The sequence below is a fragment of the Streptomyces sp. NPDC001393 genome, from assembly GCF_053597455.1.
Genome location: NZ_JBSFIH010000021.1, coordinates 1 through 55,840, shown reverse-complemented (window position 1 = coordinate 55,840; position 55,840 = coordinate 1). Strand labels below are relative to the sequence as shown.

Sequence of the window (55,840 nt, the reverse complement as noted above, 5' to 3'; positions counted from 1 at the left end):
GAGACCGCCCCGGCGCCGCATCAGCAGTGCGGTGAACGCCATCGACAGGACGAAGAGGACCAGGGCGACGACACACGAGGAGCCGTAGTCGAAGCGCTGGAACCCGAGGTTGTAGACGAGCTGGGGGAGGGTGAGCGTGGACTTGTCCGGGTAGCCGGGCTCGAACTGGGTGCCCGCGCCCTGGATCACACCCGAGGCGACCTTCCCCGCGATCAGGGGCTGGGTGTAGCACTGCATGGTCTGGATCACGCCGGTGACCACGGCGAACATCACGATCGGGGAGATGTTCGGCAGCGTGACGTACCGGAACCGCTGCCACGCGGACGCGCCGTCCAGCTCGGCCGCCTCGTACTGCTCCGTCGGCACGTCGAGCAGCGCGGCCATGAAGATGACCATCAGGTCGCCGATGCCCCAGAGGAAGAGCAGGGTCAGGGCCGGCTTGGACCAGGCGGGGTCGTTGAACCAGCCCGGCGCCGGGATGCCCATCTTCTCCAGGAGCGAGTTGACCGGCCCGGTACCGGGGTTGAGCAGGAAGGCGAAGGCCATGGTCGCCGCGACCGGCGGGGCCAGGTACGGCAGGTAGAACAGGGTACGGAAGACACCCGTCCCCGTCTTGATCTTGGTGATGAGCAGGCCGACGCCGAGCCCGAAGAGGACCCGGAGGGTCACCACCACGACGACCAGCCACAGCGTGTTGCGCAGGGCCGGCCAGAAGAGCGGGTAGTGCGCGAAGACGTAACGCCAGTTCTTCCCACCGCTCCACGTCGGCGGCCGGAAGCCGTCGTAGTGCATGAAGGAGAAGTAGACCGTCGAGATCAGCGGATACGCGAAGAAGACCGCGAAACCGATCAGCCAGGGCGACATGAAGGCGGCCGTTTTCAGGGCCGCCCGTCGGCGCTTGGACGCCAGGGTGAGCGCGCTCATGGCTATTTCGCCTGCGCGATGTCCGTGTCGATCTGCGCGGCCGTCGTCCTCAGACCGGCCTTCAGATCGGTGACCTTGCCGCTTTCGTAGTCGTAGCCGAACTGCTGGATCGTCACCAGGTACTGGCCTCCGTTGACGGAGGCGGGAGTGGTGGCGGAGTTCGGGTTGGCGGCGATGTCGAGGAAGGTCCTGAACCGCGGGTCGTACGTCAGCTTCGGGGACTTCAGCGCGGCCAGCGTGGAGGGGACATTGTGGATGCCATTGGCGAATCCGACCACGGCGTCCGTGTCCGTGGTGATGTACTTGACGAATTCCCAGGCCGCGTTCTGCTTGTGGCTGGTGGCGGCGATGCCCGCGATCGTGCCGGTGATGTAGCCCTTGCCGTACTGTGCCGCCTGGTCGTCGGGCACGGGCAGCGGGGCGACCCCGATCTCGAACTTCGGTTTGGCCTGCTCGGCCATTCCGAGCCGCCACTCGCCGTCGAGCTGCATGGCGACCTGACCGGTGTGGAAGGGGTGCTTGGGGCCCCATTCGTCACCCAGCGTGGCCCGGAACTTCTCCAGCTTCTGGAAACCGCCGAGTTCGTCCACGAGCCGCTTCTGGAGCGCGAATCCCTTCTCGAACGCCGGGTCCTTGGCGAGGTCGGACTTTCCGTCCTTGCCGAAGTACGTCGGCGAGAACTGGGCGAAGTAGTGCTCGGTGGTGGTCTCCCAGCCGTGGTAGTCCGGCATGAACCCGAGCTGCTTGTAGGAGTCCCCGTCGGTGACGGTCAGTTTCCTGGCGTCGGCCTCGAACTCGGACCAGGTCTTCGGCGGACCCGCGATCCCGGCCTTCTGAAACGCCGTCTTGTTGTAGTAGAGCCCGTACGCGTCACCGAGCAGCGGCACCGTGCAGCGGTTGCCGTCGAACTGGGTGTACTCGTTCATCGTCTTCGGGAAGGTCTTCTCGGGGTCGATCCCGGACTTCCTGAAGAAGGGGTTGAGGTCGACCAGGGCACCGGAGGAACAGAACTTGCCCACGTTGTTGGTGGTGAAGGAGGAGATCACATCCGGTGCCTCGGCACCGCCCGACCGCAGCGCCTGGTTGATCTTGTCGTCGGTCATGTTGCCGACGACGTGCACGTGGATGTTGGGGTGCGCCTTCTCGAAGCCGGCGACCAGGGACTTGACGGCCGCCACCTCGTTCGGCGCGCTCCAGGCGTGCCAGAAGTTGATCGTCGTGTCCTTCGTGGCGTCGTCCGTGGCGCCGGAGCCGGACTGGCCGGTACAGGCGGTGGTGAGGAGGGCCAGCGAGGCGGTAAGGGCAAAAGCCGCTTTTCGGGCAGCTGAGGGTATGACTTCGGACATGGCGAGGTCTCCCAGCGGGACGGGGTGGGTGAAAGGGGGCGCTAGCGCGAGGTGTCGAAGACCTCGTCGCGGGTGGTCACGAGCGCGGACTCCAACGCGCCGCGCAGAACGGGGTGTTCGTGGACATCGCCGACGACCAGCCGGGGGCGGGCCGCGGCCAGTTCCTCCAGCTCGGCCTGGACGAGGGCGCGCAGGACCTCGCCGCCGGCCGTCAGCGCGGAGCCGCTGAGGACGACGAGTTCGGGGTCGAGCACGGAGACGAGCGAGGCGAGACCGGTGGCGAGCCGGGTCGCATAGGTCTGGAGCAGCTCGCGGTAGGGGCCGCTGGTGTGGTCGGCGCCCCGGGCCACGAGCTCGGCGGCGACCTCGGTGTACGACCCCGGCGGCAGGTCCTGGATGCCGAGCTCCCGGGCCAGCTTCGGTACGGCCTGGGAGCCGGCCAGCTCCTGGTAGCCGCCGCTGTTGGCCTTGGTCACCTGCCGCACCAGGGGCGTGCCCGGCACCGGCAGGAAGCCGACCTCGCCGGCGCCGCCGGTCCAGCCGCGGTGCAGCCGGCCGCCGAGGACCAGGGCGGCGCCGAGCCCCTCCTGGTTCCACAGCAGAACGAAGTCCGCGTGACCCTTGGCCGCCCCGAGCCGCTGTTCGGCGAGGGCGACGAGGTTGACGTCGTTCTCGTACTCCACCGGCGTCGGCAGGGCGGCGGCGAGCTCGTCGAGCAGGGTGGGGGAGTGCCAGCCGGGCAGGTGGGAGGCGTAGCGCAGTCGGCCGGTGTTGGGGTCGAAGGCGCCCGGGGTGCCGATGACCAGCCGGTGCACGTCGGACCGGGCGAGCCCGGCGGCCTTGACGGCACCGTCGAGGGCGTCGGTGACCTGCTGGACGACGGGCTGGGCGGGCCGCCGCCCCGGGGTGGGCAGCTCGAACTCACCCACGGTCCGCCCGGTGACGTCGGCGACGGCGGCGCGGATCCGCTCCGGGGTGACGTCCAGCCCGGCGGCGTACGCGGCTGCTGGGTTGACGGCGTACAGCTGGGCGTTGGGTCCCGGCCGGCCCTCGCTGGTGCCGGTGACCCGGACGAGCCCCGCCGCCTCCAGCCGGGCCAGCAGCTGGGAGGCGGTGGGCTTGGACAGGCCGGTGAGCTTCCCGATCCGGGTGCGCGACAGCGGCCCGTGCTCCAGCAGGAGGTCCAGGGCGGCGCGGTCGTTCATGGCGCGCAGGACGCGCGGGGTGCCCGGCGTACCGGCGGTTCCTGCCATGGGGTCGACACCTGCCTTTCCAGCCGCCCAGCTTTTCAGTGACCCGGGCGTGGCGTCCAGCCTTGATCAACGGCTGCCGGAAGATCACTGTTAGGAAAGTTTCCTATCGCGGTGCGAGGAAAGTAAGCCCAGGACGAAGGGGGCGTCAATAGACAACGGCCCCGAGGAGACGGAGTCGTTACCTCGGGGCGGGGCCGGGGGCTGGGTCAGGCCTTGAGGAAGGGGGTGGTGTCGAGGGTGGGGTACGGCGCCGGGAGGGCGAGGGGGTCGCCGAGGGTGACCTTGGTGTCGGTCTTGTAGTAGGCCTCGGTGGGGTCCTCACTGGGGAGGACGGGGTCGGTGTAGCAATGGGCGGTCTTTGTATTGCGGTTGATCAGGACGTAGACGGGGATGCCGACGGCGGCATACGTGGCCAGCTTGGGGCCGGTGTCAACCGCGTGATTGGTCGACGTGACCTCGCCGACCAGAGCGACCATGTCGATGGGGTACCAGCCCTTGTGGGCTTTCCGGTAGGCCTCGTCGAGGTCTGTCGGTGGGCGGCGCAGGACGTAGAAGTCCGGGATGACGAGCGCCATGGTGCTGCCGTCTTTGTACGCGCCTCGATAGCCGTTCCCCATGCCTACCAGGTCGAGCCCTGCCGTGAAGAACTGGACAGTGAGTTTGAAGGCGCCGTCGTTGTGCTCGTGGTTCGGTTGCGGCGGCACGATGACCGTCCCCTCGACGTACTCGGGCCGAATCGGCGCCACGGACGCCTCTTCGAACGCGATCAACAGATCGATGGGGTCCTGCTCCGTCATGACCTTCTCCATGATCGGTTCGGCGCTCATCCCTGGTTCTCCTCGTCACGCTGATGCCAGGCTAAGCCCACGCCGGGCGCCCCGGCAGAACGATGGGGCACCCCATGCGCCCTGCGCGCCGGAATGCCCCACCTGTTAACTCGAACGAGTGTGCTGAACCGTTCCGCTCGCTACTTGGCCGGAGGCTCCGGCTGCTGCGGAGCTATCGGCGTCGTCGCCTTCGCCTGCGGGGAGTCCGCGTTGGCGAAGACCGAGGGTGCCGCCACCGAGGCCGCCGGGTCGGGGGTGTCCTCCGGGTCCTCGACCGATGTCGCGCCGCCCACGATGCGGATGTGCGCCGCGTCGAAGGCCCGCTTGATCCGCCAGCGCAGCTCGCGTTCGACAGTCAGCGCCTTGCCGGGCATGGTCCTGGCCGAGACCCGCACCACCATGGAGTCGATCAGGACCGAGTCCAGGCCGAGGACCTCGACCGGGCTCCACAGCAGTTCGTTCCAGGGCTCTTCCTTGCTCATGTGCTCGGCGACGTAGTCCAGGGTCGCCTTGACCCGGTCCAGGTCCTCGGAGGCCCTGACGGTGACGTCCACGCCCGCCGTCGCCCAGCCCTGGGAGAGGTTGCCGATCCGCTTGACCTCGCCGTTGCGGACGTACCAGATCTCGCCGTCGGCTCCGCGCAGCTTGGTCACCCGCAGCCCGACCTCGATCACCTCACCGGTGGCCACGCCCGCGTCGATCACATCGCCGACGCCGTACTGGTCCTCCAGGATCATGAACACGCCGGAGAGGAAGTCGGTGACCAGGTTGCGGGCGCCGAAACCGATAGCCACACCGGCCACACCGGCGGAGGCCAGCAGCGGTGCCAGGTTGATCTTGAAGGTGGACAGCACCATCAGCGCGGCCGTACCGAGGATCAGGAAGCTCGCCACCGAGCGCAGCACCGAGCCGATCGCCTGCGACCGCTGCCGGCGCCGCTCGGCGTTGACCAGCAGCCCGCCCAGCGCCGTGCCGTTCACGGCCTCGGCGGTGCGGCCCATCCGGTCTATCAGCTTGGTTATCGCCCGCCGCACCACCGCGCGCAGCGCGACCGCTATCACCACGATCAGCAGGATCTGCAGACCCATCGCGAGCCATGTCGACCAGTTCTGCTCGACCCAGCTCGCCGCGTGCGTCGCGCTCTGCTGGGCGTCCTGGAGCGAGGACACGGCCCCCTCCGTCGGGCCGGAGGGGGAGGGGGACGGGGTCGGCGACGCACCGGCGGCCAAGAGGACGGCGGGCAAGGACGACACGGCAGGTACCTCCAGGTGCTGCGCGGTCCGTGCCGGTGGGCGGTCAAGGTCTTCAAGGTCACGAAAAGGTCACCGGACGGACAGGGCCACCACACTAACGGGGCATTGTGTGTGCAACGCGCGGATCCGCCAAGGAGGGGCTCAGGAGAGACGGGACTCACCCCGGCTTGAACCGGCCATGATCCGGGGGATGTATGGGGGTGTGGTCGAAAACACTCCCAGCCCGTTACCGGGACATGGTGGCGCTTCCACCAGGCATCAAGGGAGACTGACTGCAGATCGTCCCGGCGCGAGCCACGCGCCGCCGACGCCCAAGGAGGCACCCGTGCCGCATGTCCTGGTCCTCAACGCGTCGTACGAGCCGCTCGGCGTCGTACCGCTCCGCCGCGCGCTCGTCCTCGTCCTGGAGAACAAGGCAGTAGCCCTCGAGGAATCCGGCGCCTATATGCACAGCGCAACCGTCACAGTCCCCGCACCCAGCGTGGTCCGGCTCAAGCGATTCGTCCGGGTTCCCTATCGGGGGCCCGTTCCTCTCACCCGACGTGCGCTCTTCGCGCGCGACGGGGGCCGGTGCATGTACTGCGGTGGCGTCGCAACCAGCGTCGACCACGTCATCCCGCGCAGTCGCGGGGGCAAGCACGTCTGGGACAACGTGGTGGCCTCCTGCCGCCGCTGCAACCACGTGAAGGCCGACCGTCACCTCGTCGAGCTGGGGTGGCGCCTGCGGCACAAACCAGCGCCGCCGACCGGGCTGGCCTGGCGCATCATCGGCACCGGGCATAGGGACCCGCGCTGGCTGCCCTACTTGCAGCCGTACGGCGCGGACGATGCCCTGGCCCGGATCGACGGCATTTCTGCCTGACGGTGATCCGGGCCTTCGCGTACCCGCCGGGCCTCGGGCACGCGAGGCGAAGCCGCGAACCGGCTCCGGGAGCTGCCTGTGCTCCCGGAGCCGTACCGCCCGGACCGGAGAGGGTGATCAGGAGGGAGACGAGGATCACCACGGCGGTCAGGTCGATGCCCGTCGTGCAGAAGGCCGGATCCGGGTGCATGCCGAGCGAGTGGTCGAGGCTCGCTCGGCGCAGGTCGGTCAGGAGGTCGTCACGCAGCCGCGCCGCCGCGATCAGCGGCCGCCGAGGAGGCGTGTTCGAGTCGCTGTCGAGAGTGCGGACGCCGTCACGGGGTAGGCCTGCCGTAATCCGTTCAAAACCGCAGCATCCGAGCGCCACCCAAAAGGAGGCCCCCGTGGCCGCACCGGCTCGACTCCCGATCCCGGCCCAGTGGAAACCCGTGGCGAACCTGTCCGCCCCGACCGACGACGCAGCGCTGTGCGTGTTCAGCGCGGAGAGCGCCTGCGCCCAGGCCCCGCTGACCAGCGAGCCGCCCCTGCCCGACGCCGAGCCCCTGACCAGCGAGCCACCGCTCGCCGAGGCCAGCCCGCTGACCAGCGAGTCGGACGCCTTCGCCACGGGGCCGTACGAATCCGACCCCTACGGCGCGGGGTCGTACGAGTCCGGCACCCACGCTGCCGGGTACGGGTCCGGTGCCTTCGGCGCGAGGCCGTAGATGACCGCGGCGTCCGAGGACCTCGCGGACCTCCCGGACGGGGACCTGGCCCGGCTCGCCGAGCTGCACGGGGTCGCCACCTCCTACAGCCCCGCCCCCGGCCGCGACGTCCCGGTCCCCGCCTCCGCCGTGGCCGCCGCCCTGGCCGCCCTCGGCGTCGACGCGGCCGGCCCCGCCGCCGTACGCACCGCCCTCGCCGCACGGGAACGCGAGCTGCGCGAGCGCCTGCTGCCGCCGACGCTCGTGCACTGGGCCGGCGACCCGCAGGCCCCCGCCGCCCTCGCCGCACTCCCGCCCGGCACCCGCCTGCGCATCGAGACCGAGGAGGGGGAGGAGCGGTACACGGCCGGGGATCTCCCGCTGGGCGTCCATCGGGTGACCGCCCTCGCCCCCGACGGCCGCACCGGCCACGCCCACCTCGTCGTCGCCCCCGACCGGCTGCCCGCCCCGCCCGGCCGCTCCTACGGCCTCCTCGTCCAGCTCTACTCCCTGCTCTCCCGCCGCTCCTGGGGCATGGGCGACCTCGGCGACCTCGCCGAGCTGGCCGGCTGGGCCGGACGCGCCGCCGGTGCCGGATTCGTCCAGGTCAACCCGCTGCACGCGGCCGTGCCAGGCGCCCCCACCGACCCCTCCCCGTACCGCCCGTCCTCCCGCCGCTTCCCCGACCCGGTGCACCTGCGGATCGAGGACATCCCCGAGTACGCGTACGTCACGGACCGCGAGCGCCCGGCCGCCCTGCTGGAGCGGGCCGAACGGCTGCGCGCCGACGTCCTGGACAAGGGCGCCCTCATCGACCGCGACGCGGTGTGGGAGCTGAAGCGGGAAGCGCTGGAGACAGTGCTGCGGGTCCCCCTGCCCCCCGGCCGCCAGGCCGCCTACGACGACTTCCGGGCCGCCCACGGCCAGGCCCTCGACGACCACGCCACCTGGTACGCCCTCGCCGAGGTCCACGGCTCCGACTGGCAGCGGTGGCCACCGGCCCTGCGGGACCCCCGCTCGGCCGAGACCGCCCGCGCCCGCGCCGAGCTCTGCGACCGGGTCGACTTCCACGCCCGCCTCGCCTGGCTCACCGACGGCCAGCTGCGCGCCGCCCAGCGCGCCGCCCGCGAGGCCGGCATGCCCGTCGGGATCGTGCACGACCTCGCCGTCGGCGTGCACCCCGTCGGCGCCGACGCCTGGGCGCAGCAGGACGTGTTCGCCGCCGGCATGTCCGTCGGCGCCCCACCCGACGCCTTCAACGCCCGCGGCCAGGACTGGGGCCTGCCCCCCTGGCGCCCCGACCGCCTCGCCGGCACCGGGTACGCCCCCTACCGCGAGCTCCTGCGCGCCCTGTTCCGCTACGCCGGCGCCCTGCGCATCGACCACGTCATGGGCCTGTTCCGGCTGTGGTGGGTCCCGCAGGGCAGCCCGCCCACCGGGGGCACCTACGTCCGCTACGACGCCGACGCCATGCTCGCGATCCTCGCCCTGGAGGCCACCCGGGCCGGGGCCGTCGTCATCGGCGAGGACCTCGGCACCGTCGAACCCGGCGTACGCGAGACGCTCGCGCGGCGGGGGGTGCTCGGCACCTCGGTCCTCTGGTTCGAACGCGACTGGGACGGCGACGGCCGCCCCCTGCCCCCCGACCGCTGGCGCGCCGACTGCCTGGCCACCGCCACCACCCACGACCTGCCGCCCACCGCCGCCCGGCTCACCGGCGACCACGTCGACCTGCGGGACCGCCTGGGCCTGCTCACCCGTCCGGCACCCGAGGAACGCGCCGAGGCCACCGCCGACACCGCCGAATGGCTCGCCCTGCTGGGCAGCCTCGGCCTGCTGGAGCTGACCGCCGCCGGACCGCCCGGCTCCGACGAGGAGGAGGAGATCCGCGCCGTCCACCGCTTCCTGCTGCGCACCCCGGCCCGGCTGATCGGCGTCTGGCTCCCGGACGGCGTCGGCGACCGACGCCCGCAGAATCTCCCGGGGACCTGGGACCAGTACCCGAACTGGCGGCTGCCGATCGCGGACCGCGAGGGCCGGCCGGTGCCGCTGGAGGAACTGACGGCCTCCCCCCGGCTGAGGGCGCTGCTCCGTGTCTTCGAGCAGGTCGGGGGCGGGTGAGTCACCCGTACGGTACCCCGGGCGCGTGCCCGTCCGGGTGGTTCGCTAACTTGAGATCGTGGACAAGAAGAACGCCCTGCGCGCCGGCGCCCTGGCCGCCGGTACGACGCTGATGATGCTGCTCATGTCGTCCCCCGCGCTCGCGCTGACCCGCGACGACGGCGACGACCCCGGCCCCGGCCTGAGCGTCATCCAGACGCTGGGCCTCTACGTGCTGCTCCCGCTCGCACTGTTCGCGGTCATCGCCGGTCTGGTGATGGCGCTGGACAAGTCCAAGGTCAGGACGATCAAGCCCGCGTCCAACGCGAAGCCCGAGGCCGACGCCAAGGCCTGACCGGCCCCCGCTTCCCTCCGCCGGGGGCGCCCGCCCTCCCACGGTCACGCGCGCGCCGACGCCGTACCCGGGTGAGGTCGGCGCCCCGGCGTTTTTGCCACACGTCAGCCGAACCAGCTCACCTGCACGACGACGATCCGCTCACCACGCACATCCGTCAGAAAGGTGAGCATGAGCAGCCCTTGGCACTCACTCGATGCGCACACCAGGACCAGGTCCCGTGTAGGAAGCGCCCTCGAGAAAGACCATGGACTCGCGCACGGCGATCTCGTTGGCCAGTCGCTCGGTCTCCGTGCGAGCCGCATCCGGTAGACCGTCCAGCAGATCATCCTGGAACAGCTCCCAGCGCCAGTCAGCCACCGGCGACCTCGCGGTGTGCCGCGCGCACGATCTCACCGGCCTCCCGGACGGCCTGCTCGCGCACGTCCGGGTCGGGGCCGCTGAGGGCCTGCTCGGCGGCGTGCAGCCGACGGGCCGTCTCCGGGTGCCGCTCGATCTCGACCACGACTCCCCACTGCCGGTAGAACATCCGGATCGGTACGACGCTGTCCTCGTCCCCGGCCCGTACGAACGCCTTCTGCAGGTCCTCGAAGAACTCGGGAAGGCGGGAGGGCACGACCGTGGCAACGGCTTGCCGAAGCGCCGACAGGGTCAGCTCGGGCTTGGGGATGAGCGGACCGTTTCCGTCCGCGTACGGCATGGTCATCGGCCGCCCCTTCCGTTCGTCCAACGCCTTTCCGGCACGGGCCCACGCTAGCGCCATTCCCATCACTCCCGCGTACGCGCGGGCGCATCGCCACCGCAGAGGGTGAGGCCGAGGCCCCACTGCGCCCAGACGGTCTTGCCCACGCCGACCCGTGGCTCCACACCCCAGTCGTCCGCCAGCGCCTCGACCAGCAACAGGCCGCGCCCGAACTGGTCGTCAGCGGTCGCGTCGCGAGGGCAGGGCAACCGTTCGCCGCGAGGGTCGCTGATCTCGAGGCGGAGTACGGAGGCCGTGGTGCAGATCCGTACTCGGATGAGCCGATCCCGGAGGCTGCCGTGCAGCAGGGCGTTGGTCATCAACTCGGAGGTGACGAGGCCGACATCCCCGGCGAGATGCGGATACGCCCACGTGGTCGCGAGGCGTGCGGTGCGGTGACGGGCGAGGGCGACGCTGCGGGGGACGGGGGTGTAGTCGAGCTGGTCTTCGTGGAGGACGGGGTCGGGGGAGGGGTGGGCGTCGGGCATGGGCGTGGCACCTCCGAGTGCGGTCGGCGATCGGTTGAGTACCGACAGTAGTGAGAAGCTCGCCTCAGGGGCAATCAGCTCGGAGAAGTTCTTCCCCAGAGTGTGAAAGTTGTCGACGTGGTGACGTTTCAGGGACAGACTGTGACCGTGAAGCGATCAACCCAACCCGCAGGCAACCGGGCGTCAACTGTCTTGGGGCGAAGGCTCGGTGCCGAACTGCTGCGTCTGCGGGACGCGGCGGGGAAGACCCAGCAGCAGGCGGCCGAGTCCATCAATGCGACCGGCACCAAGATCGTGAAGATGGAGCGCGGCTGGGTGCCGATGCGCGATCCGGACATCCGGGTGCTGTGTGAGTTCTACGGACTGGAGGATCCCAAGGCCCTCGCGCGACTGTTGAGTTTGGCTCGGTTGGACCGAGAGCGTCGCAAAGCCAAGGGGTGGTGGCAGAACTCACCCCACCCGGGCGCGCTCTCTGAGTACCTGGCGCTGGAGGATGCCGCCAGTCGGGTAAGAACCTGGCAACTCTCCCTGATTCCTGGCCTGTTCCAGACCGCTGAGTACGCCCGTTCGCTTGCGGTGAGCGAAGGCGTGGGGGTGTGGGAGGACCCTGATGAGATCGAGCGCTTGGTCGAGATCCGCATGCGTCGCCAGGCACGCTTGCACGACGAGCGTCCGCTTGAGGTGTACGCGATCGTTTGGGAAGCGGCACTGCGGCAGTTGATCGGCGGTCCTGGCACCATGCGCGCACAACTGGAGCACTTGCTGAAGGTGGCCGAACTCCCCAATGTCCGACTGCAAGTGCTGCCGTACCGTGCAGGCGGACACCCTTGCATCACAGGCCCGTTCACCATCATCTCGTTTGCCGAGAGCGAGGCAGTTGATGTGGTCCACGCAGACACCATCATGTCTACTGTGTGGGCGGAGAACGAGGCTGAGAGTGCAGCGTACGGTGCCTTCTTCGACCGCACGGCACGGCTCAGCCTCGCCCAGCACGACTCGATCCTGCTGATCGACACTATTCGCCAGGAGCTCTGAACCATGCCCAAGTTCGACTTCGTGAAGTCCAGCTACAGCAACACCGGCGGCGAGTGCGTCGAGGTCGCCCGCAACATCCCCCACACCATCGCCGTCCGCGACTCCAAAGCCCCCGACGGCCCGATACTCCGCCTCACCCCGAAGGCCTGGGCGAAGTTCACGGCGTCGCTGGCCTGAGACGTACTCGGGGTGTTACCGCTTGTTGTGCTTTCGGCGGGTGAGTACCGCGTCGCGGCGGTGCAGCCTTCCAGCGGCGGTGCTGCTCAGGGATTCGGGGCCGTCAGGTACCGCTGCACCGTCGGCCCCAGCCATGCCAGCAGTTCCGTGCGGGGCAGTTCCCGGGCCGCCGGGAGGCGCAGTACGTAGCGGGTCAGGGCCAGTCCGAGGAGTTGGGCGGCGCACAGGGCGGCTCGTGCCGGGACCTGGTCGGGGTCGGGGCACACCTGCGCGGCCAGCGGCAGCAGCTGGTCCCGGAAGATGCCCTGCATCCGTTCGGCGCCGGCCGGGTTGGTGGCGCCGACCCGGAGGACGGCCGTCAACTCCTCGTTCCCCTCCCAGAGGTCGAGGAAGTGGGCCACCAGGGTCCGGCCCACCTCTTCCCGGGGTGCCTGCGTCAGGTCGGGCAGGCGCAGATCCAGCGCGACGGCCGCGGCGAAGAGGCCCTCCTTGCTGCCGTAGTAGCGCATCACCATGGACGGGTCGATGTGCGCGTCCCGGGCGATCGCCCGGATGGTGGCCCGCTCGTAGCCGTCGGCGGCGAATCGCTCGCGGGCGGCGTCGAGGATGGCGGTGCGGGTGGCGTCGGAGCGGCGCGCCTGGTTCGTCTTCGTGCTGCCGGTCATGCCAGTCATGTCAACGAGCGTAGGTCAACGCACGTGGGCCAACAAGCGTTGACTCCGTCGTCGGCCCGTTCTACCGTTGCCAACAAGTGTTGGCCAACAATCGTTGACCAACAAGTGTTGGCACCCTCAGGAGGCCCCCATGAACGGCGCCAAGGGAAACATCGTCATCGTCGGCTCCGGCCCCACCGGCCTGCTCCTCGCCGGTGACCTCGCCTCCGCCGGCGTCCCGGTCACCGTCCTCGAGAAGCGCCCCCACAAGATCAGCAACCTCTCCCGCGCCTTCGTCCTGCACGCCCGCACCCTGGAGCAGCTCGACGCGCGCGACCTCGCCGACGAGCTCGAGAAGGCCGGCCGGCCCCTCGACCGCCTCAACCTCTTCGGCCGGCTCACCGTCGACCTCGCCGTCCTCCCCTCCCGGTTCAACCACCTGCTCGTCCTCCCGCAGTACGAGGTCGAGAAGGCCCTGGAGCGCCGGGCGGTCGAGGCGGGCGCCGACTTCCGGTACGAGACCGAGCTGACCGGGCTCGCCCAGGACGCGGACGGGGTCACCCTCGAGGCGCGCGGGCCGGAGGGTGGTACGGAGACGTTCCGGGCGGCGTACGTCGTCGGCGCCGACGGCATGCGCAGTGCCGTGCGGGACGCGATCGGGCTGCCCTTCCCGGGCAGGTCGGTGATCCGGTCCGTGGTCCTCGCCGACGTACGGCTCGCCGAGGAGCCGCCGACCCTGCTCACCGTCAACGCTGTCGGCGACGCCTTCGCCTTCCTCGCGCCGTTCGGTGACGGCTACCACCGGGTGATCGGATGGCACCGCGGCCGCAACGTCCCCGACACCGAGCCGCTGGACCTGGCGGAGATCCAGGAGATCACCCGGCTCGCCCTCGGCCGGGACTTCGGGATGCACGACGCCCGCTGGATGTCCCGCTTCCACAGCGACGAACGGCAGGCGCCCGCGTACCGGGTCGGCCGAGTCTTCCTGGCGGGCGACGCCGCGCACGTGCACACCCCGGCCGGTGGTCAGGGCATGAACACCGGGCTCCAGGACGCGGCCAACCTGAGCTGGAAGCTCGCGGCGGTCGTCACCGGCCACGCCCGCCCCGCGCTGCTCGACACCTATCAGGCCGAGCGGCACCCCGTGGGCAGGTCGGTGCTGCGCAGCAGCGGCGGGATCGTCCGCCTCGCCATGGCCAAGCGCCCCTGGACCCTCGCGGCCCGCTCCGCGCTCACCGCGTTCCTCAACGCCGTCGGTCCCGCCCGGCGCAGGGTCGCCGGCCAGGTCACCGGCGTCGGCTACCGCTACCCCGCACCGCGTGGCGCCCACCGCCTCACCGGCACCCGGGTCCCGGACGTCGCCCTGGCCGGCGGCGGCCGCCTCTACGAGGCCCTGCGCGGCGGCCGGTTCGTGCTGATCACCCCGGAGCCGTACGAGGCGGGGCCCGGCCGCGCGGACCGGCTGGCCGTGGCGCACTGGGCGAGCGGCCGCCGAACGACCGTGCTGGTCCGCCCCGACGGCTACGCGGCCTGGGCCGCCGACTCGGCCGGCACGGCGGACATCGAGGCGGCGCTCACCGCGCACGTCGGCGGCTGAGCCCGCCCCCGGTGCGGCGCCTCCCGCCCTAGTGCGACGCCTCCAGCGCCCCCGCGAGCAACTCCCTCAGCAGGTCGGCCAGTTGGCCGACCTGCTCGTCGTCCAGGCGTGACAGGGCCTCCGTCTGGACCGCGAGGCCCGCGCCGACCGCCCGGTCGATGACGTCCAGCCCCTTCTCGGTCAGCGTGACCTGGAGGCCCCGGCGGTCGTGCGGATCGGGGGAGCGGCGCAGCAGGCCGGCCTTCTCCAGCTTGTCGAGGCGCCCGGTCATCCCGCCGGTGGTGAGCATGAGGGTGGCCGACAGCTGGCGCGGCGAGAGGGTGTGCGGCTCGCCGGCCCGGCGCAGGGTCGCGAGCACGTCGAACTCGCCGCGTGAGATGCCGTAGGGCTGGTAGGCCTTCTCCATGCGGTCGCCCATGGTGCGGGAGAGGCGGTAGATCCGTCCGAAGACCTCCATCGCCCTGGAGTCGAGGTCGGGTCGCACGGCCGCCCACTGGTCGATGATCGCGTCGACGGAATCCTTGCCTGCACTCATGCGCCGAGTATCGCTTTCCGGGAGGTCGCCAGCAAGAAAGTAGCTTGACGGAAAGTTGCTTAGAGCTAAGCTACTTTCCATCGAGTCACTTCTGGGGAGGCATGGTGGCCCTACACCCTCGGCGAGCTGATCCACAGCCCCGCGGCCCAGGTGCTCGCGGTGGCGGCGGCGCCGGAAGCGGTGCGCGGCCGGTATCTGGCGGCGTACCAGATGTCCTGGTCGCTGGCGAAGGCCGTGGCTCCCTCCCTGTTCACGGCCCTGCTCGCCCTGGACGGCCGGGCGCCGTGGGCCGTCCTCGTCGTGACCTCGGCGGTGGCCGCCGCCCTTCTGATCCGTGCGGAATCCCGACTGCCGGCGGAGGCGGTACGACCGCTGCCGACGACGGTGGTACGACCGCTGCCGCCGACGCCGGCCCGGGGCGGCACCGCTGCCCCCGCCCTCGCCGCTGCCGAAGGCGCCGGGGGAACCCGGGGGCCCGGCCGTGAAGCGATCCCTGACTGTCCCGCTCACCGCACTCGCCCCCGTCTCCTGGGGCACCACCTACGCCGTCACCACCACCTTCCTGCCGCCGGACCGCCCCCTGTTCACGGCTCTCCTGCGAGCCCTGCCCGCAGGACTGCTCCTGCTGGCGCTGACCCGGGTGCTGCCGCGCGGCGGCTGGTGGTGGCGGTCGGCGGTGCTCGGCGCGCTGAACATCGGCGCCTTCTTCCCGCTGCTGTTCGTGTCGGCGTACCGGCTGCCCGGCGGTATGGCCGCCGTCGTGGGCTCGGTGCAGCCGCTGTTCGTCGTCGGCCTCTCGGCGCTGCTGCTCGGGCAGCGGCCGGCCCCGCGCACGCTCCTCACCGGTCTCGCGGCCGCCCTCGGCGTCAGCCTCGTCGTCCTCCAGGGCACCGGCACGCTCGACGTCGTGGGCGTGCTCGCGGCCGTGGCCTCCACCGCCTCGATGGCCGCCGGTACGGTGCTGACCAAGCGGTGGGGCCGCCCGGACGGCGTGGGCCCGCTGGCGCTCACCGGCTGGCAGCTCACCGCGGGCGGCCTGCTCATCGCGCCGCTCGCCGTCCCGGCCGAAGGCGCACCGCCCGCCCTGGACGCCCGTGCCGTCGGCGGCTACCTCTATCTCGCCCTGGCCAACACGGCGGTGGCGTACTGGCTCTGGTTCCGCGGCATCGGCCGGCTCACCGCCACCCAGGTCGCCTTCCTCGGCCCGCTCTCCCCGCTCACCGCGGCCGTCGTCGGCTGGGCGGCACTCGGCCAGGTGCTCGCCCCGATGCAGGTGGGGGGCATGGCGCTGGCGTTCGGCGCGACGCTGGCGGGACAGCTCGGTGGAGGCAAGAGCCAACCTTTCAGTTCAGCTGAAAAGAATGCTCGAAAAGATTCGATGGACCTGACGGATCGGGCGCTGCGACGGTAGGGACACACCATCCACCGAAAAGGAGCCCCGTGGCCGACGTCCTGCCCAGGACCACCCCCACCCCCACCTCCAACCCCACCGCACCCGCCCGCAAGGCCACCGCCCCCGCGGCCGGCCTGGCCCTCGCCGCGCTCGCCACCCTCGTCTGGTCCGGCAGCTTCGTCACCTCCCGGGGTCTGCACGACAGCGTCCCGCCCGTCCAGCACGCCTTCTGGCGCTGGGTGATCGCGCTGGTGGCGGTCGCCCCCTTCGGCGCCCGGCACGCCTGGCGGCAACGGGCCCTGCTGCGCCACCACGCCCGCTACGTCCTCCTCGCCTCCGTCCTCGGCGTGGCCGCCTACAACACCCTGGTCAACCAGGCCGGACTGACCACCCCCGCCGCCACCATGGGCATGATCATGGCCGCCTCCCCGGTGCTCATGGCGGTGTTCGAACGGCTGGGCGGCGTAGGGCTGGGCGCGCGCCGCACCGCTGGGCTGCTCGTCGCCTGTGCCGGCGTGACCCTGCTGTTCGGCGGTGGTACGGCCTTCTCGTCCGGCGATCTGTGGATGATCGCGGCCGCCTGCTGCTTCGCCGCCTACAGCGCGCTGCTGCGCCGGAAGCCGGCCGAACTGACCGGCACCGGCTTCCTGTTCAGCACGTTCCTGACCGGCACGGCCCTCCTGCTGCCCGCACAGGCGGTGAGCGTGACCGTGCAGGGCTCCTTCCACCCCACCGCCGCCACCGTCCTGCCGCTCCTCTACGTCGGCGTCGCTTCCTCCGCGGTGGCCTTCTTCGCGTGGAACAAGGCCGTCGCCCTCATCGGCGCGACCCGCGCGGGCATCGTCTACCACCTCCAGCCGGTCTGTGTGGCCCTGCTGTCCTGGGCCGTGCTCGGCGAGACGACGGGCCTGCCGCAGCTGCTGTCGATGGCGCTGATCCTGGGCGGGGTGGTCCTGGGCGCGGGTTCACGCCGTTGACGGGTGACCCTTTCCCGACGTGTAGCTTTCCCGGCATGGCCGAGTGGGACATCCGAAAGCTGCAGATCCTGCGCACCCTGCGCGAGCGCGGCACCGTGACCGCGACGGCCGAGGCCCTGCACATGACCCCGTCCGCCGTCTCCCAGCAGCTCACCAATCTCGCCCGGCAGCTCGGCGTGCCTCTGTTGGAGGCGCGGGGCCGCCGGGTACGGCTCACCGACGCGGCCCGCCTGGTGCTGGCCCACACCGAGCCGGTCTTCGAGCAACTGGAGCGCACGGAGGCCGCGTTGGCGGCGTACGTCCAGGGGGAGGCGGGGGAGGTCCGGGTCGCCGCGTTCCCGACGTCCGTCCCCGCCCTGGTCGTACCGGCCGTGCGGACCCTGCGGGACACGCACCCCCGGGTGACGGTCCGGGTCCGGGAGGCGGAGGCCGCCGAGGCCTACGACCTCCTGACCGCCGGCGAGGTCGACCTCGCCCTGTCCCTGGCGGCGTCGGCCCCCAGCGCGGCGGACCCCCGCTTCACCCAAGTCCCCCTGCTGGCCGACCCCTTGGACGTGGCCCTGCCCCCGGACCACCCGCTCGCCCGCGCGGACTCCCTGAACCTGACCGACCTGGCCGCCGATCCCTGGATCTTCGGCGGCAGCGGCCCCTGGTCCGACATCACCCGCCGCGCCTGCGAGGCGGCCGGCTTCAGCCCCCACCAGGGCCACTCGGCCTCCGGCTGGACCGCGATCCTCGCCATGGTGGAGGCGGGCATGGGAGTGGCCCTGGTCCCACGCATGGCCGCGGGCCGCCGGGACGGCGTGGTGATGCGCGACCTCGGTCCGGACGGTCCGGTGCGGCATGTGACGGCGGCGGTGCGCAGGGGCGGGGAGACGGGGCGGGCGGTGGCCCGGGTGCTGGAGACGCTGCGGGCGGTGGCCGTCGGCTGAAGGCCTGCCGGCAGGGGAAGGAGCGCCCGGCGCGCTGAAGGCAAGCCGCAGGGCAAAGGCGCCCCGGCGCGCTGAAGGCCGTCGGCAGGGAAAGGGGCGCCCGGCACGGATGCCGGGCGCCCCTCGTCGAACGGTGGCTACTCGGTCGCCGCGTCCGCCGCCTGGGCCTTCAGCGCCCGCTCGATGCCCGAGCGGGACTCCGAGACGAGGCGGCGCAGGGCCGCGTTCGGCTCGGCCGCGGCCAGCCAGGTGTCGGTCTTGGCGAGGGTCGCCTCGGAGACCTGGACCGCCGGGTACAGGCCGACGGCGATCTGCTGGGCGATCTCGTGCGACCGGGAGTCCCAGACGTCCTTGACGACCTCGAAGTACCGGTCCGCGTACGGCGCGAGCAGCTCGCGCTGGTCGGTCTGCACGAAACCGCCGATCACCGCCTCCTGCACGGCGTTCGGCAGCTTGTCGGAGTCGACCACCGAGGCCCAGGCCTCCGCCTTGGCCTCCTCGGTCGGGCGGGCCGCGCGGGCGGTGGCCGCGTGCCGCTCACCGGCGGCCGTCCTGTCCCGCTCGTACTCGGCGGCGATCTCCACCTCGTCGTAGCGGCCGACCGCCGCCAGCCGCTCCACGAACGCCCAGCGCAGCTCGGTGTCCACGGCCAGGCCCTCGACGGTCTGGGTGCCCTCCAGCAGCCCCTCCAGCAGGTCCAGCTGCTCCGGCGTGCGGGCGGTCGCCGCGAAGGCACGGGCCCAGGCCAGCTGGTGGTCGCTGCCCGGCTCCGCCGCACGCAGGTGGGCCAGCGTGGCGTCGGTCCAGCGGGTCAGCAGGGACTCGCGGGCGGCCGGGTCGGCGTACAGGTCCAGGGCGAGCTTGACCTGGCGCTGCAGCGACTGCACCACGCCGATGTCCGACTCCTTGGCGATGCCGGACAGGACCAGGGAGAGGTAGTCGCGGGTCGCCAGCTCGGCGTCTCGGGTCATGTCCCAGGCCGAGGCCCAGCACAGGGCCCGCGGGAGGGACTGCTCGAAGTCGCCGAGGTGCTCGGTGACCGTCTTCAGGGACTCCTCGTCCAGGCGGACCTTGGCGTACGACAGGTCGTCGTCGTTGAGCAGGACGACAGCCGGACGGCGCTTGCCGGTCAGCTGCGGTACGGCCGTCAGCTCGCCGTCGACGTCCAGCTCGACGCGCTCGGTGCGCACCAGCTTGCCGGAGCCGGCGTCGAGGTCGTACAGGCCGATCGCGATGCGGTGCGGGCGCAGCACCGGCTCGCCCTTGGCGCCGGCGGGCAGCGCCGGGGCCTCCTGGCGGACGGCGAAGGAGGTGATGACGCCGTCGGCGTCGGTGGCGATCTCCGGGCGGAGGATGTTGATGCCCGCCGTCTCCAGCCACTTCCTCGACCAGGTCTTCAGGTCGCGCCCGGAGGTCTCCTCCAGCGCGCCGAGCAGGTCGGACAGGCGCGTGTTGCCGTACGCGTGCCGCTTGAAGTAGGCCTGCACGCCCTTGAAGAACTCGTCCTCGCCGACATACGCGACGAGCTGCTTCAGCACGCTCGCGCCCTTGGCGTACGTGATGCCGTCGAAGTTGACGAGGACGTCGTCCAGGTCGCGGATGTCCGCCATGATCGGGTGCGTGGACGGCAGCTGGTCCTGCCGGTACGCCCAGGTCTTCATCGAGTTCGCGAACGTGGTCCACGAGTGCGGCCAGCGCGAGCCGGGCGCGGCGGCCTGGCAGGCGATGGAGGTGTAGGTGGCGAACGACTCGTTCAGCCACAGGTCGTTCCACCACTCCATGGTGACCAGGTCGCCGAACCACATGTGGGCCAGCTCGTGCAGGATCGTCTCGGCCCGGACCTCGTACGCCGCGTCGGTCACCTTGGACCGGAAGACGTACTGGTCGCGGATGGTGACGGCACCCGCGTTCTCCATCGCGCCCGCGTTGAACTCGGGCACGAACAGCTGGTCGTACTTCGCGAAGGGGTAGGCGTGGTCGAACTTCTCCTGGAACCAGTCGAAGCCCTGCCGGGTCACCTCGAAGATCGCGTCCGAGTCCAGGAACTCGGCGAGGGACGGACGGCAGTAGATGCCCAGCGGCACGCTCTGCCCGTCCTTCTCGTACACGCTGTGCACGGAGTGGTACGGACCGACGATCAGCGCGGTGACGTACGACGAGATGCGCGGGGTCGGCTCGAAGGCCCAGACGTTGTCCTGCGGCTCGGGGGTCGGCGAGTTCGAGACCACCGTCCACCCCTCGGGCGCCCGCACGGTGAACTGGAAGGTGGCCTTCAGGTCCGGCTGCTCGAAGGAGGCGAAGACGCGGCGGGCGTCCGGGACCTCGAACTGGGTGTACAGGTACGCCTGCTCGTCCACCGGGTCCACGAAGCGGTGCAGGCCCTCGCCGGTGTTGGTGTAGGCGCAGTCCGCGACGACCCGGAGCACGTTGCGCCCCTCCAGCAGCCCCGGCAGGGCGATCCGCGAGTCCTTGAAGACCTCGGCGGGGTCGAGCGCGTCACCGTTCAGGGTGACCTCGTGGACGGTGGGCGCCACCAGGTCGATGAAGGACTCCGCGCCGGTGTGGGCGGCGTCGAAGCGCACCGTGGTCACGGACCGGTAGGTACCGCCCTCCTGCGCGCCGGAGAGGTCGAGATCGATCTCGTACGAGTCAACGGTGAGCAGCTCTGCCCGCTGCTGCGCCTCTTCGCGAGTCAGGTTTGTGCCAGGCACGCGGTCATCTCCTCGATATGTGTCGGTTCCGTCATCCTTCCACGGGACCCACGGGCAACGCGATGTCCGTTTGCCGCCGGTCAGCGGGGCGCCGGCGCAGGACGCTGGGGGCATGACGACGTACACCGCACGCCCCGTCCCGACCGGGTCGCTGAAGGAGCTGCGCACCGCCGACGACGCGGGCCGTCCCCTCGCCCCCTTCACCGACGAGGAGGGCGGCGCCCCGCTGCGCTGCTGCCTGCGCCGCAGCCGGCCGGGTGAGCGCATCGCCCTGGTGTCGTACGCGCCCCTGCGCCGCTGGGCGGCCGAGACGGGTGCCGCTCCCGGCGCGTACGACGAGCAGGGCCCGGTCTTCATCCACGCCGAGGAGTGCCCGGGCCCGTCCGGCACCGCCGCCCTGCCCTTCACCGACGCCCACCGCGTGCTCCGCCGGTACTCGGCCGACGGCCGGATCCTGGGCGGCCGCCTGGTGGCCGACGACTTCCTCTCCGCCCTCGCGGAGGCCTTCGCCGACCCGGAGGTGGCGGTGGTGCAGGTGCGGGCGGTGGAGTACGGGTGCTTTCTGTACGAGGTGCGGCGCTCTTGAGGTGCGGCGGCGGTCCTTGCGCTGCCGGCGGCGGTCGTGGACACGAAAGGGGCGGCCACACCACGGTGACCGCCCCTGTGCCGTACGGCCCGCCTACTTCGCGGACAGTTCCGCCGCCACCAGCTCCGCGATCTGGACCGCGTTCAGCGCGGCGCCCTTGCGGAGGTTGTCGTTGGAGACGAACAGGGCGAGGCCGTTGTCCACCGTCTCGTCGCGGCGGATGCGGCCGACGTACGACGGGTCCTGGCCGGCCGCCTGCAGCGGGGTCGGGATGTCGGAGAGGGCCACGCCGGGGGCGCCGGAGAGGATCTCGGTCGCGCGCTCGGGGGAGATCGGGCGGGCGAAGCGGGCGTTGATCTGGAGGGAGTGGCCGGAGAAGACCGGGACGCGCACGCAGGTGCCGGAGACCTTCAGGGCGGGGATCTCCAGGATCTTGCGGGACTCGTTGCGCAGCTTCTGCTCCTCGTCGGTCTCGTTCAGACCGTCGTCGACGAGGTTGCCGGCGAAGGGCAGCACGTTGAAGGCGATGGTGCGCTTGTAGACGTTCGGCTCCGGGAAGTCGACCGCCCGGCCGTCGTGGGTGAGCTTGTCGGCCTCGGCGGCCACCTTCTGCACCTGGCCGTGCAGCTCGGCCACGCCCGCGAGACCCGAGCCGGACACCGCCTGGTAGGTGGCGACGACCAGCGCCTGAAGGCCGGCCTCCTCGTGCAGCGGCTTGAGGACCGGCATCGCGGCCATGGTGGTGCAGTTCGGGTTGGCGATGATGCCCTTCGGGCGGTCGGCGACCGCGTGCGGGTTCACCTCGGAGACCACCAGGGGGACCTCGGGGTCCTTGCGCCAGGCCGAGGAGTTGTCGATCACGACCGCGCCCTGGGCGGCGACCTTCTCGGCCAGCGCCTTGGAGGTCGCGCCGCCGGCGGAGAAGAGCACGATGTCCAGGCCGGTGTAGTCGGCGGTCGCCGCGTCCTCCACCGTCACCCCGTCCAGCACGGTGCCGGCCGAGCGCGCCGAGGCGAACAGCCGCAGCTGGGTCACCGGGAAGTTCCGCTCCGCGAGGATCCTGCGCATGACCGTGCCGACCTGACCGGTGGCTCCGACGATTCCGACCCTCACAGTGACTCCCTCTTTGTGTCTCGTGCATGACCGGGGCTTTTCCATCATGCGGCCGACCCCGGTCCACCTGTCCAATTCTTTGCCGCTCGTGCCCGAAAGGTGGGACACGATCACCCGGCGGACGGTTCCGTACCTCCGTCGGACACCCCGCTGAGCTGGAGAAATTCCCTCCGCCGGGCATCCGGGCCGCAAGCTGTGCTGTCCCGCCCCTGCCCCTGCGGTTCCCGGCCACACGGCGATGTGACGTACGCCTCCGCGAACCGGACGACATCGGCCCGAACGTTTCCGCCCGCTGCCGCGTCGTAGGAGAAACGCGTGAGGGGGTGGCTGGTGCTGCGCGGAAGAGCGCGCCGCGAGCAGACGTCGTACGACGATCCGCTGGACGCGGCCCAGGAACGCCGGGTGCGGGCGGTGCTGGCGCTCGGCGGGGTGCCGCAGTCGGACCTGCCGGACGGGGTGCAGCAGGTACGGCTGCGGCTGCTGGAGCGGACCGCGAGCGGTCGGGAGGCACCGCGGGACGTGTCGGCGTGGGCGGCGGTGGTCGCCTCCAACCTCGCCATGGACTGGCACCGGTCCAAGCGGCGCCAGGAGCGGCTGGGGGAGCGGCTGGCCGCGCTGCACGAGCCCGCGCACCCCTCCGGCGAGGAGACCAGCCTGCTCTCCCTCGCCGTCGCCCAGGGCCTGGACGACCTGCCCGCCGCCCAGCGGCAGGTGCTCGTGCTGCGCTTCTTCGCCGACCTGCCCGTCCGGGCCATCGCCGAGGAACTGGGCATCCCCGAGGGCACGGTCAAGAGCAGGCTGCACACGGCGGTCCGCGCCCTGCGCGACCGCCTGCACGAGGACGAGGTGGTGTGACGTGACCGCCGGACACGGGGGTGCGCAGGGGGCGGACGGTACGGGAGGTGCCGGGGAGTTGGGCGGCATGGACGCGTTGATGGCCGCCGTCACGGGGGAACCGCTGCCCGAGGAGGCCCGCCGGGACCCCGCCCTCCTTGCCGAGCACCGGGCCGCCGAGGCCGACGTGGCAGTACTGAGGGAACAGCTGGCCTGGCTCGCGGAGGCGCTGACCGGGGAGGAGGAGGCGGCCGGGCATCCCGGGCCGGTGTCCCGGCCGCGAGGCGTCACACGGCCGGGGCGCACCGGCGGGCGCCGGCCCCCGCAGCCGGCGCGGCCCGGCCGGCCCGCCGGGCCGCGCCGGGCGACGCGGATCGCGTTCGGGGCGCTCGCCGGGGCCGCGGCCTTCGCGCTGGTCGCCGGGTTCGGCTGGCTGGTCACCCACTCCGGTGGCTCGGACGGCGGCAGCCCCACGTCGGCGGCCAAGGGCGCGGATGCCCCGGCCAGGGTCTCCGGGGACGGCGGGCGGCCCGCCGACCCGGAACTCGACCTGGCCTGCTCCAGGCTGGTCGTGGAGGGCACCGTGACCAGGGTGGAGCCGCAGGAACAGTCCCCCTGGAACCGGATCACGCTGAAGGTGATCCGCTCCTACAAACCGGCCCATGGACCGGCCGAGGTCGGTGTCCTGCTCGACGGCGGCGCGAAACCGGCCCCGCGCACCGGACAGCACGTGCTCGTCCGGGTCGGCGTGGGACAGCAGAACGCGAGCCTGTGGGCCGTCGGCGACACCCGCGTGGCCGTCGACCGCGCCTGGATCACCCAGGCGCTGCCCGGCTCCCGGCACCTGACCTGCCCCGCCGAAGAGACGCCGCCCACCGGCACGCCGTGACGGGCGGGTGTCCCCCCGGACACCCGCCCCACCCGAGCCGTTCCGTTACTTCGGTTACTTCCGTTACGTTACTTCGCTTACTTCCGTTACTTCCGTTACGACGTGTCGGTGCCGGCCGGTACGGCGTGACGCCGCGGTCAGCTCTCCTTCGAGCGCGCGTAGTGCCGGGACGCCTTCGCGCGGTTGCCGCACGCGGCCATCGAGCACCAGCGGCGGGTGCCGTTCCGGGACGTGTCGAAGAAGTGCAGGATGCAGCTGCCGCCGGCGCAGGTCCGGATGCGCTCCGGGGCCCGGGTGATCAGGTCCAGGTAGTTCCGGGCGGCGAGCCAGGCCGGTCCCCACGACGGATCGGCGAACTCCGGTTCCTCCGCGGGGCCGTCGGGGGTCAGCCGGGCCCGGATCCGCCCGTGTGCCAGTACGGCGTCCACGAGGGGTGCCGCCGCGCGCGGCGAGTCGTGCACCGCGACCCCGATCGCCTCGCGCGCCTCGCGCAGATGCCCCAGCACCTCCGCGTCGGCCGCATGGTCCCCGGCCAGCCCGTTGCTCGCGAGCCACACCGCCAGCCCGTCGGCGTCGGCGAGCAGGTCCTGGGTGACGCCCTCCCGGTTCCACCGGGTGTTGAGCAGATCGAGCGCGAGGGGCTCGCCGGTCAGGGGGCGGGGGTCGCGAGGGGTGGTCATCGGGCGCTCCTTCTCTTCTAACCACTCAATTGTATGTGACCGGTTGACCTTCCGCTCTCTAACCTTCTAATGTGGATAAAGAAGGTTAGGGAGATCCCGAAGGAGAACACCATGGCTCCGCGCATCGCGCACACAGGTCTGAACGTCACCGACCTCGACCGCTCGCTCGCCCTCTACCGCGACCTCCTCGGCTTCGCCGTGCTCGCCGAGGGCAAGGAGGACGACCAGCGCTGGGCGATGCTGGGGGAGACCGGCGGCGCCCCGCTCGTCACCCTCTGGCAGCAGGCGCAGGGGTCGTACGACAGCGGTCGCCCCGGGCTGCACCACCTCGCGTTCACGGTCGACTCGATCGACCGCGTCCGCGAGTACGAGACCGCGCTGAGGGCCGCCGGAGTGGACTTCGCCCACGACGGCGTGGTGGCCCACCGCGAGGGCGGCACCTCGGGCGGGATCTTCTTCCACGACCCGGACGGCATCCGCCTGGAGATCTCCGCTCCTCTCGGCTCCGATGGCGCCCCGGCCCCCCACGCCTCCGCCCCGACCTGCGGTTTCTTCTAGTCATGGGCACCTATCACGCGGGCTCGCTCGCCGTGCAGGAACTGATGGGCGTCCGCGACCGCGCCGACCATGTGGGCCGCTCCCTCGGCCAGGACATCAAGCCGGTCGCGGCGGCCTTCCTGGAACTCCAGCCCCTGCTGGTGGTGGGAGCGGCGGATCCGGGGACGGGGCGGGTGTGGGCGTCCGCCCTCACGGGCGACCCGGGTTTCGTACGCGCGACGGGCCCGAGACAGATGTCGGTCGTCACGGGTGCCGGACATGGGGCCGATCCTCTCGACGCGGCCCTCAAAACCGCCGGCACCCCCGTTGGCACCATCGCCCTGGACCCCCGCACCCGCCGCCGGATGCGCCTCAACGGCCGACTGCGGCCCACCCCTCGCGGGTTCGCCGTCGCCGCGGACCAGGTCTTCTCCAACTGCCCCAAACACATCCAGCGCAGGGAGTCGTACGAGACCCTCGCCGACCGCACCCCGGGCAGCCCCCGCCGGCTGACCGAACTCGCCCCGGAACAGCAGGAGTTCGTCAGAGCGGCCGACACCTTCTTCATGGCCACGGTGCACTCCGCCGGAGCCGACGCCAGTCACCGAGGCGGCAATCCCGGCTTCGTCGAGGTCACGTCCTCACGCGAACTGACCTGGCCGGACTACCCCGGCAACGCCATGTTCCTCACCCTCGGCAACCTGCGCGGCGACCCGCGCACCGGACTGCTCTTCCTCGACTGGACCACCGGCACCACCCTCCAGCTCACCGGCGAGGCGCATGCCGAGTTCACCTCCGACGGCCGGCGAAGCGTCCGCTTCACCCTCACCGAGGCCCTGTGGACCCCGGCCGCCCTGCCGCTGCGCTGGTCCGCACCCGAATACTCACCGGCGAATCAGGACATCCAGCGCTAACGTCCCCCCATGCGACGGAACTTGAGGGTGGCGGCCTACGCCGTGTGTGTCCGCGACGGACAGATCCTGCTGGCGCGTTCCCCCGGTCCCGGCGGCACCCAGGAGTGGGTGCTGCCGGGCGGCGGCATGGAGCACGGCGAGGACCCGTACGACACCGTCCGCCGCGAGCTGACCGAGGAGACCGGCTACCGCATAGCGGTGACCGGTCTCCTCGGCGTGGACTCCTGCCGGCTGACCGTGGGCCGGCACCGCCCCACCGACCACCACGCCCTGCGCCTCGTCTACGAAGGAGAGGTCGTCGGCGGTGAACTCCGGTACGAGGTCGGCGGATCGACCGATTTCGCCGCCTGGCAGGACCTTTCGGCCGTACCGGACCTGAACCGGGTCCCGCTCGTCGACACCGCCCTGCGCCTGTGGCGGGAACGCCCCGCGCACGGACATCTCACCGCCGGAACCCGTCCCCTTCCCCAGGAGATGAACGAGGAGTGACCGGCCCCCGGCCGCCCGCGATCCACTCCATGACCGCCTCCGGTACCCCGTGATCCACGTACGGTGATCGGCGCTGCGCGTTGCCGCCGCGTTCACGCGCAGGTCATCCCCGGTGCCAACGATCCTGAGCGAGCGGGGCGTTCGCGTTCGGCGACGACCCGCGACCACTGCCGACGCGTTCGCACTCGGGGAGATCGCGCCAATGTCGCGCAAACGCTCTGTCACCGCCTCCGCTGCCTCCAGCCTGGGGGCCAACCGCCGTACCGTCCTCGCCGCCACCGGAGCGGTCGCGCTCTCCGCGGGCGTCGGCTACGCCCTCCGTCCCACCGACAGCCAGGCCGCCACCGGTCCCGGCGGCATCGGGGACGCACCCGTCGCCCAGTTCGCAGGGACCTCCGCCGCCCCGGCCGCGCCGTACACCAAGGGCACCACGCTCGCCTCGGTCGCCGCCCCGCGCAGCAGCTCCGGCTACCAGCGCCTCGGCGACGGGGCGGGCTGGAAGCGGGTCGTGCGCAGCGAGCTCGCCGCACCCAAGTCCGGCCGCGAGCAGCGCCGTACGGTCCTCGCCGCGTTCGTGCAGTTCACCGATCTGCACCTGCAGGACGTCCAGCACCCGCTGCGCCTGGAGTACCTGCGCGCGAACGCCCCGCACTCCTGGCGCCCGCAGGAGGCGCTCACCGTGCCCGGCGCGATCGCGCTCGTCGAGCGGGTCAACGCGCTGCCCGGGGCCCCGGCCACCGGCGCCCCGCTGCACTTCGTGATGACCACCGGCGACAACACCGACAACAACGCCCACTCCGAGCTGGAGTGGTTCCTGCAGATCATGAGCGGCGGCCGGATCACCCCGAACACCGGTGACCCCCGGCACTACGAGGGGGTGCAGAACACCGGTCTGAAGCTGTACTGGCAGCCGGACTCCGCCACCCGCGACCGTGACAAGGCGCTCGGCTTCCCGCAGCTGAACGGCTTCCTGGCCGCCGCGATCCGCGAGGTGAACAGCCCCGGCCTCAACCTGCCGTGGTACTCCACCGTCGGCAACCACGACGCCCTCCCCCTCGGCTGCTTCGGCTCCCACGGCGACCCCTACCTCGCCGAGGCCGCCATCGGCGGCAGGAAGCTGTTCGACGTCTCCGCCGCCGACGCCAGGAAGCTCCAGGAGGCCATCAGCAGCGCCAAGGACCCGCGAGGTGCCGGCTACCGGGACTTCCTCAAGGCCCACGCCCGCTCGATGCGTTCGGTCACCCCGGACGAGAAGCGGGCCCCGTACACGCCCGCCGACTATCTGAAGGCCCACCTCGACCCCGCCTACCGGGGGCACGGTCCGGTCGGGCACGGCTACTCCTCCGCGAACCTCGACGCGGGCACCCAGTACTACGTCTTCCGCATCTCCGACGACGTGATCGGCATCAGCCTCGACACCACCGACCCCGGCGGCGACTCATCGGGCTCCATCGGCACCGCCCAGCTGAACTGGCTCGACAGCACGCTGAAGGCCAACAAGGACTCCCACGCGGTCGTCTTCAGCCACCACACCAGCACCACGATGGGCAACACCCGGCCCGACCCGGCCCGCCCCGGCGAGAAGCGGCACAGCGGCGCCGAGGTGCTCACGGTCCTGTCCGCCCATCCCAACGTGCTCGCGTGGGTGAACGGTCACATCCACAAGAACGCCATCACCCCGCACCAGGCCTCCGGCGGCCGCTCCTTCTGGGAGATCTCCACCGCCTCGCACATCGACTACCCGCACCTCGCCCGGATCATCGAGCTGGCCGACAACAAGGACGGCACGATCTCCGTGTTCACCACCCTGATCGAGTCCGCCGCACCGCACCGCACCGACTTCGCCGACCTCTCCCAGACCGGCCTCGCCGCCCTCTACCGCGAGCTGACCTTCAACGCCCCGGGCGCCAGCAAGACCCTCGGCGCGGGCGGCGCGGCCGACCGGAACACGGAGCTGGTACTGAAGAAGGGCTGAAAGTCACTCAACCGGAGTAACGCGAGCAACCTTCGCGCATCCGGTATCGGTTTCTTCCCCCGACCGCACGAACCGCACAGGTTGGGGGAAGACATGCGCGTACGCACGACTCTGGTGGGCGCCACCGCCCTGCTCCTCGCGGCGGCCCTCGCGGCTCCGGCCGTGGCCGCCACCGGCGCCCACCCCAGGGGCGGGCACTCGCACGCCGCCACCCGCAAGGCCATCGAGGCCGCGGTCGCGGCCGGGGTGCCCGGGGTGACCGCCACCGCGAAGGACGGCCACGGCACCTGGTCCACCACCGCCGGCGTGGGTGACCGCCCAACAGGCGAGCCGCGTTCCACCGCCGACCGGTACCGCGTCGGGAGCATCACCAAGACCTTCGTCGCCACCGTCCTGCTCCAGCTGGAGGCGGAGGGCCGGCTGTCGCTGGACGACACGGTGGAGAAGTGGCTGCCCGGCGTCGTCCACGGGCACGGCCACGACGGCCGCCACATCACCGTCCGGCAGCTGCTGAACCACACGAGCGGCATCTTCGACTACACCGGCGACGCGGACTTCGACCGGGCGGTCTTCACCAAGGACGGCTTCTTCCGGCACCGCTACGACACGCTCGCCCCGGGCGAGCTGGTCTCGATCGCCATGAAGCACGCGCCGTACTTCGCGCCGGGCACCTCCTGGAAGTACTCCAACACCAACTACGTCCTGGCCGGAATGGTGATCGAGAAGGTGACGGGCCATGCGTACGCCACCGAGATCGAACGTCGCGTCATCGCGCCGCTGCGGCTGCGGGGCACCTCGCTCCCCGGCACCCGGACCACGGTGCCCCGCCCGAGCAGCCGCGCCTACTCGAAATTCCTCGACCCGGCGGGGCCGGTGTACGACGTCACGACCCTGAATCCGTCGCTGGCCTCGTCCGCCGGTGAAATGATCTCCGACTCCGCCGATCTCGACCGCTTCTACAGCGCCCTGCTCCGCGGAAAACTCCTGCCGCCCGAGCAGCTGAAGGAAATGAAGACCACGGTCGAGGCCACGGGCATCCCGAACGCGCGCTACGGCCTCGGACTCATGGACATCCGGCTGACCTGCGGCGTTCACGTCTGGGGGCACAACGGCGGCATCCACGGGTCGACGTCCACGGCGATGACGACGGCGGCCGGCGATCATTCGATCGCCTTCAATTTCAACGGCGACTGGGCCGGGGACATGCAGTCGGTGATCGACGGGGAATTCTGTTAGCCACCGTTTCATCCGCGTCATTCTGTGTTAACCCGGGCGCAATGTCCGTACCGCCTCATATCGGCTATCCCGCTTTGGACGGGGATGGCTCGATCTTCTCGATCATTTATGCAAGGCGGGTGGTCGCGTGCGCGCGAGGCACGGACTGCGTGTGCTCTCGGTCTACGAGGGCTTCTTCTCCGGAGGAGCCCGGATCGTGCACAGTGACGTCGTACTGGGACTGGCCGAGGGCGGCCAGTCCCACCAGGTGCTCAGCCTCCATGGCGAGGTCCATCGCGAGGCCACCCGGCAGCGCATGGAGGACGACCACTGCTACCGGGCGCTGACCGCCGGCGGCGTCGGCGTCACCTCGCTCGGCCGCAGCGCGGGCCTGGTGGACGGCGAGCTCGCGGCGGACGATTTCAGCGGCCCGGAGCTGGCCGAAACGGCTCGGTCGATGGCCGGGGCGGATGTGATCCTCTCCCTGAAGGAGCAGCCGCTGGCGCTGCTCAACCAGGCCGGCCTGCCCCGCCGCCCGGTGGTGGTCTGCCTGCACCGCTCCGACCCGGAGAACCAGGGCCCCGCCCTGGACGAGCTCAAGGCCGCCATCGCCGAGGGCAAGGTGGTGGCGTGCGTGTGCTGCGCGGAGTCGACCAGGGCGGCGTACGAGGCGGCGGGCGTCCCGGGCGAGGTGCTGCACGTCATCCCCAACGGGGTGGACCTCCTCCGCTTCCGCCCCGACGCGGCCGCGCGGCTGGCGTTCCGCGCGTCCCTGGGCATCCCGGCCCCGGCCCCGGTGGTCGTCTTCGCGGCCCGCTACGCCGGGATGAAGAACGTCCCGCTCTTCCTCCGGGCGGCCCGCGCATGGCTGTCCCGTGAGCCCGAGGCCCATGTGCTGATGTGCGGCGCGGGCATGACCGGCGAGAACCCGGCGCTGCGGGCCGACATCGACACCGCGTTCGGCGAGGACCGGCACCTGGCGGACCGGATCCGCCTGCTCGGCGTGCGCGGCGACATGGAGACCGTCTACGCCGCCGCCGACGTCGTCGCCCTGACCTCCGTCTCCGGCGAGGCGGCGCCGCTGTGCCTGATCGAGGGCATGATGTGCGGCGCGGTCGCGGTGACGACCGACGTCGGCGACAGCGCGTCGATCGTCGACGGCCTCGGCTTCGTCACCCCGCCGGAGCCGGGCGCGATCGCCCTGGCCTGGTCCGCCGCGGCCGCCCGCCGTACGGAGCTGGCCCCGGCCCTGGAGGCCGCCCGCGAGCGCTTCAGCCGCACCCGAATGATCGCGGCCTACGCCACCCTGCTCGACGAGGTGTACGCCTCACACGTCGGCGGGCAGCGGGTCGTGGCGCAGCACGCTGTAGGCGACGCCGTCGCGCCACCGGCCGTCCCGGAAGACGATGCCCCGAGTTACGCCCTCGCGGGTGAACCCGGCCTTCTCCAGGGCCCGTTGCTCGGCGATGTTCTCGGCCTCGGTGTCGGCCTCGATCCGCATCACGGGGGTGTGGGCGAAGAGATAGCGGACGAGCTGTAGCTGGGCCCGGGTGCCGATGCCCCGGCCCCGGGCCTCGGGCAGCAGCTGGGCGCCGATGTTCCAGCAGTAGGTGGAGGCCGAGACGACGACCTTCCGCCAGGCGACGAACCCCAGCGGCTCGGCCGCCGCCGTGACGATCAGCCCGCCGCCGTCCTCGCCGAGCAGCCGGTTCTCCGTCCAGCGCTGCCGGAACCGCCGTGGGTCGGCGTAGCCGTACCACTGGAAGGGCCCTGCCGCCTCGGGGTCGGTGAGGAAGCGCTCCAGCAGGGGCAGGTCGTCCTCGCCCACGGGGCGCAGGGTCACGGATTCGGCAGGCATGGACCAGAGCGTACGGCTCGGTCTGTCAGGACCCCGTCAGGAGACCCGGTCGAGGACCGGGAGGTAGCCGAGCGCCTGGCCCGGTGCCGTCGGGTGGTACGACTCGGTGACCGCCGGGACGTCGACGCTGTGCAGCCAGGGGCTGGACGAGCAGATCTCGTGGCCGGCGAAGGCGGCCCGGACGTCGGCGAAGGTGAACCCGTGCGCGGCGGCGCGGCGGGCGATCAGCGCGTCGAGGTGGTCCACACCGTCGTTGATCGCGGCGCGCGCGGTGTCCTGGAGGCCGATCTCGCAGCTGCCCCTGAGGTGGTACAGGTGCGGATAGCCGAGCACCACGACGTGGGCGGCGGGAGCCCGGTCCCTGATGGCCGAGTAGAGCCGGTCCAGGTTGTCCCCGAGGGAGCGGTCCACCGTGGCGCGGGCGGCGGTGACGGCCGACAGGCAGCGGCTGGTGCCGCCCAGCGCGCAGGTCGTCATCACGACGCCGAAACCCGCGTCCATGCCGCCGACGGTGAGGGTGACCAGCCGGGTTCCGGTGCCGAGCGCGCCGAGCTGGCCGGACAGGACGTCGCCCGTCCGGGCGTGGTTGCACGCGGCGAAGGCGAAGGGCGCCACCTTGTGCGCCGAGGCCCACAGGACCGGGTACGCCCGGCCGCTGCGCTTGCAGTTCGTGCCGGTGGGCAGGTAGTCGCCGGCACCGAGCCCGGCGGAGTAGGAGTCACCGAGGGCCACGTACCCCGGGCCCCCGCTCAGCGGCGCCGTGCCCGCCGTCCCGGGTGCGGCGACGAGGCAGGCGGTGGCGAGCAGGAGGGCCGAGGCGCACACGGCTGTCCGGGTATGTCGCATACCTCTCATCTTTCGTGGCGCGGCCCGCGCCGCCCGCGCGGCTGGTCCGATCGAGTGAATCCGGGTGCTGCACGAGGAGGGGCCACCGGCAGTCGCCCGGTGGCCCCTCCTCTCCCCTCCTGAGGGCTCGCGCCGGCCCTCCTGCTGCCTCCTCCCGGTGCGTCACTACCGGGGGAGCACCACGACGTACGCGGCCGGGTCGCGGTCGGCCGAGGCCATCAGGGCCGTGCGGACCACCGCCGCCTGCTGCTCCATCGCGTCCCTGAGCTTCTTCGGCGTGAGGTACACGACCGTGATGCCGAGGCGTTCCAGGTGCTCGCGCTTGCGGGCGTACTCCGACCACAGCGCGTCCTCGTCCTGCCGGGGCGCCCTCGTGTCCAGCTCCACCGCCACCGCCTGGTCCGGCCAGTACGCGTCCAGGCCGCCGAGGTGCGGGCCGCCGGGCAGCCGCAGGTCGACGTTCCAGACCGGGTCGGGCAGGCCGTACTCGCCGACCATCCGGTACAGGCGGTCCTCGGCGATCGAGCGGCCCTCGGCCACGAGCGCGTCCACCGCGTCCACCACGTGCGGGCGGTTCAGCAGCTTAGCCTGGGTCAACTCCCGCACCACGGAAGCCGGTTCGCAGTGGCCGCCGCGCACCGCCTCGGTCATCAGCCGCCGTACCGCGTCCGCGTCCGTCAGCTCCGCCACCGCGTCCGCCAGCGCCCGCGGCACCGGCGCCAACGGCAGCCCCGTCACCGCCTTCGGCGTGGGCAGACAGGGCGTGCGCAGGACGCGGACATAGCCCGCGGAGCGCAGCCGGCGCAGCCGGGGGACCAGGACGTCGACGCGGTCCAGGGAGAGCAGCGGCGGGGCGGCGGAGAAGCCGTGGAGGGTGAGGGCCGCGAGGCCCGTGATCATCGCCTCCGCGTAGACCGGGCGGTGCGGGTCCTCAGCCGTCGGCTGGGCCGGGACACCGGGCGCGGACTCGCGGGCCGCGTACAGCAGCGCCCCGTGCAGACGCTCCTCGCTCGTCGGCGGGCCCGGGTGCAGCAGGACCACGTTCGGCAGCAGCAGCTGCCACGGGCCGCCGGGGCGGCACTGGTCGGTCAGTTCGGCCGTCGTCACTCCGTGGGAGCGGAGCTGAGCCGCCGTCAGGACGCGGCGGTGGACCTCGGAGAGGTGGCGGAGGGGGCGGGGGGAGAGCGGGGTGTTGTGCGTCATGGCGTCGGGATTCCCGCGCCCGGTCCCCTCCTTAACCGCTGTTACACGCCCGTCGAAGAATGCGGACAAGGGGGGACTAAAGGTCAGTTGTTCGGGTGCCGAGTAGGGACGGGAAACCCCTGGTCCGATCGGGTGCGGACCAGGGGTTACGGTTCCGATTGACCGAATTCCGTAACGGTCACTGGCGGCCCAAGCTCAGGCCAAAGCTCGGCCCATGACGGCCGGTGCCGGCCGGTCTCAGTCGCCGACGGCCGTCGCGTCGCACTCCTGTGCGCGCAGCGCCCGCGCCAGGTCGTCCCGCGCCTCCAGCACCAGCCGGCGCAGCGCCGGCGCCGCGTCCCGGTGCTCCTCAAGCCACGCGTCCGTCGCCAGCAGCGTCTCCGTCCGGTCCTGCAACGCCGGGAACAGGCCCCGTACGACATCCATGCCGATCTGGATCGACCGCTCCCGCCACACCCGCTCGATCGCCGCGAAGTACTTCTGCGCGTACGGCGCCGTCAGCTCCCGCTGCGAGGGCTGGCCGAAGCCCGCGATCGTCGCCTCCACCAGCGCGTTCGACAGCGCGTCGGACTCCACCACCTGCGCCCACGCCTGCGCCTTGACCGCGGCCGACGGGCGGGCCGCCAGGCAGCGGACCTGGTGGCGCTTGCCGGACGCCGTGTCGTCGCGGGCCAGTTCGGCGGCGAGGACGGACTCGTCGGCCACGCCGTGCGCCGCCAGCGGTTCCAGGAACGCCCAGCGCAGCTCCTGGTCCACCTCCAGGCCGTCGATCACTTCCGCACCGTCCAGCAGACGCCTCAGCAGCGCGAGGTCCGTCTCGCCGGACGCCACCGTCGCGAAGAACCGCGCCCACGCCAGCTGGTGCTCACTGCCCGGCTCGGCCGCCTCCAGCTCCCGCAGCGCGCCCTCGGCCAGCAGCTCCTCGCCGGTCGCCCGCCACTCGGGCGCCGCGTAGTGCACCAGCGCCGAGTTCGCCCACGTGTGCAGCATCTGCAGCACCCCGATGTCGGACTCGCGACCTCCGAACCGCAGCACCAGAGAGACGAAGTCCCGCGCCGGCAGCAGCGCGTCCCGGGTCATGTTCCACAGCGCCGACCAGCACAGGGCCCGGGCCAGCGGGTCGGTCAGCGCGCCCAGGTGCTCCTTGAGGGTGGCCAGCGAGGTGTCGTCGAAGCGGATCTTGCAGTACGTCAGGTCGTCGTCGTTGACCAGCACCAGATCCGGCGCCTCGGCGCCCGCCAGCTCCGCGACGACCGTGCGCGGCTCGTGCACGTCCGTCTCCACGCGCGCGTACCGCTCCAGCGCGCCCTCGGCCGTACGCCGGTACAGGCCCACCGCGATCCGGTGCGGGCGCTCCTCGGGATGCGACTCCGGCGCCTCCTGCACCACCGCCAGCTCGGCCACCCGGCCCTCGGCGTCCAGCAGCACCTGCGGCGTCAGCGAGTTGACCCCGGCCGTCTGCAGCCACGAACGCGCCCACGCCGACATGTCCCGGCCACTGGTCTCGCCCAGCACCGACAGCAGGTCGGCAAGGCGCGTGTTGCCGTACGCGTGACGCTTGAAGTAGCGCCGCGCGCCCTCCAGGAACGCCTCCTGGCCGACGTACGCCACCAGCTGCTTGAGCACCGAGGCGCCCTTGGCGTAGGTGATGCCGTCGAAGTTCAGCTTGGCGTCCTCCAGGTCACGGATGTCCGCCGTGATCGGATGCGTCGACGGCAGCTGGTCCGCGCGGTACGCCCAGGCCTTGCGGCGGTTGGCGAAGGTGATCCAGGCGTCCTTGAAGCGGGTCGCGCCCACGTTCGCGAACGTGCCCATGAAGTCCGCGAAGGACTCCTTCAGCCACAGGTCGTCCCACCACTCCATGGTGACCAGGTCGCCGAACCACATGTGCGCCATCTCGTGCAGGATGACGTTGGCCCGCGCCTCGTACGACGCCTGCGTCACCTTCCCGCGGAAGATGTACTCCTCGCGGAAGGTCACCAGACCCGGGTTCTCCATCGCGCCCAGGTTGTACTCCGGCACGAACGCCTGGTCGTACTTCCCGAACGGGTACGGGTAGTCGAAGTGCTCGTGGAAGAAGTCCAGGCCCTGCTTGGTGACGAGGAAGACGTCGTCGGCGTCGAAGTGCGGGGCGAGCCCCTTGCGGCACATCGCGCCGAGCGGGATCTCCAGCTTGCTCCCGTCCTCGAAGGTGCGGGTGTAGGAGTCGGTGACGTAGTGGTACGGCCCCGCCACCACGCACGTGATGTACGTCGAGATCGGCTTGGTCTCCGCGAACCGCCAGACGCCGTCGGCCAGTTCGCCCGCGCCGTTGCTCCACACCGTCCAGCCCTCGGGCGCCCGCACCTCGAAGCGGTACGGCGCCTTCAGGTCCGGCTGCTCGAAGTTGGCGAAGACCCGGCGGGAGTCGGCCGGCTCGTACTGGGTGTAGAGGTAGACCTCGCCGTCCTCGGGGTCGACGAAGCGGTGCAGACCCTCACCGGTGCGGGAGTAGGCGCACTGGGCGTCCACCACCAGCTCGTTCTCCGCGGCCAGGTCCTCCAGGGCGATCCGGGCGCCGTCGAAGACCTCGCTCGGGTCGAGGTCCCGGCCGTTCAGCGACACGGCGGTCACACTCGGCGCGACCAGATCGGCGAAGCTCGCCGCCCCCGGCTCGTTGCAGCGGAAGCGGATCGTGGTCACCGAGCGGAACGTGCGCGACGCCCCGCCCTCGGAGTCCCCGTCGCCGGTGACGGCGGACCTGAGGTCCAGGGACACCTCGTACCCGTCTACGGACAGCAGGGCGGCCCGCTCCCGGGCCTCGTCACGGGACAGATTCTCACCGGGCACGGACGGCACTCCCTTGTGATCGCATGGATGAGGGCGGAACAGGACCGATCCTGCCATGTGCCCCTGACAGGGAGCAGCAGGGAATGCGGGTCGCGTGGACGTCGTTGAGAGCGTGAAACGAGTCCTTCGCTGAGGAGAGCCATGTCCGAGACCGCGCCCGAGTCCGGCAAGACCCCCGTCGACTTCTGGTTCGATCCGCTGTGCCCGTGGGCCTGGATGACCTCCCGCTGGGTGCTGGAGGTGGAGAAGGTCCGCGACATCGAGGTCCGCTGGCACATCATGAGCCTCGCCGTCCTCAACGAGAACAGGCTGGACGAGCTGCCCGAGGAGTACCGGGAGATGCTCGCGACCAAGGCCTGGCAGCCGGTCCGCGTGGTCACCGCGGCCTGGCAGAAGCACGGCGCCGACATCCTCGGCCCGCTGTACACCGCGCTCGGCACCCGCATCCACAACAACGGCGAGGGCCCGACCCTGGAGGCCGTCGCGGGCGCCCTCGCGGACGTCGGCCTGCCCGCCGACCTCATCGACTACGCCGAGCAGCAGGACTTCGAGTTCGACGCCGAGCTGCGCGCCTCCCACAAGGAGGGCATCGAGAAGGTCGGCCAGGACGTCGGCACCCCGGTCATCGCGGTGCCCGGCCCCGACGGCGAGCAGATCGCCTTCTTCGGCCCGGTCGTCACCCCCGCCCCGAAGGGCGAGGAGGCGGCCCGCCTGTGGGACGGCACGCTCGCGGTGGCCTCCGTGCCGGGCTTCTACGAGATCAAGCGAACCCGGACCAAGGGGCCGGACTTCAGCAACCTCTAGGTCTCCGGTACACGGGCCCGGCGCCGCTCAGCGCCGGGCCCGTTCCCCGATCACGTGCGCGACGGCTTCGGGATGGGCACGCCCGGCTTGAGGAAGAACAGGCCGGCGACGGCCCCCTTGCTGTCGAAGCTCACGCGGAACTCGCCGGGCCCGTGCTGCATACGCAGGGGCACGCTGACCACGGTGTAGCGGCCGGACTTCGTGTCCTTGGGCTTCCCGTGCGACGTGTAGTGTCCGAAGTGGGCCTGGTAGCTCTTCCACACCTTCTCGAGCCCGTCCGGCGGCAGGTGCCCCCGCATGTCCGTGTCGAAGTGGGCGGTGGCGGCCCTGTAGTGCCCCTTGACGATGTCGTCGAGCATCCGCACGGCGACCGTGTCGTCCTTGGACGGTTTGGGCGCGGCCGACGCGCAACCGGTGGCCGGCAGCAGCGCGGTCGCGGCCAGTGCGACCGTGGCCGTTGCCCGGACCAGTCGCCGCCGGCCGCCGCGGGTGATGTCGTGGGCGGACATACGCTCATCGTGCGTCACTCGCCGTCTGCCCGCATGCCGGACCGATACTGCTGCCCATGCGCCCCGCCACCCTGCTCCTCGCCCGCCACGGACAGACCGTCTGGCACGCCGAGAACCGGTACGCCGGAGGCAGCGATGTCGCGCTCACGGACACCGGGTACGCCCAGGCCGAGGCGCTGGGCAGGTGGGCCGCCGCGCATCCCGTCGACGCGGTCCGGACCTCGCCGCTGTCCCGGGCGATCCTCACCGCCGACCCCGCCTGCCGGGCCCTCGGTCTCACCCCGCGCCGCGAACCCGGCCTGCGCGAATGCGACTTCGGGGTGGTGGAGGGCCGTACGCTCGCCGAGTTCGCGGCACAACACCCCGGGGCGGCGGACGCGTACCGCCGGGACCCGGTGGCGCACCCGTTCCCGGGCGCCGAGGACCCCCGCGCGGCGGCCGGGCGCGGGAGTGCCGCCCTGCGCCGCATCGCCGCCGCCCACCCCGGCGGGCGGGTCCTGGTCGTCGCCCACAACACCCTGCTGCGACTGGTGCTCTGCTCGCTCCTGCACATCCCGCTCGCCGAATACCGCCGCGTCTTCCCGCGGCTGCGCAACGCGGCGGTCAGCGAGCTCCGCATGGACGGCGAACACACCGCGCTGCTCTCGCTGAACGTGCCCTGCGGGCCGGAGTGAGGGAAGACCCCCGCGCGTCACGTCCACGCGGGGGTCTTCCGTTCATCCGCCTGCCGTCGTGAAGGGTGAGAAGACGATCACGAGGCAGGACGTTCTCAGGGGGCCGGCAGGAGGACGTCCGCGCGGGACCTGGCGGCTTCGTGACGGCGCGCCACGTCCTGCCAGTTCACGACCTGCCACATGGCCTCGACGAAGTCCGCCTTCTGGTTGCGGTACTGGAGGTAGAAGGCGTGCTCCCAGGCGTCGAAGACCAGGATCGGGGTGGCGCCCTGGCCGACGTTGCCCTGGTGGTCGTAGACCTGCTCCACGATCAGGCGCCCGCTCAGCGGCTCGTACGCCAGCACGCCCCAGCCGGAGCCCTGGGTGGTGGCCGCGGCCCTGGAGAGCTGGGCCTTGAAGGCGGCGAAGGAGCCGAAGGACTCCTTGATCGCTTCGGCCAGCCCGCCCACGCCGTCGGCCGCGAGCGGCTCGCCGCCGCCGTCCTTCGGGCCGGTCATGTTCTGCCAGTAGATGCTGTGCAGGATGTGCCCGGACAGGTGGAAGGCCAGGTTCTTCTCCAGGCCGTTGATGGAGCCCCACGCCTCCTTGTCCCGTGCCTCGGCGAGCTGCTCCAGGGTGTCGTTGGCGCCCTTCACATAGGCCGCGTGGTGCTTGTCGTGGTGCAGCTCGATGATCTCCGGGCTGATCACGGGGGCGAGCGCGGAGTAGTCGTAGGGCAGGTCGGGCAGCGCGTAGACGGGCATGGGTCATCCCCTCGAGAAGCTTATTGCAAAGAGCTTGCAACTACACGCTAGCAACAACAGTGTCCGGGCAACAGAAAGGCCCCCGCGTGTTGCACGTGGGGGCCTTTCCGGGACCGGGGTGTCGGTGTCAGCGCCTGGCGCGCGCCCGCTGCCAGAGGTAGCCGACGACCGCCAGGCACAGGGTCATGCCGCCGGTGGAGTACAGCTGGACGCGGGTGTCCGGCTCGCGGGCCATCAGGACGAAGATCGCGACCATGCCGGCCAGCGCGACCCAGGTCAGCCACGGGAACGCCCACATGCGCACGACCAGCTTCTCGGGCGCCTCGCGCTCGATACGGCGGCGCAGCAGCAGCTGGGAGACCGCGATGAAGATCCAGACGACCAGGATGACCGCGCCGATCATGTTCAGCAGCCACGGGAAGACGCGGTCCGGGCTCCAGTAGCTGAGCAGCACGCAGACGAACCCGACGACGCAGGAGGTGAGGACCGCGATCCGCGGCACCCCGCCGGACAGCCTGACCAGCGCCTTCGGGCCCTGACCGCGCTCCACCAGCGAGTAGGCGATGCGCGAGGAGCCGTAGATGTTGGCGTTCATCGCGGACAGCAGGGCGACCAGGACGACCACGTTCATCAGCTGGCCCGCGCCGGGGATGCCGAGGTGGTCGAGCGTGGCGACGTACGGGCCCTTCTCCACGACCTCCTTGGAGTCCCACGGGACCAGGGTGACGACGACCGCCATCGAGCCGATGTAGAACAGGGCGATGCGCCACATGGCCGTGCGGACGGCGGACGCCACGCCCCTGACCGGGTTCTCCGACTCGGCGGCGGCGATGGTCACCGTCTCCATGCCGCCGTAGGAGAAGACGGAGGCGAGCAGGCCGATGATCAGGCCCTCGCTGCCGTGCGGGAGGAAGTGGGTGAGGTGCGCGGTGCCGGGGGAGTCGGTGCCGGGCAGTACGCCTGCGATGGCCAGGACGCCGAGGATCAGGAACAGGCTGATCGCGCCGACCTTCAGCGCGGCGAACCAGAACTCGAACTCGCCGAAGTTCTTCACCGCGGCCAGGTTCGCCCCGCAGAACACCACCATGAACAGGGCCACCCACATCCACTGCGGGGTGCCCGGCACCCAGCCCTGGACGATCTTCGCGGCGCCGATGCCCTCCAGGCCGACGGCCGTGCACAGCAGCACCCAGAACGACCAGCCGGCGGCGAAGCCCGCCCAGGGGCCGATCGCCCGCTCGGCGTGTGCGGAGAAGGAGCCGGAGGAGGGGTAGGCGGCGGACATCTCGCCCAGCATGCGCATCACCAGCATCACCAGCAGGCCGGAGAGCGTGTACGCGATCACGATGGACGGACCGGCGGCGGCGATGCCCGCGCCGGAGCCGACGAACAGACCCGCACCGATGACGCCGCCCAGGGCGATCATCGACAGATGGCGCTGCTTGAGGCCGTGGGAGAGGGAGGAGCCGTCCTGTTGCTGTGGCGGCGTCTCGGTGGTCGTGCTGCTGGGCATGGGCGCGGCTCTCCCGGGCAAGGCAATGGGCGGGCAAAAACCCCGCCAGTCTGGGCGGCCCGTCCGCTGACGCGGAGGAGCCGCCCAGTATCCGGACACCCGTCCTACGGAGGGTGTCCGGATGGTCACGCCGCCGCGAGCACCGGCGTGTAGTGCGAGGCGTCGCCCTCGATCGAGTAGCTCTCCTTGCCCTCGACGCCGACCGGGACGTCACCGGCGACGGTCACCCGGTGCAGCCGGCGCGGCCGCCCGTCGTAGTTGTCGATGGCGTAGTGCTGGGTGATCCGGTTGTCGAACAGCACCAGCTCGTTCTCCGCCCAGTGGTGGCGCAGGATGTTCTCCGGCCGGGTGACGTACGCCTGGAGCAGGTCGAGGATCTTGCGGGACTCGCCGACCGACAGGCCCACGATCCGCTGCGCGAACCCGCCGATGAACAGCCCGCGCTCCCCGGTCAGCGGGTGCACCCGGACCACCGGGTGGGCGGTGCGGTACGTGATCGACGTGAACTGGGCGCGCTGGGCGGCCTTCTCCTCGTCGATCTCCTCCTCCGGTACGGCGTAGTCGTAGTCGTTGGTGTGCTCGGCCCACAGGGTGTCGGCGAGGCGGCGCAGCGGCTCGGGCAGGTCGCGGTAGGCGGCGGCCGCGTTGGCGATCAGGGTCTCGCCGCCGTACGGCGGGACGGTGATCGAGCGCAGGGTGCTGGCCTGCGGCGGGTTGAGCACGAAGGTCACGTCGGTGTGCCAGTGGTTGGCCCGGCCCCGCTCGCTGTCCACGGGCAGCACGTTCGGGGCGCCGTCGACCGCGCCGACCGTCGGGTGCGCGGTGGTCAGGTCGCCGAAGTGGCGGGCGAAGGCCTGCTGGCCGGCGTCGTCCAGGGTGCCCGCGTCGAAGACGAGCGCCTTGTGGACGTTCAGGGCCTCGCGGATCGCGGAGACCTCCTCCGGGGCGAGCGGCCTGGTGATGTCGACGCCGGAGACACGGGCGCCGATCCGTGCGGTGACCTTGGTGATCTCGAGGGACATGTGCGGGTCCTTTCAGACGAGGGCGGGGGCCGGGCTCAGGTACTGGTTGGCGGGTCGGGGGAGGCCGTAGCGCTCCCGGAGGGTCTGGCGGGGGCCGTACGCGTCGCGGAACAGGCCGCGGGTGCGCAGGAGCGGTACGACGTGGTCGACGAACGCGTCGAGGCCGGAGGGCAGCACGGCGGGCATGATGTTGAAGCCGTCGGCGGCGCCCTGGGTGAACCAGGTCTCGATCTGGTCGGCGACCTGCTCGGGCGTCCCGGCGAAGGTGAGGTGGCCCCGCCCGCCGCCGAGCCGGGCGATCAGCTGCCGGACGGTGAGTTTCTCCCGCCGGGCCAGCTCGACCACGAGCGTGTAGCGGCTCTTGGCCCCCTCGACGGCGGACTCGGGCGGCAGGTCGGCGGGCAGCGGCGCGTCCAACTCAAGGGTGTCGTCCGGGAGTTGCAGCAGGCTCTCCAGCCGGCGGACCCCGTGGTCGTAGACGATGTGGTCCTCCAGCAGCCGCTCCGCCGCCCGTGCCTCCGCCTCCGTCGAGCCGAGCACGGGCACGATCCCGGGCAGCACCTTGATGTGCCCGGGGTCCCGTCCGGCTTGTGCCGTGCGGGACTTGAGGTCGGCGTAGAAGGCCTGGGCGTCGGTGAGGGTCTGCTGGGCGGTGAAGACCGCTTCCGCGTACCGGGCGGCGAAGGCCTTGCCGTCCTCGCTGGACCCGGCCTGCACGAGTAGCGGGTAACCCTGGGGCGTGCGCGGCACGTTGAGGGCTCCGGCCACGCTGAAGTACGTGCCCCGGTGCCGGGGCGGATGGATCTTGCTGTCGTCGCCCCAGACGCCGGCCGCCTTGTCGGCGACGATCGCGTCGTCCTCCCAGCTGTCCCACAGCTTCAGCGCCACGTCGAGGAACTCGGCCGCGCGGGCGTACCGCTCGGCGTGCGCGGGCTCGGCGTCCAGCCCGAAGTTCCGGGCGGCCTCGGCACCGGCGGTGGTGACGATGTTCCAGCCGGCCCGGCCGCCGCTGACGATGTCCAGCGAGGCGAACCTGCGGGCCAGGTTGTAGGGCGAGTTGTAGGACGTGGACGCGGTGGCGATCAGCCCGATGTGCTCGGTGGCCGTCGCCAGCGCGGTCAGCAGGGTGAGCGGTTCCAGGGCGCCGGCCGGCCGCTGGGCGAGGTTGCCCCACAGCTGGGGGCCGTCGGCGAGGAACAGCGAGTCGAACGTGCCACGCTCAGCGATCCGCGCGAGCCGCACGTAGTGCTCCAGGTCGACGTGCGCGCACGGGTCGCTCTCCGGGAGCCGCCAGGAGGCCTCGTGATGGCCGGTGTTCATCAGGAACGCGTTCAGGTGGAGTCTTTTCTGTGTCACCGGTGGTCCTCCGTGACGCCCAGTGCGGTCAGCAGTCGCTCGCGGTACTCGCCCAGGACCGGCTCGCGGTAGGAGCGCGGGTGGGGGCGGTCGATGGTCAGGTCGAGCCCGATGCGGCCCTGGTCCAGGACGAGGACGCGGTCGGCGAGCACGATCGCCTCGTCCACGTCGTGGGTGACCAGGAGCACGGACGGGCGGTGGCGCTGCCACAGGTCGCGCAGCAGGTTGTGCATCTTGATCCGGGTGAGCGCGTCCAGCGCGCCGAACGGCTCGTCGGCCAGCAGGAGTTCGGGCTCGCGGACCAGGGAGCGGGCGAGTGCGGCCCGCTGGGCCTCGCCGCCGGACAGCTCGCCCGGCCAGGCCCGCTCGCGGCCCTTCAGCCCGACCTCGGCGAGGGCGGCCCGGCCGCGCTCCTCGGCGTCCCTGCCGCCGGTGCCGAGCAGGACGTTGTCCAGCACCCGGCGCCAGGGCAGCAGCCGGGAGTCCTGGAAGACGACCGAGACCCGCTCGGGTGCGGTGAGCCGGCCGCCGCCCGCGACCCCGTGGTCCAGCCCGGCCACTGCCCGCAGCAGCGTGGACTTGCCCGAGCCGCTGTGCCCGAGCAGGGCCGTGAACTGGCCCGCGGGCAGGTCGAGGTCGATGCCGTCGAGGACCGTACGGCCGTCGAAGGACCGGGTCAGGCCCTGGAGCCGGACGGCGGGGCGGGTCAGTTGCTCAGTGTGCGGCGCCACGACAGCACCCTCCGTTCGACGAGACGGACCACGCTGTCGGAGACCAGGCCGAAGACGCCGTAGATCAGCAGGCCCACCAGGATCACGTCGGTCTGGCCGTAGTTCTGCGCCTGGAACATCATGTAGCCGAGCCCGGACGTGGCGTTGATCTGCTCCAGCACCACCAGGCCCAGCCAGGAGCCGGTCACCCCGAGCCGGAGTCCCACGAAGAATCCGGGCAGCGCGCCGGGTATCACCACCTGGCGTACGAAGGCGAGCCGGGACAGCCCCTGCACCTCGGCGAGTTCGACGTACCGGCTGTCGATGCCGGACAGCGCGGCGTGCGTGTTCAGGTAGACCGGGATGTAGACGACGATCGCGATGATGGCGATCTTGAAGGTCTCGCCGATGCCCAGCCAGAGGATGAACAGCGGGATCAGGCCGAGCGTCGGGATCGCCCGGTTGAGCTGCACGGTCCCGTCGATCAGCGCCTCGCCGGTGCGGCTCAGCCCGGCGGCGAGGGCGAGCAGCACCCCCGCGGCCAGGCCGATCGCGAAGCCGTACCCGGCGCGTGTCAGCGAGGTCAGGACGTCCGTGGCCAGGGTGCCGTCGGTCCACAGGTGACCGGCGGTCCTCAGCACCGTCCAGGGCGCCGGTACGGCACCGGTGTCGAGCGCCCCGGCGGCGGAGGCGCCGGCCCACAGGGCGAGGACGACGAGCGGGCCGGTCAGCCGGGCGGCGGGCAGCCGGCGGCCGGGGGAGAGCCGTCGGCGCCGGCGGACCTGGGGCAGCTCCCCGGCCTCCGCCGCCGCGACGGCGGGCGTCGTCGTGGTCAGCGCGGTCATTTCCGGTACTCCTCGGGTACGGCCTTGGCGGCGATCGACTCGAAGCGGTGGTCGAAGAGCGAGGCGACGTCGAACTTCCTCACGAACCCGCCCTCGGCGAGCAGATCGGCCGTCTCCTGCTCCCACTTGATCGCCTCGGCCCAACTGGGCGGGAACAGCGGCTTGTTGGCGAGCTTGGAGATGCCCTGCGCCTGCTGCGGGGTCAGGTTCTGCGTCTTGACGTAGAACTCCTCGTTCCACACCTGAGGGTGCTCGTACTGCCACACCTGGCCCTTGGCCCACTGCGGGATGTACGCGGCGATCGCGGCGGCCTTCGCCGGGTCGTTCAGCACGGACTGCGGGGCCCACAGCAGGTTGAGCAGGTCGACGACGTCGGTGGGGATGGTGCGGGCGCCCTTCGCCTCGTACTGGTTCAGATAGGCGGGCGCCTGGCTGATGGCGAGCGGGGCCACATCCACCTGGCCGGACTGCAGGGCGGTGAAGAACTGGTTGCTGGTCAGCGGGACCAGCTTCACCTCGTCGTACTTGAGACCCGCCTGCTTCAGCGCCCGCAGCAGGACCACACCCTGCGCCTGGCCCTGCGAGAACGCGAGCCGCTTGCCCTTGAAGTCGTCGACGGTGTGGATGTCGCTGCCGGGCTTGGTGGCGAAGAGGTAGTTGGGCCTGCGGGTGAGGTCGATCGCCACGATCCTGGCGTCGAAGCCCTGGTAGTGCGCCTGGATCGGCGGGATGCCCGCGTTGTTGGCGAGGTCCAGGGACCCCGCCCGGAAGGCGTTGATGACATCCGGGCCCGCCCCGATGTTCAGCCAGTTGGACACGGTGAACGGCAGCGCGGGCAGCTTCGCCAGCCGGAACTGCAGCTGCTGCTGGCCCTGGTACGAGGCGATCTTCAGGCTGGTGCCGGCCGGCACCTTGTCGGCGAGCGGCTCGGTGGCCGCGCCACCGGTGTCGGCGGACGCGTCGCCCTTGGCGCAGCCGCTGAGGCCCACGGCGGCGGCGGACGCGCCCAGCAGGGAGGTGAGAAAGACACGACGGTGCATGGGAGAACTCCCCAGAGGAAGGAGGGGAAAGACAGGAGGGAAAGGCAGGCGGAATTCCGGGGCGAGAAGCCGGAGGAAAAAGAGAGCAAGGAGCCGGAAACACGCGCTTCACGCGCGGCAATGTGTCAGCAACAAAGGGTGCGACAGCTGGTGAGCGGGCTCATGACCAGGATGTTCCTGTCTCTCGGCGACCGATGTCAACATTCCGAGTTTCTGAATTAAATACCCTCAGGTGACAGGCCCAGCGGATCCCGGAACAGCACGTCGAGAACCACCGAACCGCCCGCCACCGCCAGCACGGAATCCGGGAAGCTCGTCGGCAGCACGGCCGCCGAACGGCGTATTCCGGCCGCCTCCCGGAGCGCGTTCAGGCAGTCCTCGAAGTGGAGGGTGCCCACCTCGGTCACCACGACCGTCTCCGGATTGAGCACGTCCAGCAGCAGCCCGGCCGCCCGCCCGGTCGCCCGGGCCCGCTCCACCAGCAGCCGCCGCGCCACCGCGTCCCCGCCCGCCGCGGCGGCCACCACATGCATCGGGTTCACCGAGTCGATCACCCCGGCCTCCCGGGCCCGCCGGCTGAGCGTCCGCTCGCTCAGCTCCACCTGCAGGCAGCCGGTACGGCCGCACGGGCACGGCTCGCTGCCGCCCGGCACCGGCAGATGCGCGATCGCCCCGGCCGCCGAACGCGGCCCGTGGTGCACCTCGTCGCCCGTGGCGAAGGCCGCGTCGACCACATTGCCCACGAACAGGTGCAGCACGCTCCGGGCGCCCCGGGCCCGCCCGAACAGCCGCTCCCCGTGCACCAACGCCCGCGCGTGCCCGTCCACATGGACCGGCAGCCCGGTTAGGGCGCCGAGCAGCTCCCGCACCGGCACCTCGCGCCAGCCCAGCAGCTCGTGCTCGACCACGGTGCCGGTCTCCCGGTCCACCCAGCCGCCGACGGCCACCCCGGCCCCCAGCGGCCGGCGGCCCGGCACCTCGGCGAGCAGCGCCGCGAGCCCCTCGGCGGCCCGCGCCAGCACCCAGCCGGGATCGGTGCGTTCGTGCTTCAGCTCGCGCCCGGCCACCACCCGGCCGCGCAGATCCAGCAGCGCGACCGTCGTGTACGGCACGGCCACATGCACCCCGGCGACGACGAACCCCGTGTCGTCCAGGTCGACGGGGACGTGCGGCCGGCCGACCCCGTTCGAGCGCCGGGGCGCGGCGGACTCGCGGATCAGGCCGAGCTCGGTGAGCCGGGCGCAGTGTTCGGTCACCGACGCGGGCGACAGCCCGGTCAGCCGGGCGACGGTGCTGCGCGCCACCGGCCCGTGCTCCAGCACGGACCGCAGCACGACACTGGCGCTGGTGCGCCGCCGGTCGCTGTCGGCGGCCCGCGGAACGGGCGAGTCGAGGGTGGACACCGCGGTACGGGGCATGGGGAACCGTCCTGAGGGAAACGGGCCGACACGTCTCGGAAGGAGGGGCGTGCCGAGCGCTCGCCCCTACCCCGGGCGGCGACAGGTGGCCGTGCCCTGGCGTCGCAGGTCGACATAGCGACGCGAGGTGAGGTACCGGGCCTGGGCAACCATGGCTGGAAGGGTAGGGCAGGAAAGGTGAATCCGGCCAGACGACCGGGATTCATTTGGCGGGACCCCACAGTCCCCTCGGTCCCCCTGCCGAGTGAGCTGTGCGTCGCTGCCTCAGTGACCAGTGTCACGCCCTGGTCGGTGTAACCCACACTCTTTGTCCGAAGCCCACCAAGCCGTCGTTCCGTCATTTGTCGAGCGCTGACGGTGATCGGCTCGCGTCGGCTGGGATAGCGTCACGGTGTCCCAGCATGTCCCCGTCACCCGCGGAGTCCCCATGAGCACCGCCACCGCCACCGCTCGCCCCGGCGCAGTCCTCGCCGATCTGCTGCCCGCGTCCCGCGTCCGCGACGCGGCCCTCGTCGTCGGCGGCGCCGTGCTCACCGGCCTCGCGGCCCAGGTGGCGATCCCGGTGCCCGGCACCCCGGTGCCGGTGACCGGCCAGACCTTCGCCGCGCTGCTCGTCGGCACCGCGCTCGGTGCCCGCCGCGGCTTCCTCGCCCTCGCCCTGTACGCGCTCGCCGGTGTCGCGGGCGTGCCGTGGTTCGCGGACGGCACCTCCGGCGCGGCTTCGGTCTCCTTCGGCTACGTCCTCGGCATGCTGCTCGCGTCGGCGGCCGTCGGCGCGCTGGCCCGGCGCGGTGCCGACCGCTCGCCGCTGCGCATGGCGGGCACGATGATCCTCGGCGAGGCGATCATCTACGCCGTGGGCGTGCCCTACCTGGCCCTCACGGCCCACCAATCCGTCTCCTGGGCCGTCGCGTCCGGCCTCACCCCGTTCCTGATTGGCGACGCCCTCAAGGCGGCCCTGGCGATGGGCGCGCTGCCCACCGCCTGGAAGTTCGCGAACAAGCGCTAGGACGCGCTGACGCCGTAGTTCCTGCGGAAGAGGTTCGCCGGGTCGTAGGTCCCCTTGACCCGGGCGAGCCTCTTTCGCGTCTGCGGGTCGTACAACCCGGTGTTCCTGTCCCCGGCCCCGAAGGCGAAGTTGAGGGACCGTCCGAGGGTGTCCCCGGCCAGCAGTGCGAACGCCGGGTCGAGCACGGCCCGCGCCCGCTCCCGCTCGCCGACCGTCAGCAGCCGCACCAGGAACCGCCCTTCGCGGTACGGCACCGCGTTCGGCCGAGGGCGGGCGAGCGCGCCGCCCAGGTGGTTGATCTGCACCACACACATCTGGTCCGCCGCCGGCCCGGTGGCCCGCAGCAGCGCACCGGCCCGCTCGACGTCCAGCTCCCGCAGCACCGCGCTGTCGCCGTAGTAGGCGTGCGGGAAGTCCGGGTCGCTGTGGATGCTGTGGCTCTCGGCGTACGGCATCTCGCGCAGCGAGTCCGACAGCAGCGGCCCGATCTCCCGCAGCGGGGCGACGAGCGCGTCCCCGTCCCCGCCGGTGTGGGCCACCCGGATCGAGACGACGTACGTGCCGCGCAGATGCGGGGGCAGCGCGGGCAGGTCCGGGTACGGTACGGCGGCGAAGGACGAGGTCATTTCGTCGGGCACGGTCCGCGTCCAGGCCTCGTACGCCCGCAGCACGGCAGCCGGGTCCACCGCGCGCCCGTCGAAGGCGAGCGAGCCGCCGTACAGCGTCCGCACCGGTACGAGCCCGATCTCCAGCTCGGTGACGATGCCGAGGTTCTGCCCGGCACCGAGCAGCGCCCAGTACAGCTCGGGGTCCGTATCGGGGGTGACCCGCCACAGCTCGCCGTCGGCGGTGACGAGCTCCAGCCACCGCACATGGTCCGCCGCGTACCCGAACTCCCGCGCCAGGATGCCGAGTCCGCCGCCCAGGGTGTACGACACCGCGCCCACGCCCGGCGCCGACCCGTTCAACGGCGCCAGCCCGTACGGCTCGGCCGCCGCGACCACCTGCCCCCAGCGGACCCCGGCCTGCACCCGGACGGTACGGCCCTCGGGGTCGACCACGACCGCGTCCATGCGCCGGGTCGTGATGAGCATCCCGCCCTCGTACCCGCCGGGCAGCCCGTGCCCGGTCGCCTGCACCCCGACGGGCATCTGCTCGGCCGCCGCGTACCGCACGCCGGCCACCACGTCGGCCGCCGAACGGGCGGCCACGACCACGGCGGGCCGCCGCTCGAAACCGAGCTGGAAACCGTCGAGTTCGTCCTCGTAACCGGCGTCGCCGGGGCGCAGGAGGGTCAGGTCCAGGTGCTCGTCCACGTAGGTCATGGCGGACAGCATGGCCGCATAACCTGACAAGCGCCGTCAGGTTATCCGCGCGTGCGGGCGGTCACGGCTTCTGGCAGGTGGGGCACCAGAAGAGGTTGCGCGCGGCGAGGCCGGCGGTGCGGATCTCGTCGTCGCAGACGTGGCACGGCAGGGTGGCGCGGCGGTAGACGTACACCTCGCCGCCGTGGTCGTCCACGCGCGGTGGCCGGCCCATGGCCTCCGGAGTGTGCTCGGCCCGGACGGTGTCGATCCGGTTGCTGCGGACCCCTTCGTGCATCAGCTCGACGAGGTCGGCCCACAGGGCGTCCCACTCGGCCGGGGTGATGTCCCGGCCCGCGCGGTACGGGTCGATGCCGTGCCGGAACAGCACCTCGGCGCGGTAGACGTTGCCGACGCCGGCGACGATCTTCTGGTCCATGAGCAGCGCGGCGATCGTCGTACGGCTGCGGGAGATTCTGCGGTACGCCGCGGCCGGGTCGGCGTCCTCGCGGAGCGGGTCGGGACCGAGGCGGTCGTGCACGGCCCGCTTCTCGGTGCCGGTGATCAGCCGGCAGGTGGTGGGGCCGCGGAGGTCGACGTACGCCGTGTCGTTCGCGAGCCGGAGCCGGACGGTGTCGGTCGGCGGGGGTGCGGGGGCGTCGCCGAAGGTGACCTTGCCGAACAGCCCGAGGTGGATGTGGACCCAGTCGGTGCCCCGGAAGCGGAGGAAGAGGTGCTTGCCGTGGGCCTCGGTGGCCGTGAGCGGGGCTCGGTCCAGAAGGGCCGCGGCGTCGGAGAACTTGCCCTGCGGGCTGCTGACGCGCGGGGCCGTGCCGTGGAAGCGCTCGGCGTAGTCCTGGGCCAGCCGATGAATGGTGTGCCCTTCCGGCACGGCGGGGTGTCCTTTCCTTCTTCCTCGCCAGGACCCGTCCTCGCCAGGACCGGGGGCCCGGGGGCCGGAGCCCCCGGGGCTGCCCTTTCGGCCGCGTGGGTCGGGCGCTAGGCCTGCGGGTGGTGGGCCGGGATCGGGGGCAGGTCGCCCGTCGTCTCGTACGCCGACAGCATGTCGATCCGCCGGATGTGACGCTCATCACCGGAGAACGGCGTGTTGAGGAAGACCTCGACGAACTTCGTCGCCTCCTCCGTGCTGTGCATGCGCGCACCCACCGCGACCACGTTGGCGTTGTTGTGCTGCCGGCCGAGCGCCGCCGTCTCCTCGCTCCAGGCCAGTGCCGCCCGCACGCCCTTCACCTTGTTCGCGGCGATCTGCTCACCGTTGCCCGAGCCGCCGATCACGACGCCGAGGGCGTCGGCGTCCGCGGCCGTGCGCTCGGCCGCCCGCAGGCAGAAGGGCGGGTAGTCGTCCTGGGCGTCGTAGATGTGCGGCCCGCAGTCGACGGGCTCGTGACCCGCCGCCTTGAGCCACTCGACGAGGTGGTTCTTGAGTTCGTAGCCAGCATGGTCGGAGCCGAGATACACGCGCATGCCATGAGTGTGACACGCCCCATGGAGGGCAGCAGCCTCGGGTGGCGGCCGCGGCCGGGCCCCGAGGGATGCCTCACCAGACCTCGGAAAACGTGAGCAGGACCATAGAACCTCAAGGGAACCTCAAGTAACGATACGGATTCAGAGGTTCCCGAATCCGTTCGCCTCGGATTCACTGGACCGACTCGTACACCGCTCGTGCGAGATGCTCCGCCTGGTGTAAAGGAAACCCCTCCATGACCCCTGGTTCGGGCCTTCAAGCAGGACTCAAGAACCGCCACCTGACGATGATCGCGATCGGTGGTGTCATCGGAGCCGGCCTCTTCGTCGGTTCCAGTTCCGGTATCGCCACCGCGGGACCGGGCATCCTCCTGTCGTACGCGCTCGTCGGCACCCTCGTCGTCCTCGTGATGCGGATGCTCGGCGAGATGTCCGCCGCCAACCCCACCTCCGGCTCCTTCTCCGCGCACGCCGACCGTGCCCTCGGCCGCTGGGCCGGGTTCTCCATCGGCTGGCTCTACTGGTTCTTCTGGGTCGTCGTGCTGGCCGTCGAGGCCACCGCCGGCGCCAAGATCCTCTCGGGCTGGGTCCCGGCCGTGCCGCAGTGGGGCTGGGCGCTCATCGTGATGACCGTGCTGACCGCGACCAACCTGGTCTCCGTCGGCTCCTACGGCGAGTTCGAGTTCTGGTTCGCCGGCATCAAGGTCGTGGCGATCGGCGCGTTCATCGCCATCGGCGTGCTGGCCATCTTCGGCGTGCTTCCGGGGGTGCACGCCGACAAGGCGTCCTTCGGCAACCTGACGAGCCACGGCGGTTTCCTGCCGCACGGACCCGGCACCATCCTCACCGGTGTGCTGCTGGTCGTCTTCTCCTTCATGGGCAGCGAGATCGCCACCCTCGCGGCCGGCGAGTCGGAGGACCCGCAGCGCGCGGTCACCAAGTCCACCAACAGCATCATCTGGCGCATCGGCGTCTTCTACCTGGGCTCGATCCTGGTCGTGGTCTCCCTGCTGCCGTGGAACGACCCGTCCATCGCCAAGCAGGGCTCCTACGTCGCCGCGCTGAACTCGCTCGGCATCCCCAACGCCGGTCAGATCATGAACGTCATCATCCTGACCTCGGTGCTGTCCTGCCTCAACTCCGGCCTGTACACGGCCTCCCGCATGGCGTTCTCCCTCGGCCAGCGCGGTGACGCCCCGAAGGCGTTCGCCCGCACCACCTCCCGCGGTGTGCCGATGGCGGCGATCCTGGCCTCGGTCGTCTTCGGCTTCGTGGCGGTCTTCTTCAACTACGCCTACCCCGACACCGTCTTCCTCTTCCTGGTCAACTCCAGCGGCGCGGTCGCCCTGTTCGTGTGGCTGGTCATCTGCTTCTCGCAGCTGCGGATGCGGAAGATCATCCAGCGGGAGGCGCCGGAGAAGCTCGTCGTCAGGATGTGGCTCTACCCGTACCTGACCTGGGCGACGGCCGCCTTCATCGTCGGCGTCCTCGGCTACATGCTGACGGACACCAAGGGCGAGAGCAGCGGTCGTACGACCGTGCTGCTGTCCGTGCTGGTGGCGGCGCTCGTGGTCGCCACCGCCCTGATCAAGGAGAAGGTCGCCGGCCGCCGCACGGCCCCCGCCGTCGAGGCCCCGGCCGACAAGGTGTCCGTCGGCTGATCCGTCCCCTTCCGCTCCCGCGACCACAGCACGGTGAAGGCCCCCTTCACCGTGCTGTGCGTCGCTGTGGGTGCTCCCACCCCTCTCAGAACCCGTGCGGCAGCCACGGGGCCACCGGTGAGCCGAAGGCCACCGACGCCTCCGCCAGAGCCCCCGGCCGCAGCTCCCGCACCCGCCCCGCCGCCGCGAGCGACAGCAGTGTCACGCCACCGAGATAGGACGCGCCCAGCTCCCGTACGGAGAGGGAGAGGTCGGCGGCGTCGGACGTGCGCTCGCAGGACGCGCCCTTGGCGTCGCCCGTCAGCCGCCAACGCCCCGCGTTCCACGGGCAGAAGGCGTCCGCCACCTCCAGCACGACATCGACCGGCGCCTGATACGTACGCGCCGACAGCGCCGTACCGACGTCGACGAGACGGACGTACGCGTCGTCCCTCAGGCGCGGCCGGCAGCGCCGGGTGTCCGAGACCAGGTACCGCCAGGCGTCGTCGACCGGCCGCGACCCCACCGACAGGGTCGTCATCAGGTCGATGCCGAACAGGAACCGCCACAGCGCCGCCCCGGTGACGGGATCGAGCGCGGCCAGGTCCTTCAGCTGCACCGTGCCGTCGTGCCCGCTCTCGCCCCAGCCGATCTTCGTGCGGAAACGGACATAACCCGTCACCTCGCCGTCCCGCTCGGCGACCGCGCACTGCAGCGCCGACGCCCCGTCCCGCTCGCTCTCGGGGTCGAGGAGACCGGCCCGCTCCCAGCCGGGCTGCCGCGCCAGCATCCCCGGCCGCAGCGGCACCAGCGCCGCGTAGACCGCCTCGCAGGCGCCGAGGACGTCCGCGGGCGCCGCATAACGCACCCGTATGCCCTCCACGCCGGGCGGCAGGGACAGCGTCACCCGGCCCGTGTCGATCTCGGCACTCGTACGGAAGGTGGCCGCGCCGTACCCGAAGCGGCCGTAGATCGCGGGCTCGGACGCGGTCAGCACCGCGAGCGGCTCGCCCAGCGCCCGCACGTCGTCCAGCTGCCGGCGCATCATCGAGGTCAGCACCCCGCGCCGCCGGTGGGTCGCCGCCACGCTCACCATGGTCACGCCGGCCGCCGGGACCGCGGCCCCGCCCGGCACGGTCATCCGGAAGCTGAACGCACCCGTCGTACCGACGATCTCGTCGCCGTCCCAGGCAGCCAGAGAACGGTCGAACTCGGTCAGGGATCTGTCCAGTTCGCGTTCCTCGGCCGGTGCCGCCGGGGCGCCGAAGGCGCGGTACAGGACGTCGTACCACCGGTCCCAGTCGGACTCGCGCAGCACCTTCAACTCGGTTCCCCGGTCAGTCCCCATGGGCCATGCCTACCAGCGCGACGCGGGGCGAGCGAGCGAATTTCTCCCGGACGGCGGCGCGCCGGCCCCGCGTGCCGTTCACTGTGAGGACCAACCGCGAAGTCGAACCTCGCACGGGGGACAAGTGGGACCTCCCGTGCCAAGCAGCCGGTCCGATGGATAGGGTCCCGAACTAATGGCAGCAGGACGAGAGCGGCGCGCGAAGGCCGAGACGTTCACGGCCCGGTGGAAGATGCAGTGGCACCGGGTCCGTACCGGCCTGCGCAGAAGCGCCGTGGACTACTTCCGCGGCGACGGCTCCGACTGGATCGCCTTCGCCGGGCTGCTGCTCGCCATCCCCGCCCTCATGGGCATGACCCTGGTCGACTCGGTGTGGTGCTCCCCGGCCACCCTGGTGCTGCCGATCGTCGCCGGCGGCCTGCTGCTGCGCCCGGCGAGCCTGCTCGGCCTCTACGCGGCCGGGGCCACCGCGCTGATCGTGGAGTCGGTACGGCTCGGCCCGTACACCGAGGGACCGTCGCGGGTCACCCCGGGCGTGGTCCTGGTCGTGGCCGCGTGCGGTTTCTTCGGCCTGCTCACGGCCCAGTTCCGCAGCCGGGTCGGCGTGCCGTGGCGGCGCGGCGGCACCATGCTGTTCGACCTGCGCGAGCGGATCCGGGTGCAGAGCAAGCTGCCGAAGCTGCCGCAGGGCTGGCACCACGAGATGGCGCTGCGGCCGGCCGGCGGCCAGTCCTTCTCCGGTGACTTCGTCGTCGCGGCCCGCACGAACGGCGGCCGCACGCTGGAGGTCGTGCTCACGGACGTGTCCGGCAAGGGCATGGACGCGGGATCGCGCGCCCTGCTGCTGTCGGGAGCCTTCGGCGGCCTCCTGGGCTCCCTCCCCCCGCACGCCTTCCTCCCGGCCGCGAACGGCTACCTCCTGCGCCAGGACTGGGACGAGGGCTTCGCCACCTCCATCCACCTCGTCCTGGACCTCGACTCCGGCGACTACGAGCTGTACTCCGCCGGGCATCCGCCGGGGCTGCAGCTGAGCGCGGGCAGCGGACGCTGGGAGGAGAAGGCCGCCGAGGGCCCGCTCCTCGGCGTGTACGACGGCGCCCAGTTCGACTCCGTGAAGGGCTCGCTGCGTCCCGGTGACGTGTTGATGCTGTTCACCGACGGCCTGGTGGAAACCTCCGACCGTGACATCGTCGAGGGCATCGACCGGCTCACCGGCGAGGCCGACCGCTATGTCGCCGGCGGCTTCCACGGCGCCGCCTGGCACCTCATCGAAGCGGTCGCGAAGGACGTCAACGACGACCGGGCCCTGCTCCTGATCTGCCGCGAGTGGTCGACGGCACCGGCGGCACGCTGACGCCACCGGGGCGGCCGTTCGCCAAGCTTTGGTCACGGATGTTTGCTGACTTTGTGACGGTGCGGGCCCTGGATTGCCGCGGCGATTTGAGAGTTGATAGAGATGCTTCCGTATGCGACACGAGCGGCACATGCCGCATGAGCCCGTACGGGGGAGGCCGGATGAAGTTCGACATGGGTGCGCAGACGCTGTCGACGTTGATGCGTGATTCGCGGGGTTCGAGTCAGGATCTGGGGACGTTGATCCGGCAGTTGG

54 protein-coding genes and 1 pseudogene (1 of these 55 cut by a window edge) are annotated in these 55,840 nt (G+C 71.6%); 24 read left to right on the top strand and 31 right to left on the bottom strand.

The annotated features are described in order from the left end of the window. The 5 genes from ACWC2T_RS22780 to ACWC2T_RS22760 all read right to left on the bottom strand — a co-directional run. Nucleotides 1-924: the 5' portion of a carbohydrate ABC transporter permease gene (locus ACWC2T_RS22780; RefSeq protein WP_450672170.1), read on the bottom strand. It extends 18 nt beyond the left edge of the window; 924 of the gene's 942 nt are visible here — the first part of the coding sequence; its start codon is at nt 922-924; its stop codon lies off the left edge, out of view. 2 nt (nt 925-926) lie between these two features. Then, nucleotides 927-2,270 (bottom strand): ABC transporter substrate-binding protein, encoded by a 1,344-nt coding sequence (locus tag ACWC2T_RS22775; RefSeq protein ID WP_450672169.1) that lies wholly within the window; start codon nt 2,268-2,270, stop codon nt 927-929. A 41-nt stretch (nt 2,271-2,311) separates the two neighbouring features. Then, complete coding sequence (locus tag ACWC2T_RS22770; RefSeq protein ID WP_450672168.1) at nt 2,312-3,523, bottom strand: ROK family transcriptional regulator; 1,212 nt, start codon at nt 3,521-3,523, stop codon at nt 2,312-2,314. A gap of 206 nt (nt 3,524-3,729) precedes the next feature. Beyond that, entirely contained in the window at nt 3,730-4,350 is a 621-nt protein-coding gene (locus ACWC2T_RS22765; RefSeq protein ID WP_450672167.1) for a Uma2 family endonuclease, read from the bottom strand. 140 nt (nt 4,351-4,490) lie between these two features. After that, nucleotides 4,491-5,603, bottom strand: a complete 1,113-nt coding sequence (locus ACWC2T_RS22760; RefSeq protein WP_450672166.1) for a mechanosensitive ion channel family protein — start codon at nt 5,601-5,603, stop codon at nt 4,491-4,493. 325 nt (nt 5,604-5,928) lie between these two features. Here ACWC2T_RS22760 and ACWC2T_RS22755 point away from each other — a divergent pair, with 325 nt between their 5' ends. From ACWC2T_RS22755 to ACWC2T_RS22740, 4 genes are all read left to right on the top strand, one after another. Then, nucleotides 5,929-6,465 carry an HNH endonuclease gene (locus tag ACWC2T_RS22755; RefSeq protein WP_450672165.1) on the top strand — a complete coding sequence of 179 codons (537 nt, stop codon included), beginning with the start codon at nt 5,929-5,931 and terminating at the stop codon, nt 6,463-6,465. A gap of 383 nt (nt 6,466-6,848) precedes the next feature. Next, complete coding sequence (locus ACWC2T_RS22750; RefSeq protein ID WP_450672164.1) at nt 6,849-7,169, top strand: hypothetical protein; 321 nt, start codon at nt 6,849-6,851, stop codon at nt 7,167-7,169. Continuing rightward, nucleotides 7,170-9,269 carry a 4-alpha-glucanotransferase gene (gene malQ, locus ACWC2T_RS22745; RefSeq protein WP_450672163.1) on the top strand — a complete coding sequence of 700 codons (2,100 nt, stop codon included), beginning with the start codon at nt 7,170-7,172 and terminating at the stop codon, nt 9,267-9,269. A 58-nt stretch (nt 9,270-9,327) separates the two neighbouring features. Then, nucleotides 9,328-9,603, top strand: coding sequence for a hypothetical protein (locus ACWC2T_RS22740; protein WP_450672162.1), 276 nt, complete (start codon nt 9,328-9,330; stop codon nt 9,601-9,603). A gap of 189 nt (nt 9,604-9,792) precedes the next feature. Here the strand turns inward: ACWC2T_RS22740 and ACWC2T_RS22735 are convergent, their stop codons facing one another. The 3 genes from ACWC2T_RS22735 to ACWC2T_RS22725 all read right to left on the bottom strand — a co-directional run bounded on the left by ACWC2T_RS22735 (nt 9,793) and on the right by ACWC2T_RS22725 (nt 10,833). Further along, on the bottom strand, nt 9,793-9,963 hold the full coding sequence (locus ACWC2T_RS22735; protein WP_450672161.1) for a hypothetical protein: 171 nt from the start codon (nt 9,961-9,963) through the stop codon (nt 9,793-9,795). Beyond that, nucleotides 9,956-10,309: a hypothetical protein gene (locus ACWC2T_RS22730; RefSeq protein ID WP_450672160.1), complete on the bottom strand. Its 354-nt coding sequence runs from the start codon at nt 10,307-10,309 to the stop codon at nt 9,956-9,958. The genes ACWC2T_RS22735 and ACWC2T_RS22730 overlap by 8 nt, the downstream gene beginning before the upstream one ends. A gap of 62 nt (nt 10,310-10,371) precedes the next feature. Next, complete coding sequence (locus ACWC2T_RS22725; RefSeq protein WP_450672159.1) at nt 10,372-10,833, bottom strand: ATP-binding protein; 462 nt, start codon at nt 10,831-10,833, stop codon at nt 10,372-10,374. Nucleotides 10,834-10,950: 117 nt separating this feature from the next. Between ACWC2T_RS22725 and ACWC2T_RS22720 the strand changes: the two genes are divergently transcribed. Together ACWC2T_RS22720 and ACWC2T_RS22715 are read left to right on the top strand one after the other, a co-directional pair. After that, complete coding sequence (locus ACWC2T_RS22720) at nt 10,951-11,868, top strand: helix-turn-helix domain-containing protein (protein WP_450672158.1); 918 nt, start codon at nt 10,951-10,953, stop codon at nt 11,866-11,868. Between the two features lie 3 nt (nt 11,869-11,871). Further along, the gene (locus ACWC2T_RS22715) at nt 11,872-12,045 is read left to right on the top strand and encodes a DUF397 domain-containing protein (protein ID WP_450672157.1); all 174 of its coding nucleotides are present in this window, start codon (nt 11,872-11,874) and stop codon (nt 12,043-12,045) included. Nucleotides 12,046-12,131: 86 nt separating this feature from the next. On the opposite strand, the gene ACWC2T_RS22710 is transcribed toward ACWC2T_RS22715, so the two are convergent. Beyond that, on the bottom strand, nt 12,132-12,719 hold the full coding sequence (locus ACWC2T_RS22710; protein ID WP_450672156.1) for a TetR/AcrR family transcriptional regulator: 588 nt from the start codon (nt 12,717-12,719) through the stop codon (nt 12,132-12,134). A 130-nt stretch (nt 12,720-12,849) separates the two neighbouring features. Here ACWC2T_RS22710 and ACWC2T_RS22705 point away from each other — a divergent pair, with 130 nt between their 5' ends. Further along, nucleotides 12,850-14,295, top strand: coding sequence for an FAD-dependent monooxygenase (locus ACWC2T_RS22705; RefSeq protein WP_450672155.1), 1,446 nt, complete (start codon nt 12,850-12,852; stop codon nt 14,293-14,295). Between the two features lie 28 nt (nt 14,296-14,323). Here ACWC2T_RS22705 and ACWC2T_RS22700 read toward each other — a convergent pair whose 3' ends face one another. Together ACWC2T_RS22700 and ACWC2T_RS22695 are read right to left on the bottom strand one after the other, a co-directional pair. After that, nucleotides 14,324-14,830, bottom strand: coding sequence for a MarR family winged helix-turn-helix transcriptional regulator (locus ACWC2T_RS22700; RefSeq protein ID WP_450672154.1), 507 nt, complete (start codon nt 14,828-14,830; stop codon nt 14,324-14,326). Nucleotides 14,831-14,940: 110 nt separating this feature from the next. Further along, complete coding sequence (locus ACWC2T_RS22695; protein WP_450672153.1) at nt 14,941-15,084, bottom strand: hypothetical protein; 144 nt, start codon at nt 15,082-15,084, stop codon at nt 14,941-14,943. 227 nt (nt 15,085-15,311) lie between these two features. On the opposite strand from ACWC2T_RS22695, the gene ACWC2T_RS22690 reads away from it, so the two are divergent. Genes ACWC2T_RS22690 through ACWC2T_RS22680 form a run of 3 tightly spaced genes read left to right on the top strand, consistent with a single transcriptional unit; the run spans nt 15,312 to nt 18,132 of the window. Beyond that, entirely contained in the window at nt 15,312-16,241 is a 930-nt protein-coding gene (locus ACWC2T_RS22690) for an EamA family transporter (protein ID WP_450672152.1), read from the top strand. Nucleotides 16,242-16,270: 29 nt separating this feature from the next. Next, entirely contained in the window at nt 16,271-17,200 is a 930-nt protein-coding gene (locus ACWC2T_RS22685; protein WP_450672151.1) for a DMT family transporter, read from the top strand. A gap of 35 nt (nt 17,201-17,235) precedes the next feature. Beyond that, the gene (locus ACWC2T_RS22680) at nt 17,236-18,132 is read left to right on the top strand and encodes a LysR family transcriptional regulator (RefSeq protein WP_450672150.1); all 897 of its coding nucleotides are present in this window, start codon (nt 17,236-17,238) and stop codon (nt 18,130-18,132) included. A 137-nt stretch (nt 18,133-18,269) separates the two neighbouring features. On the opposite strand, the gene pepN (ACWC2T_RS22675) is transcribed toward ACWC2T_RS22680, so the two are convergent. Beyond that, nucleotides 18,270-20,843 carry an aminopeptidase N gene (gene pepN, locus ACWC2T_RS22675; protein ID WP_450672149.1) on the bottom strand — a complete coding sequence of 858 codons (2,574 nt, stop codon included), beginning with the start codon at nt 20,841-20,843 and terminating at the stop codon, nt 18,270-18,272. A gap of 112 nt (nt 20,844-20,955) precedes the next feature. Here pepN (ACWC2T_RS22675) and ACWC2T_RS22670 point away from each other — a divergent pair, with 112 nt between their 5' ends. Continuing rightward, nucleotides 20,956-21,429, top strand: a complete 474-nt coding sequence (locus ACWC2T_RS22670) for a DUF1203 domain-containing protein (protein WP_450672148.1) — start codon at nt 20,956-20,958, stop codon at nt 21,427-21,429. A 93-nt stretch (nt 21,430-21,522) separates the two neighbouring features. Here ACWC2T_RS22670 and ACWC2T_RS22665 read toward each other — a convergent pair whose 3' ends face one another. Further along, a complete protein-coding gene (locus ACWC2T_RS22665) occupies nt 21,523-22,542 on the bottom strand; it encodes an aspartate-semialdehyde dehydrogenase (RefSeq protein ID WP_450672147.1) in 1,020 nt (339 codons plus the stop codon). 330 nt (nt 22,543-22,872) lie between these two features. Here ACWC2T_RS22665 and ACWC2T_RS22660 point away from each other — a divergent pair, with 330 nt between their 5' ends. Together ACWC2T_RS22660 and ACWC2T_RS22655 are read left to right on the top strand one after the other, a co-directional pair. Next, complete coding sequence (locus tag ACWC2T_RS22660; RefSeq protein WP_450672243.1) at nt 22,873-23,397, top strand: RNA polymerase sigma factor; 525 nt, start codon at nt 22,873-22,875, stop codon at nt 23,395-23,397. Nucleotide 23,398: 1 nt separating this feature from the next. Next, nucleotides 23,399-24,265 (top strand): hypothetical protein, encoded by an 867-nt coding sequence (locus tag ACWC2T_RS22655; protein ID WP_450672146.1) that lies wholly within the window; start codon nt 23,399-23,401, stop codon nt 24,263-24,265. A gap of 137 nt (nt 24,266-24,402) precedes the next feature. Here the strand turns inward: ACWC2T_RS22655 and ACWC2T_RS22650 are convergent, their stop codons facing one another. Next, nucleotides 24,403-24,945 carry a CGNR zinc finger domain-containing protein gene (locus ACWC2T_RS22650; RefSeq protein WP_450672145.1) on the bottom strand — a complete coding sequence of 181 codons (543 nt, stop codon included), beginning with the start codon at nt 24,943-24,945 and terminating at the stop codon, nt 24,403-24,405. Between the two features lie 111 nt (nt 24,946-25,056). Between ACWC2T_RS22650 and ACWC2T_RS22645 the strand changes: the two genes are divergently transcribed. From ACWC2T_RS22645 to ACWC2T_RS22620, 6 genes are all read left to right on the top strand, one after another. After that, complete coding sequence (locus tag ACWC2T_RS22645; protein WP_450672144.1) at nt 25,057-25,503, top strand: VOC family protein; 447 nt, start codon at nt 25,057-25,059, stop codon at nt 25,501-25,503. A 2-nt stretch (nt 25,504-25,505) separates the two neighbouring features. After that, on the top strand, nt 25,506-26,396 hold the full coding sequence (locus tag ACWC2T_RS22640) for a pyridoxamine 5'-phosphate oxidase family protein (RefSeq protein ID WP_450672143.1): 891 nt from the start codon (nt 25,506-25,508) through the stop codon (nt 26,394-26,396). Nucleotides 26,397-26,423: 27 nt separating this feature from the next. After that, nucleotides 26,424-26,885: an NUDIX hydrolase gene (locus ACWC2T_RS22635; RefSeq protein ID WP_450672242.1), complete on the top strand. Its 462-nt coding sequence runs from the start codon at nt 26,424-26,426 to the stop codon at nt 26,883-26,885. Between the two features lie 202 nt (nt 26,886-27,087). Then, a complete protein-coding gene (locus tag ACWC2T_RS22630; RefSeq protein WP_450672142.1) occupies nt 27,088-28,860 on the top strand; it encodes a TIGR03767 family metallophosphoesterase in 1,773 nt (590 codons plus the stop codon). A 93-nt stretch (nt 28,861-28,953) separates the two neighbouring features. After that, nucleotides 28,954-30,096, top strand: a complete 1,143-nt coding sequence (locus tag ACWC2T_RS22625) for a serine hydrolase domain-containing protein (RefSeq protein ID WP_450672141.1) — start codon at nt 28,954-28,956, stop codon at nt 30,094-30,096. Between the two features lie 151 nt (nt 30,097-30,247). Beyond that, nucleotides 30,248-31,615, top strand: coding sequence for a glycosyltransferase (locus ACWC2T_RS22620; RefSeq protein ID WP_450672241.1), 1,368 nt, complete (start codon nt 30,248-30,250; stop codon nt 31,613-31,615). Here ACWC2T_RS22620 and ACWC2T_RS22615 read toward each other — a convergent pair. From ACWC2T_RS22615 to pepN (ACWC2T_RS22600), 4 genes and pseudogenes are all read right to left on the bottom strand, one after another. Beyond that, a pseudogene (locus ACWC2T_RS22615) lies at nt 31,565-31,933 on the bottom strand (GNAT family N-acetyltransferase); the annotation flags it as partial. The gene ACWC2T_RS22620 and the pseudogene ACWC2T_RS22615 overlap by 51 nt on opposite strands. Before the next feature lie 36 nt (nt 31,934-31,969). Then, complete coding sequence (locus ACWC2T_RS22610; protein ID WP_450672140.1) at nt 31,970-32,779, bottom strand: SGNH/GDSL hydrolase family protein; 810 nt, start codon at nt 32,777-32,779, stop codon at nt 31,970-31,972. 165 nt (nt 32,780-32,944) lie between these two features. Next, on the bottom strand, nt 32,945-33,982 hold the full coding sequence (locus tag ACWC2T_RS22605) for a hypothetical protein (protein WP_450672139.1): 1,038 nt from the start codon (nt 33,980-33,982) through the stop codon (nt 32,945-32,947). Nucleotides 33,983-34,219: 237 nt separating this feature from the next. After that, entirely contained in the window at nt 34,220-36,811 is a 2,592-nt protein-coding gene (gene pepN, locus ACWC2T_RS22600) for an aminopeptidase N (protein WP_450672138.1), read from the bottom strand. 141 nt (nt 36,812-36,952) lie between these two features. Here pepN (ACWC2T_RS22600) and ACWC2T_RS22595 point away from each other — a divergent pair, with 141 nt between their 5' ends. Continuing rightward, the gene (locus tag ACWC2T_RS22595) at nt 36,953-37,615 is read left to right on the top strand and encodes a mycothiol-dependent nitroreductase Rv2466c family protein (protein WP_450672137.1); all 663 of its coding nucleotides are present in this window, start codon (nt 36,953-36,955) and stop codon (nt 37,613-37,615) included. Nucleotides 37,616-37,665: 50 nt separating this feature from the next. Here the strand turns inward: ACWC2T_RS22595 and ACWC2T_RS22590 are convergent, their stop codons facing one another. Next, nucleotides 37,666-38,124: a DUF3887 domain-containing protein gene (locus ACWC2T_RS22590; protein WP_450672136.1), complete on the bottom strand. Its 459-nt coding sequence runs from the start codon at nt 38,122-38,124 to the stop codon at nt 37,666-37,668. Between the two features lie 56 nt (nt 38,125-38,180). Between ACWC2T_RS22590 and ACWC2T_RS22585 the strand changes: the two genes are divergently transcribed. Next, entirely contained in the window at nt 38,181-38,798 is a 618-nt protein-coding gene (locus tag ACWC2T_RS22585; RefSeq protein WP_450672135.1) for a histidine phosphatase family protein, read from the top strand. 95 nt (nt 38,799-38,893) lie between these two features. Here the strand turns inward: ACWC2T_RS22585 and ACWC2T_RS22580 are convergent, their stop codons facing one another. The 8 genes from ACWC2T_RS22580 to ACWC2T_RS22545 form a co-directional block, all read right to left on the bottom strand. After that, nucleotides 38,894-39,541 carry a superoxide dismutase gene (locus ACWC2T_RS22580; protein ID WP_450672134.1) on the bottom strand — a complete coding sequence of 216 codons (648 nt, stop codon included), beginning with the start codon at nt 39,539-39,541 and terminating at the stop codon, nt 38,894-38,896. Nucleotides 39,542-39,668: 127 nt separating this feature from the next. Further along, the gene (locus ACWC2T_RS22575) at nt 39,669-41,054 is read right to left on the bottom strand and encodes an amino acid permease (protein ID WP_450672133.1); all 1,386 of its coding nucleotides are present in this window, start codon (nt 41,052-41,054) and stop codon (nt 39,669-39,671) included. 125 nt (nt 41,055-41,179) lie between these two features. Then, nucleotides 41,180-42,076 carry a TauD/TfdA dioxygenase family protein gene (locus tag ACWC2T_RS22570; protein ID WP_450672132.1) on the bottom strand — a complete coding sequence of 299 codons (897 nt, stop codon included), beginning with the start codon at nt 42,074-42,076 and terminating at the stop codon, nt 41,180-41,182. Nucleotides 42,077-42,088: 12 nt separating this feature from the next. Beyond that, nucleotides 42,089-43,432, bottom strand: coding sequence for an LLM class flavin-dependent oxidoreductase (locus tag ACWC2T_RS22565; protein ID WP_450672131.1), 1,344 nt, complete (start codon nt 43,430-43,432; stop codon nt 42,089-42,091). After that, nucleotides 43,429-44,163 (bottom strand): ABC transporter ATP-binding protein, encoded by a 735-nt coding sequence (locus ACWC2T_RS22560; protein WP_450672130.1) that lies wholly within the window; start codon nt 44,161-44,163, stop codon nt 43,429-43,431. Before ACWC2T_RS22560 ends, ACWC2T_RS22565 begins: the two co-directional genes overlap by 4 nt. Further along, entirely contained in the window at nt 44,139-44,987 is an 849-nt protein-coding gene (locus ACWC2T_RS22555; protein WP_450672129.1) for an ABC transporter permease, read from the bottom strand. The genes ACWC2T_RS22560 and ACWC2T_RS22555 overlap by 25 nt, the downstream gene beginning before the upstream one ends. After that, complete coding sequence (locus ACWC2T_RS22550; RefSeq protein ID WP_450672128.1) at nt 44,984-46,027, bottom strand: ABC transporter substrate-binding protein; 1,044 nt, start codon at nt 46,025-46,027, stop codon at nt 44,984-44,986. The genes ACWC2T_RS22555 and ACWC2T_RS22550 overlap by 4 nt, the downstream gene beginning before the upstream one ends. Before the next feature lie 218 nt (nt 46,028-46,245). Next, nucleotides 46,246-47,445 carry an ROK family protein gene (locus ACWC2T_RS22545; protein ID WP_450672127.1) on the bottom strand — a complete coding sequence of 400 codons (1,200 nt, stop codon included), beginning with the start codon at nt 47,443-47,445 and terminating at the stop codon, nt 46,246-46,248. Nucleotides 47,446-47,872: 427 nt separating this feature from the next. Between ACWC2T_RS22545 and ACWC2T_RS22540 the strand changes: the two genes are divergently transcribed. Then, the gene (locus ACWC2T_RS22540) at nt 47,873-48,454 is read left to right on the top strand and encodes a biotin transporter BioY (RefSeq protein ID WP_450672126.1); all 582 of its coding nucleotides are present in this window, start codon (nt 47,873-47,875) and stop codon (nt 48,452-48,454) included. Here ACWC2T_RS22540 and ACWC2T_RS22535 read toward each other — a convergent pair. The 3 genes from ACWC2T_RS22535 to ACWC2T_RS22525 all read right to left on the bottom strand — a co-directional run bounded on the left by ACWC2T_RS22535 (nt 48,451) and on the right by ACWC2T_RS22525 (nt 51,243). After that, nucleotides 48,451-49,779, bottom strand: a complete 1,329-nt coding sequence (locus ACWC2T_RS22535) for an FAD-binding oxidoreductase (RefSeq protein ID WP_450672125.1) — start codon at nt 49,777-49,779, stop codon at nt 48,451-48,453. The genes ACWC2T_RS22540 and ACWC2T_RS22535 overlap by 4 nt on opposite strands. Nucleotides 49,780-49,840: 61 nt before the next feature. Further along, on the bottom strand, nt 49,841-50,650 hold the full coding sequence (locus ACWC2T_RS22530) for an Fpg/Nei family DNA glycosylase (protein WP_450672124.1): 810 nt from the start codon (nt 50,648-50,650) through the stop codon (nt 49,841-49,843). A gap of 107 nt (nt 50,651-50,757) precedes the next feature. Then, on the bottom strand, nt 50,758-51,243 hold the full coding sequence (locus ACWC2T_RS22525) for a ribose-5-phosphate isomerase (RefSeq protein WP_450672123.1): 486 nt from the start codon (nt 51,241-51,243) through the stop codon (nt 50,758-50,760). 236 nt (nt 51,244-51,479) lie between these two features. On the opposite strand from ACWC2T_RS22525, the gene ACWC2T_RS22520 reads away from it, so the two are divergent. Beyond that, nucleotides 51,480-52,904, top strand: a complete 1,425-nt coding sequence (locus tag ACWC2T_RS22520) for an amino acid permease (RefSeq protein ID WP_450672122.1) — start codon at nt 51,480-51,482, stop codon at nt 52,902-52,904. Between the two features lie 85 nt (nt 52,905-52,989). Here ACWC2T_RS22520 and ACWC2T_RS22515 read toward each other — a convergent pair whose 3' ends face one another. Then, nucleotides 52,990-54,231: a GNAT family N-acetyltransferase gene (locus tag ACWC2T_RS22515; RefSeq protein WP_450672121.1), complete on the bottom strand. Its 1,242-nt coding sequence runs from the start codon at nt 54,229-54,231 to the stop codon at nt 52,990-52,992. Between the two features lie 175 nt (nt 54,232-54,406). On the opposite strand from ACWC2T_RS22515, the gene ACWC2T_RS22510 reads away from it, so the two are divergent. After that, nucleotides 54,407-55,585: a PP2C family protein-serine/threonine phosphatase gene (locus ACWC2T_RS22510; protein WP_450672120.1), complete on the top strand. Its 1,179-nt coding sequence runs from the start codon at nt 54,407-54,409 to the stop codon at nt 55,583-55,585. Nucleotides 55,586-55,840 lie beyond the last annotated feature (255 nt).

Bases quoted from the DNA above. Each gene is read 5' to 3' on its own strand.
- ACWC2T_RS22775 (WP_450672169.1), bottom strand. From the start codon at position 2,270: ATGTCCGAAGTCATACCCTCAGCTGCCCGAAAAGCGGCTTTTGCCCTT.
- ACWC2T_RS22770 (WP_450672168.1), bottom strand. From the start codon at position 3,523: ATGGCAGGAACCGCCGGTACGCCGGGCACCCCGCGCGTCCTGCGCGCC.
- ACWC2T_RS22765 (WP_450672167.1), bottom strand. From the start codon at position 4,350: ATGAGCGCCGAACCGATCATGGAGAAGGTCATGACGGAGCAGGACCCC.
- malQ (WP_450672163.1), top strand. From the start codon at position 7,170: ATGACCGCGGCGTCCGAGGACCTCGCGGACCTCCCGGACGGGGACCTG.
- ACWC2T_RS22730 (WP_450672160.1), bottom strand. From the start codon at position 10,309: ATGACCATGCCGTACGCGGACGGAAACGGTCCGCTCATCCCCAAGCCC.
- ACWC2T_RS22725 (WP_450672159.1), bottom strand. From the start codon at position 10,833: ATGCCCGACGCCCACCCCTCCCCCGACCCCGTCCTCCACGAAGACCAG.
- ACWC2T_RS22715 (WP_450672157.1), top strand. From the start codon at position 11,872: ATGCCCAAGTTCGACTTCGTGAAGTCCAGCTACAGCAACACCGGCGGC.
- ACWC2T_RS22710 (WP_450672156.1), bottom strand. From the start codon at position 12,719: ATGACTGGCATGACCGGCAGCACGAAGACGAACCAGGCGCGCCGCTCC.
- ACWC2T_RS22705 (WP_450672155.1), top strand. From the start codon at position 12,850: ATGAACGGCGCCAAGGGAAACATCGTCATCGTCGGCTCCGGCCCCACC.
- ACWC2T_RS22700 (WP_450672154.1), bottom strand. From the start codon at position 14,830: ATGAGTGCAGGCAAGGATTCCGTCGACGCGATCATCGACCAGTGGGCG.
- ACWC2T_RS22680 (WP_450672150.1), top strand. From the start codon at position 17,236: ATGGCCGAGTGGGACATCCGAAAGCTGCAGATCCTGCGCACCCTGCGC.
- ACWC2T_RS22670 (WP_450672148.1), top strand. From the start codon at position 20,956: ATGACGACGTACACCGCACGCCCCGTCCCGACCGGGTCGCTGAAGGAG.
- ACWC2T_RS22650 (WP_450672145.1), bottom strand. From the start codon at position 24,945: ATGACCACCCCTCGCGACCCCCGCCCCCTGACCGGCGAGCCCCTCGCG.
- ACWC2T_RS22645 (WP_450672144.1), top strand. From the start codon at position 25,057: ATGGCTCCGCGCATCGCGCACACAGGTCTGAACGTCACCGACCTCGAC.
- ACWC2T_RS22640 (WP_450672143.1), top strand. From the start codon at position 25,506: ATGGGCACCTATCACGCGGGCTCGCTCGCCGTGCAGGAACTGATGGGC.
- ACWC2T_RS22630 (WP_450672142.1), top strand. From the start codon at position 27,088: ATGTCGCGCAAACGCTCTGTCACCGCCTCCGCTGCCTCCAGCCTGGGG.
- ACWC2T_RS22625 (WP_450672141.1), top strand. From the start codon at position 28,954: ATGCGCGTACGCACGACTCTGGTGGGCGCCACCGCCCTGCTCCTCGCG.
- ACWC2T_RS22610 (WP_450672140.1), bottom strand. From the start codon at position 32,779: ATGCGACATACCCGGACAGCCGTGTGCGCCTCGGCCCTCCTGCTCGCC.
- ACWC2T_RS22605 (WP_450672139.1), bottom strand. From the start codon at position 33,982: ATGACGCACAACACCCCGCTCTCCCCCCGCCCCCTCCGCCACCTCTCC.
- ACWC2T_RS22595 (WP_450672137.1), top strand. From the start codon at position 36,953: ATGTCCGAGACCGCGCCCGAGTCCGGCAAGACCCCCGTCGACTTCTGG.
- ACWC2T_RS22590 (WP_450672136.1), bottom strand. From the start codon at position 38,124: ATGTCCGCCCACGACATCACCCGCGGCGGCCGGCGGCGACTGGTCCGG.
- ACWC2T_RS22585 (WP_450672135.1), top strand. From the start codon at position 38,181: ATGCGCCCCGCCACCCTGCTCCTCGCCCGCCACGGACAGACCGTCTGG.
- ACWC2T_RS22580 (WP_450672134.1), bottom strand. From the start codon at position 39,541: ATGCCCGTCTACGCGCTGCCCGACCTGCCCTACGACTACTCCGCGCTC.
- ACWC2T_RS22575 (WP_450672133.1), bottom strand. From the start codon at position 41,054: ATGCCCAGCAGCACGACCACCGAGACGCCGCCACAGCAACAGGACGGC.
- ACWC2T_RS22570 (WP_450672132.1), bottom strand. From the start codon at position 42,076: ATGTCCCTCGAGATCACCAAGGTCACCGCACGGATCGGCGCCCGTGTC.
- ACWC2T_RS22555 (WP_450672129.1), bottom strand. From the start codon at position 44,987: ATGACCGCGCTGACCACGACGACGCCCGCCGTCGCGGCGGCGGAGGCC.
- ACWC2T_RS22550 (WP_450672128.1), bottom strand. From the start codon at position 46,027: ATGCACCGTCGTGTCTTTCTCACCTCCCTGCTGGGCGCGTCCGCCGCC.
- ACWC2T_RS22545 (WP_450672127.1), bottom strand. From the start codon at position 47,445: ATGCCCCGTACCGCGGTGTCCACCCTCGACTCGCCCGTTCCGCGGGCC.
- ACWC2T_RS22540 (WP_450672126.1), top strand. From the start codon at position 47,873: ATGAGCACCGCCACCGCCACCGCTCGCCCCGGCGCAGTCCTCGCCGAT.
- ACWC2T_RS22535 (WP_450672125.1), bottom strand. From the start codon at position 49,779: ATGACCTACGTGGACGAGCACCTGGACCTGACCCTCCTGCGCCCCGGC.
- ACWC2T_RS22525 (WP_450672123.1), bottom strand. From the start codon at position 51,243: ATGCGCGTGTATCTCGGCTCCGACCATGCTGGCTACGAACTCAAGAAC.
- ACWC2T_RS22520 (WP_450672122.1), top strand. From the start codon at position 51,480: ATGACCCCTGGTTCGGGCCTTCAAGCAGGACTCAAGAACCGCCACCTG.
- ACWC2T_RS22515 (WP_450672121.1), bottom strand. From the start codon at position 54,231: ATGGGGACTGACCGGGGAACCGAGTTGAAGGTGCTGCGCGAGTCCGAC.
- ACWC2T_RS22510 (WP_450672120.1), top strand. From the start codon at position 54,407: ATGGCAGCAGGACGAGAGCGGCGCGCGAAGGCCGAGACGTTCACGGCC.